The organism is Oceanispirochaeta sp. M1 (assembly GCF_003346715.1).
Classification (GTDB): Bacteria; Spirochaetota; Spirochaetia; order DSM-2461; family DSM-2461; genus Oceanispirochaeta.
Genome location: NZ_QQPQ01000010.1, coordinates 57,672 through 115,342 on the forward strand (window position 1 = coordinate 57,672; position 57,671 = coordinate 115,342).

At 44.5% G+C, this 57,671-nt stretch carries 54 protein-coding genes (2 of these 54 cut by a window edge); 18 read left to right on the forward strand and 36 right to left on the reverse strand.

Annotated features, from left to right (window positions below; translation table 11 throughout):
* A protein-coding gene (locus DV872_RS08830; protein ID WP_114629560.1) for a hypothetical protein crosses the window boundary here: on the forward strand, positions 1-740 show its 3' portion. Its footprint begins 517 nt before the window's first position; the window shows 740 of its 1,257 coding nt (coding positions 518-1,257); its start codon lies beyond the left edge, outside the window; the stop codon is at positions 738-740.
* Between the two features lie 17 nt (positions 741-757).
* On the opposite strand, the gene DV872_RS08835 is transcribed toward DV872_RS08830, so the two are convergent.
* Genes DV872_RS08835 through DV872_RS08865 form a run of 8 tightly spaced genes read right to left on the reverse strand, consistent with a single transcriptional unit; the run spans position 758 to position 9,256 of the window.
* On the reverse strand, positions 758-2,755 hold the full coding sequence (locus DV872_RS08835; protein WP_114629561.1) for an alpha-amylase/4-alpha-glucanotransferase domain-containing protein: 1,998 nt from the start codon (positions 2,753-2,755) through the stop codon (positions 758-760).
* Between the two features lie 31 nt (positions 2,756-2,786).
* Positions 2,787-3,632: an RnfABCDGE type electron transport complex subunit B gene (locus DV872_RS08840; protein WP_114629562.1), complete on the reverse strand. Its 846-nt coding sequence runs from the start codon at positions 3,630-3,632 to the stop codon at positions 2,787-2,789.
* A 3-nt stretch (positions 3,633-3,635) separates the two neighbouring features.
* Positions 3,636-4,226: an electron transport complex protein RnfA gene (locus DV872_RS08845; protein ID WP_114629563.1), complete on the reverse strand. Its 591-nt coding sequence runs from the start codon at positions 4,224-4,226 to the stop codon at positions 3,636-3,638.
* On the reverse strand, positions 4,226-4,849 hold the full coding sequence (gene rsxE, locus DV872_RS26810) for an electron transport complex subunit RsxE (RefSeq protein WP_171832075.1): 624 nt from the start codon (positions 4,847-4,849) through the stop codon (positions 4,226-4,228). The genes DV872_RS08845 and rsxE overlap by 1 nt, the downstream gene beginning before the upstream one ends.
* Positions 4,850-5,392 (reverse strand): FMN-binding protein, encoded by a 543-nt coding sequence (locus DV872_RS26815; RefSeq protein WP_171832076.1) that lies wholly within the window; start codon positions 5,390-5,392, stop codon positions 4,850-4,852.
* A complete protein-coding gene (locus DV872_RS08855; protein WP_114629564.1) occupies positions 5,389-6,414 on the reverse strand; it encodes an RnfABCDGE type electron transport complex subunit D in 1,026 nt (341 codons plus the stop codon). The genes DV872_RS26815 and DV872_RS08855 overlap by 4 nt, the downstream gene beginning before the upstream one ends.
* Positions 6,411-7,751 carry an electron transport complex subunit RsxC gene (gene rsxC, locus DV872_RS08860; RefSeq protein ID WP_114629565.1) on the reverse strand — a complete coding sequence of 447 codons (1,341 nt, stop codon included), beginning with the start codon at positions 7,749-7,751 and terminating at the stop codon, positions 6,411-6,413. Before rsxC ends, DV872_RS08855 begins: the two co-directional genes overlap by 4 nt.
* A complete protein-coding gene (locus tag DV872_RS08865; RefSeq protein ID WP_147283131.1) occupies positions 7,748-9,256 on the reverse strand; it encodes a hypothetical protein in 1,509 nt (502 codons plus the stop codon). The genes rsxC and DV872_RS08865 overlap by 4 nt, the downstream gene beginning before the upstream one ends.
* A 158-nt stretch (positions 9,257-9,414) precedes the next feature.
* Here DV872_RS08865 and DV872_RS08870 point away from each other — a divergent pair, with 158 nt between their 5' ends.
* Complete coding sequence (locus tag DV872_RS08870) at positions 9,415-10,320, forward strand: hypothetical protein (protein WP_114629567.1); 906 nt, start codon at positions 9,415-9,417, stop codon at positions 10,318-10,320.
* Here DV872_RS08870 and pcnB read toward each other — a convergent pair.
* Positions 10,317-11,480 (reverse strand): polynucleotide adenylyltransferase PcnB, encoded by a 1,164-nt coding sequence (gene pcnB / locus DV872_RS08875; RefSeq protein ID WP_114629568.1) that lies wholly within the window; start codon positions 11,478-11,480, stop codon positions 10,317-10,319. The two genes, DV872_RS08870 and pcnB, sit on opposite strands and share 4 nt — an antisense overlap.
* A gap of 282 nt (positions 11,481-11,762) precedes the next feature.
* On the opposite strand from pcnB, the gene DV872_RS26520 reads away from it, so the two are divergent.
* The 6 genes from DV872_RS26520 (at position 11,763) to DV872_RS08900 (ending at position 20,465) form a co-directional block, all read left to right on the forward strand.
* The gene (locus tag DV872_RS26520; RefSeq protein ID WP_158546897.1) at positions 11,763-11,930 is read left to right on the forward strand and encodes a hypothetical protein; all 168 of its coding nucleotides are present in this window, start codon (positions 11,763-11,765) and stop codon (positions 11,928-11,930) included.
* 11 nt (positions 11,931-11,941) lie between these two features.
* Complete coding sequence (thrC, locus tag DV872_RS08880; protein WP_114629569.1) at positions 11,942-13,141, forward strand: threonine synthase; 1,200 nt, start codon at positions 11,942-11,944, stop codon at positions 13,139-13,141.
* Positions 13,142-13,144: 3 nt separating this feature from the next.
* Complete coding sequence (locus tag DV872_RS08885) at positions 13,145-14,605, forward strand: pyridoxal-phosphate dependent enzyme (RefSeq protein ID WP_114629570.1); 1,461 nt, start codon at positions 13,145-13,147, stop codon at positions 14,603-14,605.
* Between the two features lie 141 nt (positions 14,606-14,746).
* Positions 14,747-17,848 (forward strand): putative selenate reductase subunit YgfK, encoded by a 3,102-nt coding sequence (ygfK, locus tag DV872_RS08890; RefSeq protein WP_114629571.1) that lies wholly within the window; start codon positions 14,747-14,749, stop codon positions 17,846-17,848.
* A 9-nt stretch (positions 17,849-17,857) separates the two neighbouring features.
* Entirely contained in the window at positions 17,858-19,186 is a 1,329-nt protein-coding gene (ssnA, locus tag DV872_RS08895) for a putative aminohydrolase SsnA (protein ID WP_114629572.1), read from the forward strand.
* A 76-nt stretch (positions 19,187-19,262) separates the two neighbouring features.
* On the forward strand, positions 19,263-20,465 hold the full coding sequence (locus DV872_RS08900; RefSeq protein WP_114629573.1) for a YgeY family selenium metabolism-linked hydrolase: 1,203 nt from the start codon (positions 19,263-19,265) through the stop codon (positions 20,463-20,465).
* A gap of 50 nt (positions 20,466-20,515) precedes the next feature.
* On the opposite strand, the gene DV872_RS08905 is transcribed toward DV872_RS08900, so the two are convergent.
* A complete protein-coding gene (locus tag DV872_RS08905) occupies positions 20,516-22,381 on the reverse strand; it encodes a diguanylate cyclase domain-containing protein (protein ID WP_114629574.1) in 1,866 nt (621 codons plus the stop codon).
* Between the two features lie 48 nt (positions 22,382-22,429).
* Positions 22,430-23,068 (reverse strand): transcriptional regulator, encoded by a 639-nt coding sequence (locus DV872_RS08910; RefSeq protein ID WP_114629575.1) that lies wholly within the window; start codon positions 23,066-23,068, stop codon positions 22,430-22,432.
* 226 nt (positions 23,069-23,294) lie between these two features.
* Here DV872_RS08910 and arcC point away from each other — a divergent pair, with 226 nt between their 5' ends.
* Complete coding sequence (arcC, locus tag DV872_RS08915; protein WP_114629576.1) at positions 23,295-24,245, forward strand: carbamate kinase; 951 nt, start codon at positions 23,295-23,297, stop codon at positions 24,243-24,245.
* A 125-nt stretch (positions 24,246-24,370) separates the two neighbouring features.
* Positions 24,371-25,567 carry a knotted carbamoyltransferase YgeW gene (gene ygeW, locus DV872_RS08920; RefSeq protein WP_114629577.1) on the forward strand — a complete coding sequence of 399 codons (1,197 nt, stop codon included), beginning with the start codon at positions 24,371-24,373 and terminating at the stop codon, positions 25,565-25,567.
* A gap of 94 nt (positions 25,568-25,661) precedes the next feature.
* Here the strand turns inward: ygeW and DV872_RS08925 are convergent, their stop codons facing one another.
* Complete coding sequence (locus DV872_RS08925; protein ID WP_114629578.1) at positions 25,662-26,111, reverse strand: DUF1456 family protein; 450 nt, start codon at positions 26,109-26,111, stop codon at positions 25,662-25,664.
* Positions 26,112-26,181: 70 nt separating this feature from the next.
* On the opposite strand from DV872_RS08925, the gene DV872_RS08930 reads away from it, so the two are divergent.
* Entirely contained in the window at positions 26,182-26,832 is a 651-nt protein-coding gene (locus DV872_RS08930) for a class I SAM-dependent methyltransferase (protein ID WP_114629579.1), read from the forward strand.
* Positions 26,833-26,988: 156 nt separating this feature from the next.
* Complete coding sequence (locus DV872_RS08935; protein WP_114629580.1) at positions 26,989-27,624, forward strand: hypothetical protein; 636 nt, start codon at positions 26,989-26,991, stop codon at positions 27,622-27,624.
* A gap of 55 nt (positions 27,625-27,679) precedes the next feature.
* Here DV872_RS08935 and rnmV read toward each other — a convergent pair whose 3' ends face one another.
* The 4 genes from rnmV to DV872_RS08955 are packed head-to-tail and all read right to left on the reverse strand — an operon-like array spanning position 27,680 to position 31,212.
* Positions 27,680-28,222: a ribonuclease M5 gene (rnmV, locus tag DV872_RS08940; RefSeq protein ID WP_114629581.1), complete on the reverse strand. Its 543-nt coding sequence runs from the start codon at positions 28,220-28,222 to the stop codon at positions 27,680-27,682.
* A 5-nt stretch (positions 28,223-28,227) separates the two neighbouring features.
* A complete protein-coding gene (locus DV872_RS08945; protein WP_158546898.1) occupies positions 28,228-28,761 on the reverse strand; it encodes a GNAT family N-acetyltransferase in 534 nt (177 codons plus the stop codon).
* Positions 28,736-29,533 (reverse strand): hypothetical protein, encoded by a 798-nt coding sequence (locus tag DV872_RS08950; RefSeq protein ID WP_114629583.1) that lies wholly within the window; start codon positions 29,531-29,533, stop codon positions 28,736-28,738. Before DV872_RS08950 ends, DV872_RS08945 begins: the two co-directional genes overlap by 26 nt.
* Positions 29,533-31,212 (reverse strand): long-chain fatty acid--CoA ligase, encoded by a 1,680-nt coding sequence (locus DV872_RS08955; RefSeq protein WP_114629584.1) that lies wholly within the window; start codon positions 31,210-31,212, stop codon positions 29,533-29,535. Before DV872_RS08955 ends, DV872_RS08950 begins: the two co-directional genes overlap by 1 nt.
* A gap of 202 nt (positions 31,213-31,414) precedes the next feature.
* On the opposite strand from DV872_RS08955, the gene DV872_RS08960 reads away from it, so the two are divergent.
* Positions 31,415-32,293 carry an aldo/keto reductase gene (locus DV872_RS08960; protein ID WP_114629585.1) on the forward strand — a complete coding sequence of 293 codons (879 nt, stop codon included), beginning with the start codon at positions 31,415-31,417 and terminating at the stop codon, positions 32,291-32,293.
* Here DV872_RS08960 and DV872_RS08965 read toward each other — a convergent pair.
* The 13 genes from DV872_RS08965 to DV872_RS09025 form a co-directional block, all read right to left on the reverse strand.
* Entirely contained in the window at positions 32,278-33,861 is a 1,584-nt protein-coding gene (locus tag DV872_RS08965) for a methyl-accepting chemotaxis protein (protein WP_114629586.1), read from the reverse strand. The two genes, DV872_RS08960 and DV872_RS08965, sit on opposite strands and share 16 nt — an antisense overlap.
* A 200-nt stretch (positions 33,862-34,061) precedes the next feature.
* Positions 34,062-34,271, reverse strand: a complete 210-nt coding sequence (gene rpmE / locus DV872_RS08970) for a 50S ribosomal protein L31 (protein ID WP_114629587.1) — start codon at positions 34,269-34,271, stop codon at positions 34,062-34,064.
* 48 nt (positions 34,272-34,319) lie between these two features.
* Entirely contained in the window at positions 34,320-36,098 is a 1,779-nt protein-coding gene (gene rho / locus DV872_RS08975; protein WP_114629650.1) for a transcription termination factor Rho, read from the reverse strand.
* A gap of 493 nt (positions 36,099-36,591) precedes the next feature.
* Positions 36,592-37,074: a CinA family protein gene (locus DV872_RS08980; RefSeq protein WP_114629588.1), complete on the reverse strand. Its 483-nt coding sequence runs from the start codon at positions 37,072-37,074 to the stop codon at positions 36,592-36,594.
* The gene (locus DV872_RS08985; protein WP_114629589.1) at positions 37,064-37,471 is read right to left on the reverse strand and encodes a polymer-forming cytoskeletal protein; all 408 of its coding nucleotides are present in this window, start codon (positions 37,469-37,471) and stop codon (positions 37,064-37,066) included. Before DV872_RS08985 ends, DV872_RS08980 begins: the two co-directional genes overlap by 11 nt.
* Positions 37,472-37,486: 15 nt before the next feature.
* Complete coding sequence (locus DV872_RS08990; protein WP_114629590.1) at positions 37,487-37,708, reverse strand: hypothetical protein; 222 nt, start codon at positions 37,706-37,708, stop codon at positions 37,487-37,489.
* A gap of 242 nt (positions 37,709-37,950) precedes the next feature.
* Positions 37,951-38,253, reverse strand: a complete 303-nt coding sequence (locus tag DV872_RS08995; protein WP_114629591.1) for an HU family DNA-binding protein — start codon at positions 38,251-38,253, stop codon at positions 37,951-37,953.
* 37 nt (positions 38,254-38,290) lie between these two features.
* On the reverse strand, positions 38,291-38,554 hold the full coding sequence (gene rpsT, locus DV872_RS09000) for a 30S ribosomal protein S20 (RefSeq protein ID WP_114629592.1): 264 nt from the start codon (positions 38,552-38,554) through the stop codon (positions 38,291-38,293).
* Between the two features lie 112 nt (positions 38,555-38,666).
* Positions 38,667-38,846 carry a hypothetical protein gene (locus DV872_RS09005; RefSeq protein WP_114629593.1) on the reverse strand — a complete coding sequence of 60 codons (180 nt, stop codon included), beginning with the start codon at positions 38,844-38,846 and terminating at the stop codon, positions 38,667-38,669.
* A gap of 127 nt (positions 38,847-38,973) precedes the next feature.
* Complete coding sequence (locus tag DV872_RS09010; protein ID WP_114629594.1) at positions 38,974-39,879, reverse strand: regulatory iron-sulfur-containing complex subunit RicT; 906 nt, start codon at positions 39,877-39,879, stop codon at positions 38,974-38,976.
* A 72-nt stretch (positions 39,880-39,951) separates the two neighbouring features.
* Positions 39,952-40,452, reverse strand: coding sequence for a YaaR family protein (locus tag DV872_RS09015; protein ID WP_114629595.1), 501 nt, complete (start codon positions 40,450-40,452; stop codon positions 39,952-39,954).
* Positions 40,452-40,889, reverse strand: a complete 438-nt coding sequence (locus DV872_RS09020; RefSeq protein ID WP_114629596.1) for a polymer-forming cytoskeletal protein — start codon at positions 40,887-40,889, stop codon at positions 40,452-40,454. The genes DV872_RS09015 and DV872_RS09020 overlap by 1 nt, the downstream gene beginning before the upstream one ends.
* A gap of 126 nt (positions 40,890-41,015) precedes the next feature.
* Positions 41,016-42,041, reverse strand: a complete 1,026-nt coding sequence (locus DV872_RS09025) for a M23 family metallopeptidase (protein WP_114629597.1) — start codon at positions 42,039-42,041, stop codon at positions 41,016-41,018.
* A 378-nt stretch (positions 42,042-42,419) separates the two neighbouring features.
* Here DV872_RS09025 and DV872_RS09030 point away from each other — a divergent pair, with 378 nt between their 5' ends.
* From DV872_RS09030 to DV872_RS09045, 4 genes are all read left to right on the forward strand, one after another.
* Positions 42,420-43,196 carry a TatD family hydrolase gene (locus DV872_RS09030; protein WP_114629598.1) on the forward strand — a complete coding sequence of 259 codons (777 nt, stop codon included), beginning with the start codon at positions 42,420-42,422 and terminating at the stop codon, positions 43,194-43,196.
* Positions 43,193-44,206: a tRNA dihydrouridine synthase DusB gene (dusB, locus tag DV872_RS09035; protein ID WP_114629599.1), complete on the forward strand. Its 1,014-nt coding sequence runs from the start codon at positions 43,193-43,195 to the stop codon at positions 44,204-44,206. The genes DV872_RS09030 and dusB overlap by 4 nt, the downstream gene beginning before the upstream one ends.
* 104 nt (positions 44,207-44,310) lie before the next feature.
* A complete protein-coding gene (locus DV872_RS09040; RefSeq protein ID WP_114629600.1) occupies positions 44,311-44,616 on the forward strand; it encodes a hypothetical protein in 306 nt (101 codons plus the stop codon).
* Positions 44,617-44,682: 66 nt separating this feature from the next.
* Positions 44,683-45,738 carry a VOC family protein gene (locus DV872_RS09045; RefSeq protein WP_114629601.1) on the forward strand — a complete coding sequence of 352 codons (1,056 nt, stop codon included), beginning with the start codon at positions 44,683-44,685 and terminating at the stop codon, positions 45,736-45,738.
* Positions 45,739-45,796: 58 nt separating this feature from the next.
* Here DV872_RS09045 and DV872_RS09050 read toward each other — a convergent pair whose 3' ends face one another.
* From DV872_RS09050 to cysD, 6 genes are all read right to left on the reverse strand, one after another.
* Positions 45,797-49,132, reverse strand: a complete 3,336-nt coding sequence (locus DV872_RS09050) for a thiamine pyrophosphate-dependent enzyme (protein ID WP_114629602.1) — start codon at positions 49,130-49,132, stop codon at positions 45,797-45,799.
* A 231-nt stretch (positions 49,133-49,363) separates the two neighbouring features.
* A complete protein-coding gene (locus DV872_RS09055) occupies positions 49,364-50,071 on the reverse strand; it encodes a phosphoadenylyl-sulfate reductase (RefSeq protein ID WP_114629603.1) in 708 nt (235 codons plus the stop codon).
* 1 nt (position 50,072) lies between these two features.
* Positions 50,073-51,359 carry a pyridoxal phosphate-dependent aminotransferase family protein gene (locus DV872_RS09060; RefSeq protein WP_114629604.1) on the reverse strand — a complete coding sequence of 429 codons (1,287 nt, stop codon included), beginning with the start codon at positions 51,357-51,359 and terminating at the stop codon, positions 50,073-50,075.
* 114 nt (positions 51,360-51,473) lie between these two features.
* Entirely contained in the window at positions 51,474-52,766 is a 1,293-nt protein-coding gene (locus tag DV872_RS09065) for a cysteate synthase (protein ID WP_199563453.1), read from the reverse strand.
* Positions 52,763-54,574: a GTP-binding protein gene (locus DV872_RS09070; RefSeq protein WP_114629605.1), complete on the reverse strand. Its 1,812-nt coding sequence runs from the start codon at positions 54,572-54,574 to the stop codon at positions 52,763-52,765. Before DV872_RS09070 ends, DV872_RS09065 begins: the two co-directional genes overlap by 4 nt.
* Entirely contained in the window at positions 54,574-55,455 is an 882-nt protein-coding gene (cysD, locus tag DV872_RS09075) for a sulfate adenylyltransferase subunit CysD (RefSeq protein WP_114629606.1), read from the reverse strand. The genes DV872_RS09070 and cysD overlap by 1 nt, the downstream gene beginning before the upstream one ends.
* A gap of 198 nt (positions 55,456-55,653) precedes the next feature.
* Here cysD and DV872_RS09080 point away from each other — a divergent pair, with 198 nt between their 5' ends.
* Positions 55,654-56,883 (forward strand): hypothetical protein, encoded by a 1,230-nt coding sequence (locus DV872_RS09080; protein ID WP_114629607.1) that lies wholly within the window; start codon positions 55,654-55,656, stop codon positions 56,881-56,883.
* 79 nt (positions 56,884-56,962) lie between these two features.
* Here DV872_RS09080 and leuB read toward each other — a convergent pair whose 3' ends face one another.
* On the reverse strand, positions 56,963-57,671 hold the 3' portion of the coding sequence (gene leuB, locus DV872_RS09085; protein WP_114629608.1) for a 3-isopropylmalate dehydrogenase. Its footprint extends 353 nt past the window's final position; 709 of the gene's 1,062 nt are visible here — the last part of the coding sequence; the start codon falls outside the window, past its right edge — the gene reads right to left on this strand; its stop codon occupies positions 56,963-56,965.

Below are 57,671 nucleotides of genomic sequence, written 5' to 3' on the forward strand. Positions count from 1 at the left end.
TCAGGTCAAGTAAAGAACTTATAAACCGTGAAGATCTGAGTGAGGCAACACAGGTCAGGGTTTTTGTTAACGAAAAGATTGAACTAAAAGACCATGTAGTACCTGGTATCCCCTTCTACTATGCCCTTGTGGATCAGGCTCTTTATGAATCAGGAAGTAAAATTGTGCTTTATGACGGAAGCGTCACTGTTTACGCAGTCAGCATAGCACTGGAGGAGTGGTCACCGGATGCAGCTCACAGTTTTCAGTTCGCCTCCCGCCATGTTCCTCTCCCTCTTCTGAACGTAAATTTGGATATTGAAACCGGACTTAAACTTCCCAACCCGGGAATCCCCGAAATCACTGTCGATCTTACGGCGGAAACAGAATTGGCTCTTGCGGGACTTAATTTTGGAAAATCAGTCCATACACCCCTATGGAAACAGCCGGAGCTTCTGCCGGTTGATTACTCTTATCAGCCTCCACCCGAAACAGCCTGGGTAAAAACTCTAATGGACAACGGCAGCTGGAGCACCCTTCTTGAAAGATGCGAGACCCAGCTTAAAAGCAGTTATGATACTGAAATCAGAAGCCGTCTTTTCTTCTACAAGGGACAGGCTAACTATTTCACGGGAAATCTTGAATATGCATTTATGGATTTTCTTTCTTCACGAAGCAAGTACTATAATCAGTCAAATAACTGGCTATTCAGTATCTACGAACAGCGAAAACGTGCTGCTGTCAGTGAGAATCTGGAATAGTAATATCAGAAAATAACTCAGGCGAATGCCTTACCGCTGCTCTTTCCAACTTTTAAACTAATATCTACCGACCAGCTCTCTCCGGGAAACAGTGTTATTTCCCAGGAGGGAAGAAAGGTTGTTCCCTGGTACAGAAGCTCTTCTCCGCCCTTACCGTCGGTATAGGGAGTTTCAAGAGGGAGACACCAGAAATGATCGGGGAGAATGGAAAACTCGGTCTGAATGGTTGTATTGTTCATAACATCCTGTACCTGCAGGATCTGTAGTCCTTTGATATCAGCGGGCTGAGTCTTTATCTCCAGAAACTCTTCTCTGTCATTGATATAGTAGAATTTTGACTCACAGCTTGCAGGACTTGGCAGGGAAAGATTGAACTCACTGCCGAATTTATATGTCACTTTCTCATAGCCGATATTGCTTATATCATACTGCAGCTCAACGCTGTTCCGTTTGAAATCATACTGTTTTCTAATCTTGACAGGCAGCTTCCGGCCTTTACGGTCCAGGGATCCATTTCGTTGAAGAACAAGAAAATGCTTCTCTCTGTTATGTGTTTTAACATCATAATAGCCGCTGAGAAAATCACCCTCTTCTACATAAGTTCCATTTTTGAATCCATCCAGATCAAATTCCTCAAAGAAATGATCATGGAAAGCTTTACGTAGATAACGATCTCTGTGATTACCTTTACCCGCTCCATCTCTGTGACGGCTCAGGGTATTCAGATAATTCCAGCTGGAAGGGAGGTAATCCAGTTCAATCAGGGAACCGCCCTTCTGATGACAGTAGGCATTTAAAGTATGTCCCTGATAGACAAACTCGTCCAGACCGTCCATATCAAAATCCATAGGCATCAGAGCGGGGATGAATATCCCCTTCTCTCTTGTTGTCTTCTCAGATTCAATCAGAAAACGATAGGCACTGTGACGAAGCTGAATATTGTAAATACCCTTATTAGGTCCATGCCAGTAGGGAGAATGGTTCTGCCCTTTCCAAAGCTCTTCCTTGGCAGATTTTTTCTTGTATCTATCTCCTCTGACCTGGTTGGTCAGAATCTGGGTATACATCATTTTAGAATAAAGGAGATTACTTTCCGGATACACAGTCAGAAAATGTCTGTAATTACAGTTACCCGCAGTCTCCTCAGAAGAGGGGATATAATTTTCTTTTTTCCACTCCATGAGATTTGTAAAACTTGTTGTGGAAAAATATCGTTTATCCAGAGGCATGGGATTCCGAACGATGCGGCCGGGTAGACTCAGTTCGATCCATTCCCGGTTCTCTTCAAGCTGAGTGAAGAACTCCTCCAGCCATGGGGTATCACAGACTGCTGTATCATCACTTAAATCACTGTTAAGAGATTCTCCGGGAAGAATAAGGGAGATAATGGGATCAGGCCCCATCCCCTTTGTTATATTCCGTAATTCGTCGATGACCTCGGAAGGACTTTTAACAAACATCATATCCTGAATCCGGTTACACAACGGGAATACCTGTATAGACTTTCCCTGCTCTTCTGTCAGAACCGGCCTGAACAACCTGGATTCACGGATTCCTGCCTCTATGAAGCGGGTTTCATCCATGAAGGTGTATTCCATGCCGCAGCTCTTAAGAGTATGAGACATCTGATTGTCCCAGATCTGCCTGGCAATCCAGGCGCCTCTGGAACGTTTTCCGAGACTCTTTCTAATAAAGGTGGTCATCATTTCAATCTGACCGACCCTGTCTGAGGAGGGAATAAGCGGAAGGATGGGTTCATAGAACCCTCCCCCGAGGATTTCAGCCTGTTTCCGTTCAACCATCTCCCTGAGAACAGTAATGAACTCAGGATGCCTCCTCTCCAGCCAGGAGAGGAGAGGTCCGGAATAGTGTAGAGTCAAAGCCAGTTCCGGAAAATTATACACCGCCGTCAGGAAGGGTTTATAGGCCTTCTGATAAGCATCTTCATAAAGATGCTCAGGCAAATCTAGAGCTTGTGTACTGTTAGTTCCAAAAACCAGCTTAATTTTTTTCATTTATGGAGCCGATACCCCGGCACGGTTGAGATCAACCGGCACTTGGCACTTCTTCAGGTTTCTCACTTTTATTTGGGATAATACATTTTGCAGGACACTTCTCAGCAGCATCTGCTCTGCCCTCGCCCCTACCATCATAACTCAGAAAAGATAAATTATCCTCAATTTTATATCCAGCTTCGGGAAATTTTTTCTCACAGATCCTACAGGCGATACATCCGACCTTACAATTGGACTTGGTAATCTTACCCTTATCCCGTGAATTACAGGCCACAATGAAGTCTGAATCCTCGGGAATCATTCTCATTACACCCGTAGGACAGATATCAACGCATTTTCCGCAGGAGATACAAAGATCCTGATTGACAACAACAAGACTGTTTTCGGTCTTGGATATGGCATTAACCGGGCATACATTAATACAGCTGCCCAGGCCCAGACAACCGTATTTACAGTCTTTATCGCCATTAAAAAGTACAGTAGCGGCATTACAATCGGAAATGCCATCATATTTGAAGCTGCGTGTAGCTACATCACTACCGCCGATACAGTGCACCCGGGCCACCATTCTTACAGCATTGGTATCGACCTCTACACCCATAATGCGCCCTAGTTCAGCAAGAGAAGCAGAACCGCCGGGTTTACATTTTGTTAGATCTTTATCACTGCCGTTAGCCACTGCTTCGGCATAAACGGCGCAGCCTGCATAACCGCAGGAGCCGCAGTTCAGACCGGGAAAAGCTCCTTCCAGGGCCTCTACAGTCTCATCTTTTTCTACTTTCAGTTTACGGGAGGCTACAGCCAATCCAAGTCCCAGCAATCCTCCGAAAAGAACTGTGGACAGGAAACCCCAGAATATTCTTAATATTTGATCCATTTTTTATCCTACCAGATTGTTCAGCAGAGCTTTATCAAAGGCCATAAAAGCCATGGCCATGAGACCACCGCTGATAAAGGCAATGGGAGCTCCTTTCAGAAAACGGGGAACTTTTTCTGTTTCCATCTGTACACGAATAGCCGACATCAGAAGGATCGCCAGAAGGAATCCCATACCGGCGGCTATTCCTGCTGTGAAGCTCTCCAGAACATTATATCCACTGTTGATGTTGATCAGAGCGATACCCATAACAGCACAGTTTGTTGTGATCAGGGGAAGATAAATACCCAGGGCCTTGTACAGCACGGGAGAATACTTCTGAACAACCATTTCAACAAGCTGAACCAGTGAGGCTATTGTCAGAATAAAGATAATAGTCTGAAGATAGGTCAGCCCCAGGGGCACCAGAATAAAATGATAAAGAGCCCAGGTAACCAATGATGCAATGGACATAACAAATGTTACTGCAAATCCCATTCCCACGGCGGATTCAACATTTTTTGAAACACCGATAAAAGGACAGAGTCCCAGGAACTGGGAAAGAATCAGGTTGCTGATAAAAATATAGGTAATAACTATTGCAAAATAGCTCATTAGAGTTCCTCCTTACCGGGTCTGGAACTGATCCAGTTGAATATGGCTTTCAGATAACCCACAACAAAGAGCGCACCCGCTGAAAGAGAGATAATTCTTACAGGTGCGGATACAAGTCCGGGAATCTCGATAACGCCGTCAAAGTTCCCCATGGGAAACAATGTGATTGTTCCTGCTCCGAATACCTCTCTGATCAGAGCGATCAGAGTGAGACCGAAGAAAAATCCAAGTCCCATACTCAGGGCATCCATTATAGAGTCCTTTACAGTATTCTTACTAGCAAAAGCCTCGGCTCTTCCAAGGATAATACAATTTACAACAATCAGCTGTACAAATACACCGAGACTCTTTGAGAGACCGGGAGCATAGGCCTGCATCAGCAGGTCAACCAGAGTTACAAAAGTTGCAATAATAACAATATATGCAGGAATATGAATCTCATCAGGAATGAAATCCTTTAAAAGGGCTACCATGATATTGGAACCCAGAAGTACAAAAATAGTACCGGCACTCATTCCAAGGGCATTTACCACCTGTGTAGAAACTGCCAGTGAAGGACAAAGTCCCAGCATCAGTATAAAAATAGGGTTTTCTCTTACAAACCCCTTTGTAAATTCTCTCATTTACTTATCCCCCAGAGATTGAATATATTCAGATCCCTCATGAAGAGGAGAGGCAATACCAACAAAGGTAATTGTTGCCCCTGATACAGAATCAGGTGCGTCCAGAGCGCCTTTCGTGGTGGGAACAGGACCTGCTGCTCCTCCGGTGCCTCTGAATTTATCCATATATTCGGCCTTTTCGGCCTTCTTTCCCAGTCCGGGAGTTTCTGCGTTGTCCATCAGAACAACATCAAGGACTGTTCCCTGCTCATCATAGGAGGCGAGAATCTTCATGTCTCCGCCGTATCCCTTTCCATTGAATTCCAGAATCCAGCCGCCGACTCCCTCAACAGGATAGCGGGCAATAACAGATCCGGCATCCATGATGTCTTCCTTTGCACCGGGGGAACCATCCTCCAGAAGTGAAGAAAGTGCAGCTTTCAGTTCCGCAGCCTTGCGGATTGCAATAGCAGGTTCAGTCACTGAGTTTACAAAACCCAGCAGAATGGCGGAGATTGCACAGATTAATGCCAGTTTTCCGGCTTTTTCCATGGTTGCTGTCATTTGGCTTCCTCCTCAGTCTTCACAACACCGAATTTTTCGGGCTGAAAAGCTCTGTTGATAAGAGGAACAAAAATATTCATAAAGATTATTGCAAGAGAGACACCTTCGGGTACAGAACCGAAGAAACGGAGAAGATATGTCATAAAACCACATCCAACACCATAAACCAGCATACCCTTGGGGGTAAGGGGAGAACTGACCATATCTGTAGCCATAAAAAGGGCTCCCAGCATCAGGCCTCCGGAAAGCATATGAAAAAGGACATCACCCGTAAAGAGCCCCTGTCCATAGCGGAAACCGCCGAACAGCCAGACCAGCAGGGCGAAACTGCCGAGATAGGAAACAACTATTTCCCAGTTGGCGATTTTTTTTATCAGAAGGTACAGAGCTCCCAGAATCAGGAGAAGCGCTGAAACTTCACCGATAGAACCGGGAATACGTCCCAGAAACAGATCCATATAAGATACGGGAACACCCTCTGCAGACAGAAGATCCAGGGGACCATGAATATTACTGGTCATGGATGAGAGTCCTGTCTTTAGAGATCCCAGGGGGGTCGGTCCGGTAACCGCATCGGCACCGCCGCTGCGGGGAAGAGTCCATGTTGTCATTCCTCCGGTCCAGGAGAAGAAAACAAAGACACGCCCGGCCAGTGCCGGATTCATCCAGTTACCACCCAGTCCGCCGAAGGTCCATTTTACAACGGATATTGCAAAAACTGATGCCACAACAACAATATAGATGGGAACGGCCGGCGGCATATTAAAACCGATAAGAAGACCCGTGAGAAAAGCACTGCCGTCGGCAATTGTGTTTTCCTTTTTAACGAGTCCGAGGAGAGCCTCTGTGCCTACCGCAGCGGCAATGGCTGCCAGCATTACAAGAAGGGCTCTAATTCCGAATATATATACTCCCCAGGCACCTGCAGGTAGCAGACAGAGGGAAACGGTCCACATAATGGAAGCCGTACTCTGAGGGTGGTGAAACTGGGGTGAGCTTGAAATCAAGAGTTTATCTTTCATTTACTCGCCTTTTTCATACTATTTTTTCTTAAGATTTTTTTTCCGCCTCTGAAACCCTGAACAAGAGGGATATGAGCCGGACACATAAAAGAACAGGAACCGCATTCCACACAGTCCATCAGACCGGCATCCGCAGCTTCATCGCTCATATTGAATTCAATATATTTGAAGATTTTTGTAGGATTGATCCCCATGGGGCAGGCTGAAAGACAGCGTCCGCAGGAGAGACAGGTAGTGGGTTTGGCCGCTTTAATCTCTTTTGCGGTGAGAGCCAGTATTCCACTGGTTCCCTTTGTTACCGGAGTATCAAGATCATAAACCGTAAATCCCATCATTGGTCCACCGGCGATAACCTTAACAGGTTCTTCTGAAAAACCGCCGCAATCTTCAATAAGGGTTCTGAAACTTGTACCGACACGAGCCTTCAGGTTAGAAGGATTCTTAATAGCACCGCCGGAAACGGTAACAACACGTTCGATTACAGGCTTATTCAGAACAACTGCCTCATAAACTGAGAGACAGGTTCCCACATTGGCATTTATGACTCCAACTTCCAGAGGAAGCCTGCCTGAAGGTACTTCCTTCCCTGTTACGGCCTTAATAAGGTTCTTTTCAGCTCCCTGGGGATATTTAACATCCAGAGGCATAACCTCAATATCCAGGCCTTCAGAGGAGACCAGAGACAGAAGATGTTCGACTGCATCCATCTTATTGGATTCAACACCTATCACAGTCTTTTCTGGTGAGAGAAGACGTTGAACGATCTTGATTCCTTCCAGGACTTCTTTACCTTTTTCAAGCATGACCCTGTGGTCGGAAGTCAGATATGGTTCACATTCAACGGCATTGATAATCAAGGTTTCGCAGGTTTTCCCCTTGGGTAAACTCAATTTGACATGAGTTGGAAATGTAGCGCCTCCCTGACCGACAACACCCATTTCGGAAACCTTTGCACTGATTTCCTCATTGGACATACCATTCCAGTCTTTAGGAGAGATCTCTTTGCCTAGACGCTTGAACTCTCCCTGCATTTCGATAACAACCGCATCTACGGCAATTCCATTGGGGAGGTAGATCCGTTTGATCTCTTTAACCTCTCCAGGTACGGGTGAATGGATATTGGCTGAAACAAATCCACCGGCCTTACCGATGAGCTGCTCCTCTTCTACAATATCTCCCTTTTTAACAAGACACTCACAGGGTGCACCAATATGCTGAGATAAAGGCACGACAGTTATACTTGATAAGCTGGCATTCTGAACCTCTTTATTACAGGTTGCTTCCTTGTGGTCTGTAGGGTGAATTCCCCCCTTGGGGAAAGTTTTAAAACGACTCATGCTGCCTGTTGTTTTCTCCTTAATACGAATTTACCACTGCTCCGGATGCCGCTGTATTCAGAAGCATGGTGTACACCGGATAGGTGGATCAGAACAAAGACAATTATAAAAACTGCAAATACAAGAAGCATCTGCAGACTGATTCCGACAGTTTCACTATAGCGGGGACTGATAACGGGTGGAGAACTCTCACTCGCCAGCAGTTTACCCGGTCCGGAGTCGGCCATCTGTTCCAGACGGGATTTATACCATGACTCCGAAAAAATTAGTACCGACGGATTTGATTCAAAAACCCGTCCATCTGATAGATGGTAATCTTCATAGGAGATTACCGACCCCGGAACCGGGAGACTATAGCTTCCCCCGTAGATAAAAGATTCCTGATATGCCCGGTGTTTTATATAATCCGAAGCACCGGGCAGATAACCAGATGTTTCCGTAAAAACCAGACCGTCATAATCCCAGAATCCCTCAGATCTTTCCACAGACGGAATACCGGCAGGCAATATATGTTCTCCCGGCAGATTCATCCCGCCGAGGAATAAGCAAAGCAAAGCGGCCGACATCAAAAAAAGAGAGGGTCTCTCTCCTGAAGCAGATTTCACAGACCGCTGTCTCTCAAATAATGAAACAGGTTCAAAAAGAGCATGATCCTTTCCAGGGAATACTCTCCTGGTTTTCTGCTTCTTCTCCTTCAGGGAAGCTGCTCGCTCAGGCCAGAACGCTGCTCCTATAAAAGATAAAATGACCAGTCCTGTCAACTCCAGATGATGGATTTGAATCAATCCCATATAAAAAGAGGCTGCCGCCGGTAGAAAGGGAAGTAGAAAATACCATGAGAACCTGGTGGAACCCATAACAGACAATCTTAATAAAAGTGCTGTTACAGCCAAGACGAGCAATACACTGTTCTGCCCCTGGGCATACACAATAAGTCCTGCTGCAAAAAAGGCGGAAACCGTAACACAGAATCTTAATGATCCGAAACAGAGCAGCAATAAAACTGATGCAAAAAGTAAAACTTCAATATAATTTTTATTCCAGTCAGGCAAAATCCAGTCTGTCTCAGCCATAAGGGATGAATCAGAAAAAAGCCTCTGGTAGTCTAGAGGAGATTTATCACTTGGTAAATAGAGAATTTCATATATGTTCTGATTAAAATAAGATCCAATCCCATTCATATAAGGATCGATCCTGGGATCTTCCTTATAAGGCCCCTTCCCTGCTGAAAAATCTTCAAGACTTATGCTTTCAAGATCTTTATAATCCGTGTATTCCATAACAGTTCCGGATTTTGTAACCACATCACCGCCGCTAAGTCTGAGTACTTCAGATTCAAGTTCAGGACTCATCAGGGATTCTGATATCAGGAGAGGATACCAGTTCTGCCAGAACCGGCCCTCATATGTCCAGTGTGTATAAAGAAAGAAAAGTCCTGCAAAAGCAGCAAATATCAGCATAAGGGATGCTGTACGTGGGAGGATATTCCGAGAACGGCTATTCATCTTTAAAACCACATGTACTGCTGAGGATATTCATAGTAGGAACCATTTGGATAATTCTCCGTTTAACTCTCTCCTTTGTCAAGAATATATAGATATAAAAGAACCTTTAATGAGCTTTTTCATTTACCCGGACCGGGGTATTGATTATATTTAGATTCATGAGCAGTCCTGGTGAAAAACTAAAAAAAACATTTTCCTCCCTTCTTACAATTCTCGGGGGAGTTTCTGTGTATGCCCTGGTCGGAAAAAGCGGTACTGGAAAGAGTTTCCGCGCCCGTCTTCTGGCAGAAAAATACAACATCCCCTATATGATTGATGACGGTCTTCTCATAAATGACAATAGAATCATCGCAGGCAAATCGGCTAAGAAAGAGAAACTGTATATGGGAGCCATCAAGACGGCTCTGTTCGATGATCCTGAGCATAGAATGGATGTAAGAGACACCATTAAGAAAGAGAAGGTGAGAAAAATACTTCTCATAGGTACTTCAGAAAAGATGGTCAGTAAAATAGTGGGACGCCTCGGGCTGCCGCCTGTAAGCAAAATCATCAGGATTGAAGATATAGCAAGCCGGGAAGAGATAGACAGGGCCATACAGGCCCGCTATTCCGAAGGAAAACATATTATTCCTGTTCCCTCAATCGAAGTAAAAACTGACTACTCCCATATTCTTTCAGACTCCATTAAGATTCTATTTAGAAAAAGTTTCGGTTTCAGAAAAGAGACTCAGATATTTGAAAAGGCTATAGTCACTCCCGAGTTTGCAACAGAAAGGAAACGGGGAACAGTTAAAATTTCTGAAGCTGCCCTCTCGCAGATGATTCTCCACTGTATCGATGAGTATGACTGCGAAATAAAAGTAATTAAGATTTCAGTTAAAAAAGAGAGACGGGGATACAGGATCAAAACAGATATTGAAGCCGGTTACGGCAGTCAGCTGGGAGGCAGTCTTCACGATCTGCAGGCCTATGTCCTTGATAAGGTTGAACGCTTCACAGGAATTCTGATTGAAGAGGTCAGTATAGAGGTGACTAAAGTATCAAAATGGAAAAAGAAGAATTAGTCTTCAGCAGGCTTTATTACTTTTCTTTTCTGAGACATGGAACCTGTCTTTGACGGTTTGGATCTGATTCCCTTCTGTGCGGCTGCCTTGAAGGGCGGTCTTTTTCGGGGGATTTTCCAGTTATTCTGTTTAAAAACCAACTTCACACCATCCATAACATCCCGGTTTGGAGCAATCATGGGCCTGAGGGCTTCTTTAACAGCATTAATTGTATCGCTGAATGAGGTCTCATCTCCCCCGTCAAGAGCACCTGTTTCAGCAAGAAATCCTCTGCAGAGAAAATTCAGCATCTTTCCCCTGGTTTTTTCCTCATCCCCTATCTTTATATACTTATCCAGTTTCTGAAGATCTCTGTAGAACTTCTTTGTAAAAGTTCTTCCTCGGGGTCCATTCAGCTGTTTATGAAAACGGGGAAGCAGGTATTCAAACAAATTCAGCTTTTCAGCGGTCTGAATGATAGATTCAGAATATCCTGACTGCAGAATTTTAAAAATTTCTTCAGACATTCTGGAAACTGAACATTCCAGAAGCAGTGGTGCATCCCTTTTAATGGCTCTACGGAGAGAAAAAGGTATCCGGGCATTGGTCATTACAGAGTATTTTACTGCTCTGAGCATCCTCACAGGATCTTCTTTAAAAGTAACATCAAGTGGAATGACTGAGCGTAGTTTTCTATTCTTTATATCTTTAACACCGTCATGGTAATCGATAATCTGTTCTTCCCTGGGGGAATAGTACAGGGCATTAAGAGTGAAGTCCCTGCGTTTGGCATCTTCATCCATGGCTCCATATACATTATCACCTTCACCGCCCTCTAATGAACGGAAAGTGGCAACCTCGAGAATCTTATTTTGGGGAAAGTAAACATGAACCAGACGAAAACGCTTTCCGATAATCCTGGAATTTCTAAAGATCTTCCTGACTCTTGTCGGAGAGGCATCGGTTGCGATATCATAATCTTTAGGTGCTTTATCTATAAGCAGATCCCTTACGGCTCCGCCCACAACATAAGCCTGATATCCTGCGGTCCTAAGTCTGTCTGTAACCTTCAAAGCATCGTGATCCAGCCTGCGCCGGCTTATGCCGTGCTCATCCAGTGTATATACCTTGGCCTGTTTAATCAGACGGCCCTTACTATTCTTTCCATATCTTATAAGCATTACAGTTTTTTATTTCCAGTAAACCGCTCTTCCTTTAGAAGAGATAACGGGACAGCTTGAGAATGTATAAAATCTACAATTGACTGCAGACTTACCAAGAATCTATTTTATTCAATATAGCCTCATAATTCAAGGGTACACCCCCCGTCCCTGTATGCCTGACAGACAATGCAGAGATAGAACACAAAACAGGAGGGTACCGGAACTCATTATTCAGAACAAAAAGGAAATTGTAAAGAAGAACTTTCAGAACTGAAAATCAATCACTGATTTCATTTATAAATGAAGGAAAAACAGGCGACTTACAAAATAATTGTAGTTTTTACAAAAAAAACAGTAATTTCTCTTTTCCTTCTGGAATTACCTGTTACAATGGTAATGGATTTCAGCCTGCGGGATCATCTGGAATCGACACAACTGACTGATCAGTTAATCAATTTTAAATATTAAGAGGACATAAAATGGAATTCAGCTATCTATGTACAGAATGCGGTACATCATATGAACTGAACCCCGCACTCACTACCTGCCCTTCCTGCAGTAAAAGCCAGAAGATCGATGAACCTCTGAAAGGTGTGCTTGAAGTACAGCCACAGGGAACACTTCCGGAGAATGCGGCGGTAGACACAGAAGTACTGGTTCAAAGCCTTCTCCCGGTTCCTCCGGAATATTTCCCTCCCCTTCCCAGGGTAAAAGGTGAACTGTGGAAACCTGAAAGACTCCGAGAGGAACTCTCAATACCGGGTCTCTACATCATGAATGACGGAAGTAATCCAACTGGTTCCTTCAAAGACAGGGCCTCGGTCCTGGTATCAGCTTATGCCAGACAAAGCGGAGAAAATACAATAGTTCTGGCCTCCACAGGCAATGCCGGTTCCTCAATGGCAGGCATAGGTGCGGCGGCAGGACAGAAAATTATATTATTCCTCCCCGAAACTGCTCCCCCGGCCAAGATGATTCAGGCGCTGCAGTACGGAGCTACCGTTTATAAGGTGGCAGGAAATTATGATATGGCATATGACCTCTCCCTGGATTATTCTAAATTAAAGGGTGGAATGAACAGAAACACAGCTTGGAATCCCATGACCATGGAAGGTAAAAAAACCGTTTCTCTGGATATCTTTGCCCAGCTGGGTAATAAATCTCCCGACAGAGTGTTTGTCCCCACGGGTGATGGATGCATTCTTGGAGGCGTATATAAAGGATTCAAGGATCTGCTCCAGTTCGGACTGATTAAAAAGATGCCCAGAATAACAGCTGTTCAGGCAGAGGGAAGCAACGCCCTCTACAGAGCATGGAAGTCAGGTTCCTTTGACAATCAGCCAAGTACTACTATAGCCGATTCAATTTCCGTTGATATACCGAGAAATGGATATACCGCCTTGAAATATCTGCAGAACTACGATGGAGATGTCGTCTGTGTTTCTGATAATGAAATTATCGAAGCCCAGGCTCATCTCTCCTCCCGTTCCGGACTGTTTACAGAACCCGCAGGAGCTACGGGCTGGGCTGGGCTGCTGAAATGCAAAAAAGAGATATCAGTTCATGAAACTGTCGTTGTCCTGGCCACAGGCAACGGTTTAAAAGATACAGCAACGGCATTGAAAGGAATTAAGATGCCCGAGCAGACAATTACAAGTATTGAAGACATAAGGGGATAACGAATGATTGATTTTACAGTAAACAAAGACATTCAGAAACACAACGCAGAGTACTGCAAGTCCAAGGGAATCAAACTCCCGACCTACGCCATGATGAAAAATCCTGAACTGGTTCCTGATGAAGCGAAAGAGAAGCTGAAAAAAACAGGACTCTGGGATATTGACCCTGTAAACCTATACAGAATCACATGGAAAAATGAAGCAAAGGCCTCGGGCGGTCTCTTCGGAAAGGTAAATCACCTTGTTCTTCCCGAAGCTCTTACAGGTACCAAGGCGAAAATAGTAGTTATTACTGGTAAATGGTTCCCTACGGGAGCCCATAAAGTCGGCGCTACATACGGATGTCTGGCACCCGTCCTTACTACAGGACAGTTCAATCCCTTTACAACAAAAGCCGTCTGGCCCTCTACCGGAAACTACTGTCGCGGTGGAGCCTATATTTCATCTCTTTTGGCCTGTGAAGCCATCGCTATTCTTCCTGAAGAGATGAGTCAGGAACGTTTTAACTGGCTGAAAAAAGTTGCCGGTGAGGTCATTGCCACTCCAGGTTCAGAATCTAATGTAAAAGAAATTTTCGATAAATGCTGGGAACTCAAGGCTTCAGGACAGGATCTGAGAATCTTCAATCAGTTTGATGAAATGGGAAATCCCCTCTGGCACTACAATGTAACAGGAAGCGCCATCGAGGAAGCTCTCGGATATTATATGAAAGACGGCGACAAGATGGCCGGATTCGTCTCTTCATCCGGTTCCGGTGGAACTCTGGCTGCAGGGTCCTACCTCAAAACAAAATTCCCTCATATGAAAATTGTTGCTGCAGAAGCTCTGCAGTGCCCCACTCTTCTGAATAACGGATACGGTGCACACAGAATCGAGGGAATCGGTGACAAACATGTTCCCTGGGTACACAACTGTAAGGATACTGACTTTGTTTCCGCTATTGACGATGAAGACTCCATGAGACTGCTGCGTCTGTTCAATGAAAAAACAGGACGGGATGTTCTCAAAGCAAACGGTGTTGATGCCGCCCTTGTAGATCAGCTTGACCTTTTCGGAATCTCCGGTGTTGCCAACGTACTGGCCGCAATCAAATTTGCAAAATACAACGAACTGACCGAAAAAGACTATGTTGTCACAATCGCCACAGACTCAATGGAGCTCTACGGTTCAAGAATCGATGAACTTGCTGAAGCCAGAGGTGCCTATAACAATGCACAGGCGGAACGGGATATGGAACTTATCCTTGGTCAGTCCATCGATAACTTGAAAGAGCTCAGCTACTACGACAGAAAAAGCATCCACAATCTTAAATACTTTACATGGATCGAGCAGCAGGGACGTGAACTGGAAGAGCTGAATGCACAGTGGTACGACCATGACAATTACTGGTACGGAACCATGAATCAGGCTGATCAGATTGATGAACATATCAAGGAATTCAATGAAATGATCGACAAAAGCTGATCTTTTCCCTTTTGCCTGATGAATTCCGATGCTGTTGATGAGGCATCGCTCCTTTCAGGCCCTTAGTTTACATGCCGGCAGGACTGCATCCGCAGTTTTGCCGGTCTGAAGTATAAAGGAAAATAAAATAAAGGAAGGATTATGACTGATATAATGCATCCGGTCTCCTTTGGAGAACTGGTAAACAGAATATTTTCAGAAAAAGCCAAAGACGGTACTATCTTCAGTTTTAATAAAGAGTTAAGCGGTGCTGACGGAAGTGGTCACTCCCCCATGGAACTTTTCGGAGAAACCGCCGCTACTCCTGTAGGTCCTGCAGCAGGCCCCCACACACAGCTTGCCCAGAACATTGTTACCTCATGGGCGGCAGGGGCCCGTTTCTTCGAACTGAAAACTGTTCAGATCATGGATACACTTGAAATTGAAAAACCCTGTATCGATGCCGAAGATGAAGGCTTTAACACCGAATGGTCTACCGAATACACACTGGACAAGGCTTATGATGAATATCTGAAATCCTGGTTCCTGCTTCATATGATGGAAGCTCTTTTTGAAGATCACAATGAGAGACAGTTTATCTTCAATATGTCTGTTGGATACGACCTTAAGGGTATCCAGAATCCAAGAATGGATCAGTTTATCAACAGACTGATGAACAGCTCATCCGAAGAAAAATTTACACAATACAAAAAAGAGCTGGATGCCCTGGCAGCTGATCCCTCCTTCTTAAAAGGAACAGGCCTGGAAGGAAAAGCTTCGGCTCTCAAGGGTCTGGCAGACAGGATTTCTCCAAAACTATGCAGCTCAATGACCTTGAGTACAATGCATGGCTGTCCTCCCGAGGAAATCGAAAAGATTGCCGTATATCTCCTGACAGAAAAAAAGATTCATACCTTTGTAAAACTGAACCCCACCCTCCTTGGATTTAAAAAAGTCCGTTCCATACTGGATGAGCTGGGATTTGATTATATTTCATTGAATCCTGAAGGATTTGCCCACGACCTGCAGTATCCCGACGCTGTCGCCATGCTGACAAGACTGATCGCTCTAGGTAAAAAACAGAAACTGAATTTTGGTGTAAAACTCACCAATACCCTTGGTTCTGTCAACAATAAGGGTACATTGCCTGGTGAAGAAATGTATATGTCCGGACGGGCATTATTTCCCATTTCCATTCAGGTCGCCCTGAAACTGAGCCGGGAATTTGACTGTACCCTTCCAATATCCTTCTCAGGTGGAGCTTCAGTTCTTAATATGAAGGAGCTTATGGAGACGGGAATACGTCCTGTAACCATGGCAACCGAGATGCTGAAGCCCGGTGGATACGGACGTCTTGCCAGAGCTGTTGATAAGGCAAAAGAAGTAAAGGACTGGAACAGAGACGGAATAAACCTCAAGGCCCTGGAAATATTGGCTGAAAAGGCCTTGAAAGCTCCAGAGTATAAGAAAGACTGGCGTGGAACTGATGTTATCAGCACAGAAGAGGAACTCCCTCTCTACGAATGTGCCGTAGCTCCCTGTAAGACTGCCTGTGCTATCCATCAGGATGTCCCCGAATATCTCAGACTGGTAGGACAGGGACGTTTTGCCGATGCCCTTGAGGTTATCTATAACAAGAATCCACTCCCCTTTATAACAGGATGGATCTGTGACCATAAGTGTCATTACAACTGTACCCGTCTTGATTATGACGGAACAGTAAAAATCCGTGAAATGAAAAAAATAGCGGCTCAGCAAGGCTTTGACGAGTATCTGAAACGCTTCAATAAACCGACTACCGGCAGCTCTAAAAAAGCCGCGGTCATAGGTGCAGGACCTGCAGGTCTTGCGGCGGCCTATTTCCTCAAACGCGGCGGTATGGATGTCTCTATTTTTGAAAGAGAAGACGGCCCCGGCGGTGTAATACGGAATGTACTCCCAGCCTTTAGAATGCCGCCGGATCAGATCGAAAAAGATATGGACTTCATCCGAATGCACGGTGTTGATTTCCACTTCGGAGAAAAAAACATCAGCATAAATGATCTCAAAGCCAAGGGTTATGATTCTATTCTTATTGCTATCGGAGCTGAAAAGAACCGACATCTGGATCTTCCCGGCGGCCGTGTTATGACCTCTCTGGAATTCCTTGAGCAGTTCCGCCATGACCCCGAAGGATGCAAGCTGGGTGAAAATGTAGCCATTGTGGGCGGCGGAAATACAGCCATGGACTCCGCCAGATCCGCTGTAAGAGCACCGGGTGTTAAAAAAGTAAGAGTCATATACAGACGTACACTTAAAGAAATGCCCGCAGACAGAGAAGAATACTATGACGCCATGAAAGAGGGCATCAGTTTTCACTTCCTCAGAAATCCGGCGGCCTTCAGGGGCGGCGGTCAACTGAGCTGTTCTGTAATGAAACTGGGTGAACCCGATGCCTCCGGCAGAAGACGCCCTGTGATAACAGAAGAAACAGAGAACTTCCCGGTAGATACTTTGATCACAGCCATTGGTGAAAATGTGGATAATGAGATGCTGCAGAAAATGGGAGTACCCGTAAGAGGCAGCTGGGCAAAACTCAATGAGAAAACCCTGGAAACAGAAGTTCCCGGTGTATTTCTGGTGGGTGATGCACAGACCGGTCCGGACTCCATTGTTGTAGCCATGGGAAGTGCCCGAAAATCTGTAAACCATATCCTTGCACAAGTTGGTGTTCTGCTTACACCCGTAATAGCGGAGAAGCTGGATAACACCGAGCGGGAGGATCTTTTAAAGCGGAAAAGCAGAATGACTCCCAGTGCCGAAAATCCCGATGAGTTTGCAGCATGGGCACAGAATGAAGCAAGCCGCTGTCTTCAATGTGATGTGGTCTGTAACAAATGTGTGGATGTATGTCCCAACAGAGCCAATGTGGTTATTCAAACAGCTGATGGATTCTCTCAGGAGAGTCAGATTCTCCATGTGGATGCCTACTGTAATGAATGTGGGAACTGTGCACAGTTCTGTCCCTGGGATGGCCGCCCCTACAAAGATAAAATCACAGTTTTTAACAGAATCAGTGACTTTGAAGGGAGTGATAATAACGGATTTATCACAAATGGTTCTGAGATTACACTCCGCCAGAGCGGATCTGTCTTCAAACTGAACTGGGACGGCAGTGAACTGAGCGGAACAATTCCCGGAGGGGCGGACGGACAGAAAACCGCGGCCATCCTAAGAACCATTCTGACCGATTACAGCTGGTACTGCGGACCAGTGGAGGAATAAGGAAATACTATGCTGATAATAAAAAATGCAACAGTAGTCAATTTCTCTCCCCCTGAAGTTTTTCAGGATTGGGATATTGTCATTGACGGTGATCAGATTGCCGCTGCAGGTCCCGGAGCCGCCGAAGGTCTTTCGGCGGATGAAGTGTGGGATCTGAAAGGCGGGATCGTTCATCCCGGTCTTGTGTGCAGTCACAACCATTTTTATTCAGGCCTTGCCAGAGGAATTTTAGCGGATATCCCGCCATCCCCTGATTTCATCTCAACCCTGAAGAATCTGTGGTGGCGTCTGGACCGAGCCATTGATAAGGATATTCTGAAATCCAGCGGACAGATCTGCTGCCTGGATGCCATCAGAAATGGAACGACCGCGGTTATTGACCACCATGCCTCTCCCTCCTTTTTAGAGGGATCTCTTTCAGTACTGAAAGATACCTTTGAAGAGACAGGACTACGTGGTATGAGCTGTTATGAAACCAGTGACAGAAACGGTTTAGCTGAAATGAAAGCCGGCATTGCGGAAAATATCCGTATGGCACAAGAAATTGATAAAGAGAAATCAGAAGGAAAATGGAAAGGACTTTTTGAATGCCATATAGGTGCCCATGCTCCTTTCACCGTGCCTGAAGAGGGCCTTAAACTACTTTCTGATGCAGTTGAATCAACAGGACGGGGCTTACATATTCATGTTGCAGAAGACCGCTATGATGTAGCCCACTCCCATCATCACTACAGTGAGGATCTTCTGGTAAGACTTGACAGACACGGGCTCCTGAACAGTAAAGCCATCGTTGCTCACGGTCTGTATCTGTCTGAAGAGGAACGGAAGATTCTTAATGAACGGAACAGTTTTCTGGTTGCCAATTTCCGTTCCAACATGAACAACAATGTGGGTTCACAGAAGAATATCGGTTCATATAAAAATGCAGCCCTTGGAACAGACGGAATGGGTACGGATATGTGGGAGGAATTGAAATTCGCTTACTTCAAACATAAAGATGAAGGCGGCCCTCTCTGGCCGGGAGATTTCCTGAACTTTTTGCACAACGGCAATACAATTCTGGAAAGAAATTTCGACAGCCGTTTCGGACGCATTGAGAAGGGATTTAAGGCAGATATCGTTGTATCCGATTACAACGCTCCTACCCCCCTTAAAGCAGAGAATATTGCAGGTCATATTGCCTTTGGGCAGTCTGCATCCTCAGTCCGATCCGTAATAATAGAGGGTAAGGTTGTACTGAAAGACAGGGAGTTTCCCTTTGATGTGAGCAGCATATACAAAACAGCAAGAGACAACGCTGCAAGGCTGTGGGAAAAGATGAATTCAATCGAACCGTAACGTTCAAGGTCCGGCCTGTTCGGCCTCATACTGAAAAACAAAACATCCGGAAGAATCCGGAACAAGGAGTAATTTAATGAGCATTGAGAAGGAAATCCGCGCTAAGGCGGAAGAATATAGAGATTACACAGCCAAGCTGCTGTCTGAAATGGTAAAGATTAAATCCTACAGCAGTGAAGAAGAAGCTGTCTGCCGAAAAATCAAAGAGATGTGCGAAGAAGCCGGATTTGACGAAGTCTACTTTGACGGTCTGGGTTCTGTAATAGGGCGTGTTGGTAATGGTCCCAAGATTCTGGCATTTGATGCCCATATCGATACAGTAACAACCGGTGACCTCAGTGCCTGGGAAAAAGATCCCTTCTCCGGAGAGATAGACGATACCTATGTATGGGGTCGTGGTACTTCCGACCAGAAAGGCGGAGCCGCCTCCATGATTACTGCAGGTAGAATTCTTAAAGATCTGGGTTATGATAAAGACTACTCAGTCTACTTCACTTTTACAGTAATGGAAGAAGACTGTGACGGTATGTGCTGGAAATATCTTATTGAAGAAGAAAAACTGATACCCGATTTTGCTGTATCAACAGAGCCCACAAGCTGCCGCCTCTACAGAGGCCACAGAGGCCGAATGGAAATGGTTGTTACAATCAAGGGTGTTTCCAGTCATGGTTCCGCCCCTGAACGTGGTGTAAGTGCAGCTTACAAAGCTAGCCGTGCAGCCTTGGCCATGGAAAAACTGAATGCAGATCTCCAGCCCGATGATGAAAAATTCCTTGGTAAGGGAACCATTGTGGTTTCTGAAATGAAGGTAAACGGTCCTTCCCAGTGTGCTGTTCCCGATCAGGCCATGCTGTATCTGGACCGCCGTCTTACCTGGGGAGAAGATGCGGATCTTGCCATCAGCCAGGTTAAGGAATATATCACTGAAGCCCTGGGTGAAGCACCCGAATCGGTCACCATGCCCGACTACAACAAGAGAGGATGGAAAGACACAGACTACAGTCAGGAGCTTTATTTCCCCACATGGAAAATTGATGAAGACCATAAGATCGTAACAGACGGAGTAGCTGCTTACAGCGCTCTCTACGGTAAAGATCCTGTAGTAGATAAATGGACTTTCTCAACAAACGGTGTTGCCATCTGCGGCCGTCATAAAATCCCTATGATCGGATTCGGTCCCGGAGATGAAAAGGAAGCCCACGCTCCCAATGAGAAGAACAGGGTGGAAGACCTTGTGATCTGTTCCGCATTCTATGCAATGCTGGCCTATCAGATTTAATAAAAACTAATTTATATAAAAAAACCGGCAGATTTTTCTGCCGGTTTTTTTTAATTCAGAAGAAGTGACTCCATGCTGAGAATACCCCTCTCCCGTTTTCCATTTTCCTTCATATCATACATTCTCTGATCAGCAATTTTAATCAGTTCATCCAGAGAATTACTGTCTGTTGGATATTCGGCGGTACCGAAACTGAAACGGCAGGCAACTTTCCCGTCGGGAACATCAAAGAGTTCAGGATTATTGCGGAAATTATTAAATCTGGCTTCAAGATTTTCCCTGTCGGTATCATGAAAAACTGCGGTAAACTCATCCCCCCCCATTCGCCCCAGAATATCGGAATCTCGGAATGATTCTTTTAACAGTGTACTGAATGAACAGATCATAGAATCACCGGCTTCATGCCCCCAGTAATCATTAACAGGTTTCAGTGAATCAATATCAGCAAGAAGTATTACCAGAGTCTGATCTGTTCTTCCGGCTCTGCTTAGAGCCGCCTGAGCCTGTTCCTGAAAATAGTGTCTGTTGCTGAGACCTGTCAGACTGTCAAAACGGGAAAGACCAAGAACCTTCTGATAAAGCTCCTGTTTATCGAGAACAACCGCCAGCTGTTCATTGAGATAATCCATAAGCTCAATATCCTCTTCTCTGAAAATATTATTGCTAAAGCTATCCAGTGAAAACAAACCGAGCATACGCCCTTCTCTTATTATGGGAGAACCCATAAAAGAATTAATTTTATTTCCTTTTTTGGTTGGAAGAAGTGGAGGATGATTCCCTTCACTGATAATTCTCTGAATATCATTGATGATGAGTACTTTTTTCGGGATTCCCTCTCCTTCCTTGTACATAAAGGAGGATTCTACAGGAAAACTGAAATTCTTGAAATCTCTCATTTCATATCCGTAAGAGGCTGTAACAGTCAGCACTCCTTCTTTGTGCAGCAAAATTGTACCGCAGTCCGCATTTTTTACAACTGAAGGAATCTTCTTTAGTATGAATTCGAGCAGACTTTCCATATCAGGAATGGAAAGAATGGCATGATTAATCTCCAATACAAGTTCCTTGATATCAATAAGGCGGGAGATCTTTTTTGCCGCCTTATTCTGCTCGGTCATATCGAGTATGAATCCGGCCAGTCCCTTCACTTCAGAATCCTCTGAACTTATATCAGGAGCCTTGTGGATCATCAATTCTCTGGTTTTTCCATCCCGGAAAGTAACTTTTTCATCATAGACTCGTACTTCCTTATCTTTGAACAGAGACTGATCACTTCTGGTGAATTCATCGGCCTGTTCCAGACTGTAAAGGTCGTACACAGTACTGCCTATGAGATCCATATCCTGCATATCCTGAAGTTTGGAAAATGCCTTATTGAAAAACTCATACTCACCTCTAAGATTTTTGTAATATATGGGGAGGGGAATCAGGTTGATCAGTGTATCAAGGAAATTCCTGCTCTCTAACAGATTTTTCTGCAGCGTTACAGATTCATTGATATTTCTAAGATTTCCCATAATGCCGATTATTTCACCGCCCTCTTTCAGATATGTTCCGGATATCCTCATCCAGGGAGAAAGACCAGTAGAACTTTTTATCTGAAAATCATAATCTCCCGCTTTTTCCAGACGGATGAAAGCCTTGATAATTTTAAAGAACTGCTTTGCATCCTGAGGATTTAAATGGCTCTGAATAACAGGATATAGATAGTGGCCGCAGTCTTCTGCTTCGGATATAAGTTTTAAAATATTGGGAGTTAGAAGAACCTGCTTTTTCTTAAGATCCCAGAACCAGGGGAACACTCCGGCATCCATCAGGGATTGATCATATTCAGGTGTCAGAAATTCTCCTGAACCAATAGGAATCTTATCTGTAAGCACTATTTCCGGATTAATTATTGAAGCCCTGGGTTGCATAATTCTATAATAACAGATAATAAACGATTCAGCCAGAAAGTCCTGTAATTACTGGCTGCTCTTCACTTCCTCAATGTAATTATAAATGGTATACCGGCTTACATTGAGTTCTCCGGCCAATGTATCTGTAGAGCCCTTGATAGAAAATATTTTATTATCATTCAAAAAGCGTACTACTTCCAGATTATCTTTTTTATCAAAATAACAGACAGGTTTTCCTATGGATTCTATACCTTTCAATATCATGATATTGAGAAATTCCTGAGTATTCTGAGGCATCTCATCATGACCATTAATCCGTTCTTTACCGGAAAACTGATCCAGAAAATGCTGAAGCATATTCATGGCACTCATATCGACATTGACACAGAGAGCTCCAAGGAGCTGTTCTTCAAAATGAATCAGAACAGTTGTAGACTTTAGAGGTTTACCCGACTTGGTTGCGGACTCATAGTTCACCCTCATGGTTTCACCGGCATCAGTCATTTCTTCGACCATATCACAGAGCAGCTGAGTGGCTCTGGTTCCCGGTTGACGACTTGTAATGCCTCCCTCCCGGGCAATCAGTATAGGCGGGTCCTGCTGGAAATCGTAAAGGATGACCTCTCCGACCCCAAGAGTTTTACCTACAGCCTGAACCATAGGCATATAGGATTGCAGAACGGGTGATGAATCATGATAAGGCATAAGAACTCCAACTAGGGCAACTGAAAATCAGTCCCGATGATTTAATAGACTCTGTTATTATAGCAGAAAATCAGCACTCTGCCAAAAAATAGAGACGATTTCTTACAATTTTTTAATAAACCTTGCCAATTATTTGTAAACCACTCTATAATCATATAATGCCTTCGGCCTATTTGGTCAGGGAAGAAAATTGTCAGGACTGTAGAGTCTTAAAAAAGGAGTGTCTATGTCCGGTTCATTAGCACTGATAGCAGTCGGTGGAAATTCTCTTATTGCAGATAAAGATCATATGACTGTAGAAGATCAATATAAGGCTGTTTGTCAGACAGCCGAGCATATTGCCGATCTTGTTGAAACAGGAATGAAAGTCGTGGTTACCCATGGGAATGGTCCTCAGGTAGGGTTTATTCTGAGACGTTCAGAAATAGCCAGAGAAGTAGCACAAATGCATCCAGTACCCCTTGTCAGCTGTGATGCGGATACCCAGGGAGCCATTGGATATCAGATTCAGCAGGCTCTGGATAATGAATTCAGAAAAAGAAACATAAAGATGACAGCAGCAACCGTTGTAACACAGGTTCTGGTTGATGCTGAAGATTCGGCATTTAAGAAGCCCGCAAAACCAATCGGGCAGTTTTATACAGAAGATGAAGCGGAACTTCTTAGAAATGCCTATCCTGAATGGACATTGGTGGAAGATGCGGGCAGAGGATTCAGAAGAGTTGTAGCCTCCCCTCTACCTAAGAAGATTATTGAGCTTGGTGCCATCAAGGCACTGCTCAAAGAGGACTACTGTGTTATTGCCGCCGGTGGTGGAGGTATCCCTGTTATTGAAAATGATGAAGGAATGCTGGAAGGCCGGGATGCTGTAATTGATAAGGATTTTGCATCCGCCTATCTGTCATACGAAGTGGGAGCCGATATTTTTATCATATCTACGGGAGTCAAAGAAGTCTGTCTGAATTTTGGAAAGCCCGAACAGAAAACTTTGAACAATATAAGCACAGAAGAAGCCAGGCAGTATATGAAGGAAGGCCATTTTGCCCCCGGCAGCATGGCTCCGAAGATTCAGGCAGCCCTTGATTTTCTGGATCGCGGCGGTAAGGAAGTGATTATCACCAATCCGGGTAATATCAAAGATGCCGTACTGAATGGATCGGGTACTCATATTTCTTAAAAATTGGATCTGAGCTTTTGATCATAGCTCATTATTGTGATAAATATATTGATAGGCACATAGGCCTTACTAAAGAAACAACGGAGTGATATTACTCACTCCGAAAGTATGTATAGGAGCAAACAATGGATAGAATTGGAATTGAAGAACGGATTAAAGATCTTTCCTGCCTGAGAGCAGAGAATATGTATTTAAATGACTTTCTACTGACCTGGGACAAGACTGATGATGAAATCGCAGCAATCTTTGAAGTAGCTGAGATAATGAGAGGTATGCGGGAATGCAATATTTCCCCCAAAGCTTTTGAAAGTGGTCTTGGAATTTCTCTGTTCAGAGATAATTCAACAAGAACCCGCTTCAGCTATGCCAGTGCCCTGAATCTTCTGGGCCTTAAAGATCAGGATCTGGATGAAGGAAAATCTCAGATTGCTCATGGTGAAACTGTTCGTGAGACTGCAAACATGATCAGCTTTATGGCTGATGTCATCGGTATCAGAGACGACATGTATATCGGTAAGGGTCATACCTATATGAAGGAAGTGGCTAAGGCTGTTGAAGAAGGATATAGAGACGGTGTGCTGGAGCAGCGCCCCACCCTTGTAAACCTTCAGTGTGACATCGACCACCCCACTCAGAGCATGGCAGATGCACTTCACATCATTAACCAGTTAGGTGGAGTTGAAAACCTTAAGGGTAAGAAACTTGCCATGACATGGGCCTATTCTCCCTCCTATGGAAAACCTCTTTCAGTACCACAGGGAATCATTGGTCTCTTGACCCGTTTTGGTATGGATGTAACCCTTGCTCATCCTGAAGGCTACGAAGTCATGCCCGAAGTAGAAGCTATTGCACAGAAAAATGCAGATGCCTCTGGTGGAAGTTTTGTAAAAACCAACTCTATGGCAGAAGCATTCAAAGATGCTGATATTGTCTATCCCAAGAGCTGGGCACCCTTCAGTGCAATGGAAAAAAGAACTGACCTCTATGCTGAGGGTGATGATGCAGGAATCAAGGCACTTGAAAAAGAACTGCTGGCACAGAATGCCAAACATAAAGACTGGGAATGTACAGAAGAGCTTATGAAAACCACCAAAAACGGTGAAGCTCTTTATATGCACTGCCTTCCTGCGGATATCTCCGGAGTAAGCTGTGAAGAAGGTGAGGTTGAAGCATCAGTATTTGACCGCTACAGAGTTCCCCTTTACAAGGAAGCAAGCTTCAAACCCTATGTTATTGCAGCCATGATTTTTACAAGTAAATTCAAAAATCCTTCTGAGAAGCTGATGGAAATGCTGAAAAAAGATACAAAGAGAATTATCTAATTCAATCAAAATCTTAAATTATTAGAAATAAAAAAAGAGCAGTTCACGACGAACTGCTCTTTTTTTATTGCCGGAAATATTTTGGCAGGTTCCCTTATCTGCTGCCCAGACCTTTTAGAAAGTAACGCATCATCTGATCGCCGCAGGCTCTGTAGTGCTTATGCCCTTTCTTTCTGAACAGAGCAGTCAGTTCAGCTTTCTTAACGACAAAACCACCTTTTCCAATGGTACGGATCATATCATCCTCTTTCAATTCAAAGGCGATTCTGATCTTTCTCATCATAAGATTGTTGCTGATCTCCTCTTCAACCTTAGCCGCTGGTCTTTCTGAAGGACCGCGCTTTTTCAGGATAAGTCCATCCAGAAACTGCAGCATACCCTCATCTGGCAGCTCAGTAAAATCTTCATGATCCTCAGCTTTAAGCATTGCCGAAACTTCAGAGGTCTCAAAGCTGGCACCTCCGAGAGTGAAAATATCATTCATTTCCTGATCTTTTATATCCATTGCATAGCGCAAACTTCTTAATACTGTATTGTTATCCATATTATTCCTTTAAAATCCTGTTTACAAACTCAGACTATAATACTAATCCATTTAAGTATAGGATTATATCATGGCTGCATCATCTTTAGCTTCCTGTCCTCTCTGCGGGGCATCAAAATCCCGGGAATACTTCAATGATAAGAGACGAATCTATCTCTATTGCAGTAATTGCAGCCTGGTTTTTGTTCCTCCAGAGTATCATCTGAATATAGAAGATGAAAAGAGGATCTATGATCTTCATGAGAATGACCCCTATGATGAAGGGTATAGACGTTTCCTCTCTCGCCTGGCGGAGCCCCTGGCAGCCCGCCTCTCAGCTGAAGCAATAGGGTTGGATTTCGGCTGCGGCCCTGGACCGGCTCTCGTTAAGATGCTTGAGGAGAGAGGATTCATCATGTCTTCATACGATAAGTTCTATAACGAAGACAGAAATGCTCTAAAAAAAAGTTATGATTTTATCTGCTCCACAGAAGTTGTAGAGCATTTTCAGAATCCCGCTGTGGAATTTCACCGTATGTATGGAATGCTGAATCCCGGAGGCATACTGGCCCTGATGACAAAAATGGTTATAGACAAAGCCGCATTCTCAAAATGGCATTATATTCAGGATCAGAGTCATATCTGTTTCTACGGCAAAAAGACATTTGAATACCTGGCAAAGAAATATGACTGCACCCTGGAATTCCCTGATAGGGATGTTATCTTCCTTCACAGGGACTAGTCTCCCTGACTGACAGCAATTCAATGTAATTTGAGATTCAGATCATTATTATCCTATACTCTATCATAGACACCCCTGGGCCGATGGCTATTGCCCCTGGTCCTATCCCCCCTACCAAAGCAATGCTATTGTCCTGGTAGCAAAAGGAAAATAAAAATGTGGATACAGTATTTCGGTACAGCCATGTCGGTCATTATTGCAGTCTCTCTTATGCAGAAGAATATAAGGTGGCTGCGCATCATCAATGCTGTGGGAGCCATAGGATTCGCTGCTTACGGAGTTCTGATCGGCGCCGTTCCTGTTATGGCCCTTAATAGTTTTATCTTTTTTATTGATCTCTGGTTTCTCTTCCGAATGAGAAATTCGGATGACCGCTTCGACTTTCTGGCTGTTGACGGATTAAAATCACTCTATGTACGGAAGTTCATAGAGTTTCATAAAGACGATATAATCTCATTCTTTCCAGACTTCAATGCAGATGATAAAGATCGGGTGAAGGGTTGTCTGATCCTGAGAGATGTCATACCCGTATCCATCATTCTCTACCGTCTTGATGAAAACAATAAGACTGGGGAAATCATTATCGATTATTCTATTCCAAGCCACAGAGACAGGACAAATGCCCGCTACTTCTTTGATTATGTTCTGCGCCATGTTGAACTGGGTTCAGTAGAACGAATGACAGCTCAGGCAGGAAGCAGCAGTCATCAGCAATACCTTAAACATATGGGATTTACGGCTGTTTCTGAAGAAACAGAACTGCCGGCCGTATATGAACGCAGCATAAATTAAAATGAGGGATTTAACTGAGAAGGGAACATAGCGGTATTTGAATATTGATGATTGTTCAGTTCAGGGAATCGATAGCTTCTTCCAGCTCTTTCCGGCTTATGCCGAAATGATTCAGCCTGGCAAGAAACTGTTTGGTGTTTCCATAACCTATATGCAGAATCTGACCGAGGTCCTGGCGCTTTTCCTTTGAACCGGCAGTACCGCTTAGACCGTAATAATCCATATCTTCCAGATTAAATGTTTCCAGCTCCTCAACCATTTTGAACCTGGCCTTTTCAAGGGCTGCTCTGATGGCCTCGGGTGTTGCGTTTTCCACACCGATATTATCTTTTTTAGTTCCCTCTTTCCGGGAAATATAAGCATGCTTTACTTTAGGAACGGCTTTCTCAATGGTATCTCTGATTGTCTCACCGGCATGATCGGGGTCCGTGAGAATGATAACACCCACCCGTTCACTGGCAAAACGTATTTTATCTAATGTCTTTTTGGACTTCACAGCGAAACCATGAACAGGCAGAACTTCAGCCTGCACGGCTTTTTTGACGGCATCCACATCATCTACACCTTCAACGACAATCAGTTCCTGAATTTTCAACATGATTACTATGCCTGTCCTTTTATTGATCTCTTTGAAATTGAATAATCAATATGCTTTTCCAGTATCACCAGCTCAAAACCCTCTTCAGGTATATAACGGACTTCTTTGTCTCTGTAGCCTATAGAGTGATAGAATTGAAGATTATCCACAGCCCAACGGGGGGTGTCCAGCCCCCAGACCCCTATATGTGAATTCTGCTGCTCAACAAGCTGAAAAACACGCTTACCAATGCCCCTGTTCTGAGCCTCAGGCTGAATAAACACCCGATTGATCCAGCCTGTACCGGCCTTTTTCTCAGAAAAGTACATGCCTCCCAAGAGAGAATCTCCAATACATATTTTATATAGGGAACCGGCAGTGAGAGCTTTTCGGTGCCATTCAATACTGTCAAATCCAGCAGGCCCTCCCGGTTCATAGGGAGACATCCTTACAGAATGATCCATAAATGCAAATTCAGAGATTTTCACCAGCTGAGGAAGTTCATGCTCCAAAGCCGGATTAAGGGAGACAAACTCAGGCTTGAGCTGTTCCGGACTCATAGGGAATCCATTCATACCAGTCCCTTATCCCGAGGGATTCAGCCCAGAGATCAGTTCTGCTGCGGTCACCTGCGGGAGTATCATCGGATATTTCAAGTGTTGCATCTAAAAGCCTCTGTATTTTCCGGCTCTGGGGAAGATTGTCAACTCTGCTCATGAAAGAGGTACCTGCAAATCGATCCAGAAGATTAAGATATACTGCATTCATAATAAGAGACGCATCATATATGGTCTTCGGACTATAGAGCTTCACCTCTTCACTCTGAGCAGCCATGAAATCACGGAACTGCTGCTCCAGGACCAGCACTCTTGCTTCCCCCAGCTCAGGCATCTCTTCATAGATGGCTTTCTGAATAAAAATATCCGCCGGCTGGCTGATGAGCTGATTCACAACACCGAAAATCCAGGCTTTAACTATCTCATCCTCATTCAGAGCTTTTGCAAGATCAGCTCTGTCCCCGGCATCCAGGGCCAGTCGCATCTTTGCATTGGTAAAATGTCTGTTGCCGGAAGAGGGAATCAGTCGCTGCCCTTCCTCCTCCCGGAACATCCTCAGGATCTGATAACATTTACAGGCTATCAGATGCTGACCCTCAGGATCTTTGAACCCCTCGGAAATATATATATAGTGGGCTTCATCATTTTCAGCTGCCGGTCTGGTTTCAACCATACTCGGCATTCCGCCCGCCTGTACCCATTGTACGGGCTTTCCTGTTTCCTTCTCTACCCGTCTGGATAGAGCCTCCACAGAATCAAATATTGTAAGATTCATTAATCCTCTTTCACCGCCACCTTAAACCGTTTGATTTTTTTAGTAGTGGTCATTTCCATTGCTTCGTCGAGTATATGAAATCGTCCGATTTTCTGATAGGGCTTAAGACCGGAATTCACCTCATCTATTACAGTCTGAAAATGAGCAGGGCTCTTATTTTCCGCATCCTGATTGGGATAGATTAAAGCCTCAACACCTTCGGTTTTCATTTTAGCATCCAGAACATAAGCTCTGATCAAAATCTGCTCAATTTCATCATAAAGCTGGAACTTATCTTCAATTTCCTCGGGGAAAACATTCTTTCCACCCTCGGTAACAATCATTGATTTGGCACGTCCGGTAAGGTAGAGATAATTATCTGAATCCAGATACCCGACATCACCGGTTTTGAAAAAACCGTCTTCAGTAAAGACATCTGCAGTAGCCTCTTCGTTCTTATAATAACCCTGCATAATCATGGAGCCCTTAAGAGCTATCTCACCGTAGCCCTTTTCATCAGGATCGAGGATTTTAGTTTCAGTACCTGGAATCATCTTTCCAACAGACTCTTCTTTATAGGCTTCTTTGGGATTGAGAGCAACAATGGGAGAAGTCTCTGTCAGACCGTATCCCTGAACAAAATCGATCCCCAGCTGATTAAACATCTTGAATGTTGATGCAGGTAGAGGTCCGCCTCCGCAGATACAGACTCTGTTTGTATCCAGAGACAGTTTGGCCAGGATACCGTTGAACATTTTTTTGCCGGGATTCACCTTAAAGTACTTCTTAATGATCCCACTGACCCACATGAGAAATCGAATCAGACCGTAAACAACGGGCCCCTTCTCTTTAATTCCCTTCATGAGTCCTCTGATAAGCTTATTGAAAAGCATGGGAACACCAAGGAACATGGTCACCTTACCCTGCTTCAGGTCTTTTAGTATCTGGCCTATGGCAAGATGTTTGGCAAATACGACTTCCGATCCCACACAGAGCGATTCAATGAAAACCGCAAGCATGGAATAGGAATGATGCAGAGGCAGAAGAGCATAAAAAACATCTGTGTGAAAGATATTCATGTTTGCCTGAGCCTGATAAGCATCGCTTATGAAATTAGAATGTGTGAGCATAACACCCTTTGAAAGACCGGTTGTTCCGGAAGTAAAAAGGATTGCCGCCAGATCATCTTCTTCAGGAAGCTCTATATCCGCATTCCCTTCGAACTTAAGATCCATAATATAACTGTCTTTACCGGGAGAAAGTCCGATAAGGGCTTTAAGTTTTTTATCCTTGAAATGATCATATTTCTCTTCATCACAGAAAAGAATATCAACATCGGCCATCTTCATAAGGCCTTCAACTTCTTTATCTTTCAGACCATAGTCAATGGGTGCAACAACAGCACCGGCAAATAGAACACCCAGATAAGCGAGTCCCCACTCGGGAGAGTTTTTACCTGTGACTGCGACTCTGTCACCTTTTTTAACTCCAAGGGAGTGAAGATACTGAGCCAGCATCTTGGATTTTGCAAGAACCTCATTATAGTTCAGCTCAAGAAGTTCGGGAGCGAAAGCAGTAAAGGCTCTTCTCTCACCATAACGTTCGGCAGTAATCTCCAGAACTTCTGGAAGTGTGGGCCATGTCCCGTTGAATTGTTTTCCCTTATAGTCTGCGAGAAAATCCCAGGGTGTCTGATTCATATTTCATTCTCCTACAAAGAGTTTTGTATAATATTTTATTCCATGAATATAGAAATGGAAAGAAAATTTACCTCTACTACATTATTGATACCATATAAATACACTACATTGTATTTTAATTTCCCTATTCATAGAATAATATATTAAGATGACTGATAAATATTAAAAAATCTTAATTTTTTAAGAAAAAAAAGGAGTTTCCATGATTGCAAAATCCCCTTTCGGAAAAACAGCTCACAACAGTACCAGAACCCTCTTCGGTGCGGCAGCCCTGGCTGAAGTCAGTCAAGCTGATGCAGACAGAACTCTGGACCTTCTGTTCCGCTATGGAATAAATCATATTGATACTGCCGCCAGCTATGGTGAGGCGGAACTGAGAATAGGCCCATGGATGCCAAAGCACAGAGATAAATTCTTCCTCGCCACAAAGACAGAAATGCGGACATACAGCGGGGCTATGAAAGAACTGGAAAACTCCAGAAAAAGACTGCAGAGCGATGTAATTGATCTGTGGCAGATGCATGTACTTGTAGATGAAGAGGGTTGGCAGACCGCAATGGGTCCTGATGGTGCTCTTAAAGCCTTTATAGAGGCTAAGGAGAAAGGATGGGTCCGTTTCCTTGGAGTAACTGGACACGGTGTACAGGCTCCCGACTTTCATAGACGGAGCCTTGAAGTCCACCCTTTTGACTCAGTACTCCTCCCCTGGAATTTCCCCATGAGCCTTAATGAGAATTACAGCAGAAGCTTCAATGAATTGAAAAAAATCTGTATGGAAAAAGAAATTGTCATGCAGACAATCAAAGCAACCTGCCGCAGACCCTGGCCGGTGGGAAAACAAAATAGAGCCACCTGGTATGAACCTCTTGAGGAGCAGGGGGATATCAACAGGGCAGTATCCTACATTCTCTCTGATCCTCAACTTTTTCTGAATACAGCCGGAGATATTGATATTCTACCCAGGGTTCTTCAGGCAGCAGCAGATTTCTCAGAAGGAAAAATAACTGATCCATCAGATGCAGAGATGGCAGCTATGGCTGAGAAACTTACGATGGCACCCCTTTTTCACTCAGCAGACTGAGGATCAATAAGGGCCCGCTGTTCTTCAATATGAAAAAAACTCACTGCAGAGTTCAGATCTTCCGACTTCTTCTTCAGCTCTTCAGCCATGGCGGCTATCTCCTCGCTGGAGCTGGCATTGGCCTGAATAACCTCGTCCATCTGCAGCAGGGCCGTATTGATCTGCTGAGCCCCTGTCGCCTGCTCTTTACTCCCCTCCAGGATCTCTTCTGAAATCTGGGCGGATTTCTTTATTGCCGGAACAACACGGTCCATCATCTCTCTGGTCAGATCTGCCTTTTTGGTACTATCTGCTGAAACCTGGGTGATATCATTAGCAGCTTCCTGACTGTGCTCTGCCAGCTTACGCACTTCTGATGCTACAACAGCAAATCCCTTACCCGCCTCACCGGCTCTGGCTGCCTCTATGGCCGCATTAAGAGCCAGCAAATTTGTGTTTCTGGCTATCTCTTCAATGATTCCGATCTTGTTGGAGATAAACTTCATGGATTCCACTGCCTCTTCTACAGCCTGACTGCCTGCAGTGGCATCACTGGCTGCCTGATTGACAATCCTGTTGGATTCTGTGGAATGTTCAGTATTCTGCTGAATATTTGCAGAGAGCTGTTCCATGGAGGCTGAGATCTCCTCCGCGCTGCTTGCCTGTTCACTGGCACCCGAAGCCACCTGACGGGAAGAATCACTCACCTCCACTGCACTCCTATTGATTACAACAGACGCCTCGGAAATATCAGTGATAATACTCCGCAGACGAAGAATCATATCATTGAAGGCCTCCGCAAGAATCCCTGTCTCATCCTTGGTTTTAACATGGATTTCATGAGAGAGATCCCCTTCGGCGATGAGTCTTGCTTCACCGGAAATATAGGCTACAGGAGCGGCAATTTTCTTTCCCACAAACAGGGAAAGCAATCCTGCCATGATAATGACTGCAAGGTCCGCTAATATAATGATCATCCTGGTCTGCTCAAGAGCCTTTTCCAGTGTCTGTGTTTCATTGAGGATCAGGGCATCTATATCATCAATATAATTACCCGTACCGATGCACCAGTCCCAGGGTTCAAAATAGACTGTATAGGAGCGCTTGGGAGCCGCTTCACTCTCTCCGGGGCGGGGAAAATAGTATTCGGTAAACCCGGTGCCCGCCTTTGCGGCTGCCACAAGATCCCTGATCAGATAATTCCCTCTGGTATCCTGGAGATCCCAGCGGCTTGTTCCTTCAATGTCCTGCCCCAGCATGGCGATAGTCATACCCGTGGAGTCATAGATAAAGATATAGCCATCTTCACCGTAGTTGAGACTTCTAATGTACTCTTTTGCCTCTTCCATGGCTTCCGCCTCACCCAGCTCACCGCGACGCTCGTAACTGTGTTCAACCATAGACTGGGCAACTACAACAAGATTCTGCGACATCCTGTCGAATTCATTTCTCATATTGTATTCGAGTGTTTCCAGGCTCTGATCGCCCTGTTTTTTAATCTGCAGGATAGACACGATACTCATGGATATACCTAAAAAAAGGAGACAGGAAATAACGAGTGTGATGATTTTATTCTGGATTTTTCTCATATTGACCTCCCAGGATCGAAGGGTCTGATGCGGATATAAATACTTTAATAAATATCCTTATATTCGTGAATTATAATAGAATTAGTAATAAAAATCCAATATTCTAAGACCTGCCGGTCCGGGGTAGAGATCGGAACAGTTGTCAGGGCATAAAAAAAACCGCTCTTTCGAGCGGTTCTTCAATCACAAATCTGAATAGATCAGTCTTTGCTCTTAATTCCGTATTTTTTGTTGAATCTTTCAACACGACCAGCGGTATCTACCAGTTTCTGTTTTCCTGTGTAAAAAGGGTGGCAGGAGCTGCAAATTTCAACTTCCATATCACCATGGGTAGAACGGGTCTCAATAACGTTTCCGCAGGCGCACTTTACAGTGGCATCCACATATTTGGGATGAATTCCTTCTTTCATAACTAATTGTCCTCCGTCGGCTCTCCGTTTCAAAGAGCCTAAATTGTCCTATGCCGAATTCATCGACTTTAAGAACGCCTCATTATTCTTGGTTTTCCTCATCTTGTCAACTATCATTTCAGTACATTCCATATCATCCATGGGACTCATGACTTTTCTGAGGAGCCACATCTTATTAAGTTCTTCATTTGTAAGAAGCAAATCTTCTTTTCTGGTAGCAGATTTCTTTATATTGATGGCCGGAAAGACTCTCTTGTCGGCCAGTTTTCTATCCAGAATAAGCTCCATATTACCGGTACCCTTGAATTCTTCAAAGATAACCTCATCCATGCGGCTTCCTGTTTCAATCAGGGCTGTGGCCACAATGGTCAGGCTCCCTCCGTTTTCAATATTACGGGCAGCACCGAAAAAGCGTTTTGGCTTATGCAGGGCATTGGAATCCACACCACCGGAAAGGATCTTTCCTGATGTAGGGACAGTCTGGTTATAGGCACGGGCCAGTCTGGTGATAGAGTCCAGAAGAATAACAACATCCTTCTTATGCTCAACAAGACGTCTGGCTTTTTCCAGTACCATTTCGGCAACCTGTACATGCCTGCTGGACTGTTCATCAAAGGTTGATGCGATTACTTCTCCCTGAACACCTCGCTGCATATCCGTTACTTCTTCAGGACGCTCATCAATAAGTAGAACAATAAGCTGAACTTCGGGATGATTTTCCGTAATGGCATTGGCTATCTTCTGAAGAATCATTGTTTTACCAGATCGGGGAGGTGAAACAATAAGCCCTCTCTGCCCCAATCCGATAGGACAGAACAGGTTGATCATTCTGGTAGAAGGATCTGGAATCTTGGTTTCCATATTCAGACGTTTTGTAGGATACAGGGGGGTAAGGTTCTCAAAAGAGACTCTTGACTGGGCCACATCGGGTTCATCAAAGTTTACATTGACGACCCTCAGCATGGCAAAGAAGCGCTCTCCTTCCTTGGGAGAACGGATCTGACCATATACTGTATCACCTGTCTTCAGGTTGAAAAGTCTGATCTGAGAGGGAGAGATGTAGATGTCATCACTGCCGGGTAGATATGAGTTCTGAGGAGAACGGAGAAATCCATATCCGTCAGGAAGTATCTCAAGAGCTCCATAAGCATATATAACCCCATTTCGGTTTTCAATATGGAACTTAAGTATTGTAAAAATAACTTCCTGCTTCTTCAGAGTGATAAGATCTTCTCTTTCAATTTCCAAATTGTCGGCAAAGGTTCTCAGGTCGGGCATTGTCATTATAGAGAGATCATTGATAGTCAGAGTGGGCTGATCTGCGGTGGGCAGAGGCTGATTTTTCATCTGCCTTGGTGAATCATTCCGTCTGTTCTTACCAGTTTTTCTCTTATTGAATGAATTATTCCTTCTACTTGAGTTATCATTCCTGGAGTTATCATTCCTGGAGTTATCATTCCTGGAGTTATCGTTCCTGGAGTTATCATTCCTGGAGTTATCATTCCTGGAGTTATCATTCCTGGAGTTATCGTTCCTGGAATTATCGTTCCTGGAGTTATCATTCCTGGAATTATCGTCTCTGGAATTATCGTCTCTTTTGTTCGGTTCTTCAGAAGAGCCTTTGGCTGCGGGAACATCAGATGATACTTCTGCAGGTTTTTCACTTATACCGGAAGTCTGTTCCGATGCATCAGTACTTACCTCTGCCGCTGAAGTATTTCCTGCTTTATCAGCAGCTCCTTCATCAGAAGGTTTATCTTTAGGTTTTTCAGTATCTACTGATTTTCCTTCTGACTCGGCTGCAGGTTTTTCAGTATCTACTGATATTTCTGCTGACTCGGCTGCGGGTTTTTCAAGTAAAGCCTTCTTCCGGACTCTCTTAACAGTCGGACTCTCTTCATTACTATCTGAAGTACTGTCACCATCTTCACTGCTGACCTTAGCTTTCTTTTTTACGACAGCGCGTTTTCTGACTGCTGTTTTTTTAACAGTAATTGTTTTGCTTTCTTTAGCTTTTTTTTCTACAGAAGCTTCTGCAACTGTATCAGATCCGTTCCCCAGATCAAGTTCCTTCTGAGTATCAGCAGTTTCGGAAACCGCATTCTCTACCTGAGGATTGTCCAGATTCTTCCGGATTATCGCCATAAATTCTCCAACGTAGTTTTGATTAATAACTAATATGTCAATTTCTTCAAAATTTTTTCTTGTATTAAGGATTAAAAGTGAAGATTCAGACTTGCTAAGGGATTGTTCCCGCCTGGGGGGCATACCGTTCTATATTTCCAATATATTATCAGCTGATGTCACTGTCAAGGGAGGATTAAGACAAAATAGCTTTTTCACATAACTGCAGGGCTCTGTTAACTGTTTCCTTTCTTATCTGGGAACGACTTCCTGAAAAATGACAGAGTTCCGCATTAATGGATTTATTTTTAAGTCCGGCAGCTATCCAGACGGTACCGACTGGTTTCTCAGGGCTTCCGCCACCGGGACCTGCAATACCCGAAACAGCAACTGCCAGATCGGCTGTGCTGTTTTTCAATGCGCCGACAACCATTGCATGGACAACTTCTTCCGAAACTGCCCCGTTCTCTTCAATAAGAGAGGCCGGTACATCCAGTAGTCGGGTCTTTGCTTCATCGGCATAGCTTACAAAGCCGCCCCACACGACGTCGGAGCTTCCTGCAATATCAGTAAGGGCAGCGGCAATAAGACCGCCTGTGCAGGACTCAGCAGTCACCAGCGTAAGTTTATTACGACGACAGAGATCAAGAAGAGGTATGCTTAATTTTTCAAAGCTCATTATGATCTTGTTTGAGCTGGGTGACAGGTGCTGAAAAAACATCAATTGATTCGGGATCACTAATCATATCGCACTTTCCCTCAAAACGGACTCCGTCTGCAATCTTAAGCTTGGCAGTTCTGATATTACCTATGACCTGCCCTGTTGAGAGCATTTCCAGTTTTTCTGAGGCTTCAATATCACCGTAGACAACGCCGCCTATAACAATGGAGCCAACCTGTATATCTGCACGTACCTCTGCGCCTTCCTCAATATAGAGAAAACCTTCTGATTCAATACGTCCTTCATATTTTCCATCAATTTTAAGGGGTTTGGTAAACTTCATAGTCCCTTTGAAGACGGTTTCATTTCCTAGAATTGTTGAAATGGATTCAATATCCTTTAAAGATGGTGCCATAATATTTTGATATTCCTATTTAGTTGTCATTACAAATACACCGTCCCACTCGGGAGGCGGGGGATTATCCAGATACATTTTGCACCTGGCATAATAGACTTTTGAGGGACCGTCCTCCTGATCAAGCTTGAGAGCATCGGCAAATTTACCCATGGCATCAGAAAAGTGTCTGCCCTTATAGAGTTCACGGCCTTCACTAAAAAGACCAAGCACTTCTCTTTTTGTATCAGAGATCATACTCTTCCTCCAGACTATTTTTGTCCCTGCCCTTATTCTCCTACTTCTTATGAGGATTGTCAATTGACCTTTAGTCCCTAAGGACTAGGCTCCGGTAGGATAAGCAAAGTAAAAAAAAAGAACGCCCCGTAAGGCGTCCTTCATGCTCCCGGTCATGCCGGGATCTACTTGAAATATCAATCGGTATGAACTTTCTCATGGAAAGCTATGCCGGCTGAGGCTATATCTAAGCCCTGTCCAACCTACTTTCGCAGGGGCCAGGCCAGTTTTTTCAGTTCTTTACCAGGCCTGAAAACTGTTACACCGTGACTTTCAACAGGCACGATTTCTCCGGTTTTAGGGTTTCTGGCTTTCTCCCGACCTTTTCTGGTCCGAATTTCAAAGGTTCCGAATCCTCTAAGCTCAACAACTCTGTCATCTTCCAGAGCTTCTTTTATTTCTTCAAAAAAAGAATCAATCACATTGTGAATATCTTTTCGGCTGATTGATGAATTGTCATAAATATGCTCAATTATCTCAGCTTTTGTTAGCTTTATTTCTGACATATCTCTTCTCTAAATAATTAGGATTTGATCGTTATCGTTAAGCCATTGCTGCAAGAGCTTTGTGAAGTCTGGACTTCTTTCTTGCGGTCATATTCTTGTGATACAATCCCTTTCCTGTTGCAGTATCAATCAGTTTAACAAACTGAGCATAAGTAACTTCAGCCTTGGCTTTATCTTTAGCCTCAACTGCCATTTCGAATGCTTTAACACTGGTTCTTACAGTACTCCGGATAGTACGATTGTGTGCTCTGGCTTTGAGATTCTGACGATGTCTCTTTGCAGCATCAAGTGAATTTGGCACTTATACTACCTCCTGGTTTAGTTTTTTTTAACTGACAGAAATAACCTTTCGTTATCCTTCACAGACAAACTGCCCGGATGGAAACTCCCTCTGCCAATCATTTGGTTACTACTTACTCTAAAATGAAATCGCTGGGTCTTCTTTCCTGACGTTTACATTTTTCGCATTCAGCAACATGTTTCATCCGTCCATTCTGAAAAATAGACTTCATTTTGATTTCGCCGCCGTCTTCGGCATGGACAAACTTATGTGTACCAGATCCGATACGGGCGTTCTTACTAACTCCTGCCATTTTTGACTCCTATTATACCGGAATGAGTAATTCATTCCGATTTTTTTCAAGCTCAGGACCTAAGGGCCTTAACTCGTTAGCAGATGGATATTAACAGAGATTTGAATTGACTGTCAACAAGATAAGCTTAAATTTCTAAAGGATTTAAGTCCCAGCTGCGACTTTCCTTATTATAGGAAATTTCAGTGGTTCCCAGGTCCAGCATCCTGCCGTCACTTCCGATCAACCTAATCCGCTTGGAAAAGATGTTCACTTCAATTACTTTGAAGCTGCTTCCATCCCAGCTGATCCTTGCACCCTCATTGGGAAGTTTTCTCTTTTCTTCCTGATAATAGTCATATTCATAGGAGAGACAGCACAGCAGTCTTCCACATGGTCCTGAAATTTTCATGGAGTTGAGAGACAAGTTCTGTTCCTTGGCCATTTTAATGGAAACAGGACTCAGATGGTCAGTCAGACTATGACAACAGTATTCCCTGCCGCAGACTCCCAGTCCACCCAGTACCCGAGATTCATCACGAACACCGATCTGACGGAGTTCAATCCGCATTTTGAAAATAGAAACCAGATCTTTAACCAGTTCCCTGAAGTCAATTCTGTTTTCGGCTGTGAAAAAGAACATAACCTTGGGCTCATCAAGCAGATAATGTGATGAAACCAGAGCCATATCCAGTTTATGTTTATCAATTTTCTCACGGCAGACCTTAAAAGCTTCCTCTTCCTTCTTGATATAAGACTCTGCTTTTTTCAGATCATCTTCGCTGACCCTTCTTACAACAGAACGGATATCACCTTTACGTATATGCGAAAGATCCGTTAATCCCCCCAGAATTTTGACCATATCATTCCCGTAACGAGTCTTGATAATAATCTTCTCTCCATCTTTCAGGGTCTCACCCTGAGGAGGCTGACAGACTTCAGTCTCACTTGAATGAATAATTTTGGCCCTGAAAAGACCATCGGGGTAATTCTTTATATCCAGCGCTGCTGCGCCTTTGTGGTGATCCTTATTCTTGTCCTTATCCGATCCCATTTTTGAACTCCTAATTCTATCAAGACTTTCCGTCTTGACGCTTTATTTACTCGAGACCTAAGGGTTACATTGTCATCGTTTCAGATCGACAAGTATACCATAAATTTCATCAATTTTTTTCAGCATATCCAGCTGTTCTTTCTGGTTCCGCAGTACGGCGGCACCCAGTTTTTCAAGCCGTTCATCCACAACCGCAATCAATGTGTACTGTTTACGGCTCATCGTTTTTGGATTCAGTCGTCCATCAACCTGAGCGGCTTCCAGACTGCGTGTAACAACATATTTATAGAATTTACGAACAGCGGACTTGTATTTTTTGAGAGTTGCAAGATTAGCATCCTGCTTCAGCTCTTCACCGAGCTGATAGACATCATCAAGAAGATCTTCGGCCTTCTCAAGGCCCGTCAGTCCCTCTGTAAGGGCAGCTGATTCAACGGGAAGGACATCTTCCTTATCACGGACATGTCCTTTAAAGTTAAGAGAGGAAGCTTTCTTTTTCTCCTCAACCCTCTTTTCTTTGCGTTTGGAGCCCCCGGGGACAAGAGTACTGCCTAGAATCCCCAGTTTATCCATCAGCTGTTCTCCCCGGACTCCTGTGCTTCATTCTGCCAGTCCAGTGAATAGCTTGAACCGCCGGCAGGGACAGGAACTTTCTCCTGTTCCACAGATTCACCTTTTATAATACAGCTTCCGTGAAGAAGAACTCCCTCTTCCACGATCAGTTTCTCTGCATGTATATTGCCTATAACCATACCGGTTGCAAGGATAACAACCTTGCCTGAGGAAAAGATGTTTCCATGAACAACTCCTCCTACAACAGCCGTACTGGCAATAATATTACATTCAGCACGCCCTGTTTTTCCGACAAGAACCTTTCCGCTGGTATTTATACTTCCTGAAAAATCCCCGTCAATACGGAGGAGTCCATTTAAAACCAGCTCTCCGCTGAATTTGGTCCCCTCTCCTATGATAGAATTTATAAAGGAATGGTTTTTTATATAATCACTCATCAATCAGCCCTTTTATTCAAATTCACAGACATTCTAACCCGATTCTCAAAAAAACAAAACATCCCGTATGAGAAAAAGAGAATCTCTTCTTCGTTTGCTGAGTCTGCTGAATATGTAGTCATGGAATTATTTGTATTTCTGAAGGTTCCTGGTAACCCTGGTAAAAATATCATGATTATCAGTCATATTTATATATTTGACCGGATCAACAACCTGTGAGCCGATTCGTACTTCATAATGGAGGTGAGGTCCCGTTGAAAGACCGGTATTACCCATTGTACCGATAACATCACCCTGACTTATTTCCTGCCCGGGACGAACATAGGTTCTCTGCATATGTCCGTATTTGGTATAGAAACCGTACTTGTGCCTGACAACAACAAAATTTCCATACCCTTCATCATAATCCTGCTCAAGGACTTTACCATTGGCAGTAGCAATAATAGGAACACCGTAGCCGTATGCAATATCCACACCCTTATGAAGGTACCATTGACCGGAAAAGGGATGAATTGAAGGACCGAAAACAGCTGTAACATATCCCTGTACACCCTTAAGAGGCCACATAGTGGGAATATCAGAAAGAAGACTCTTCTGACTGCTTAAGATTTGACCGATTTCATCCAGCGATGAAACTGACTGATCCAATGCAGTTTTCAGCTTCTGAATTTCTACGGTCTCACTTAAAGATCCGTCATCCGAGGATTCGACATTAAAAAAGGTAGTCAAGTCACCGCTGCGGTTGGAAACAGTATCACGTTTTGCAGACTCCACACCCAGAGTATCAAGAGTACCGGAGAGCGTTTTCTGAAATGTTTCTGTTGAACTGATGAGTTGATTAACTTCATTACGCAGAACCTCAAGACTGGCTTCAGAATGTTCAAGATCCTTTGAACGGGATGCCAGGAGGTCATTTGTACCCGAAAAATCAGCTGTAAGCCATACAAAGGTAACAACCAGGGAAATAAGAAGTATGCTTATAAAACTCAGTGCCAGAATGGAAATCTGGAAATTGAAAACCCTCTTCTCAGAGTGGGGAATGAGCATTATTGTCAGTTTCTGTCTGCCTGCCCGGCCGAAACGCCCCATAAGAGCTGAACCACCCGTAGTAGACCCGGTACCGGATGTTCGCATCCTTTTTTTCCCAGCCACCGCTACTCCTTTATTTGCCTATATATAACTTATCGTCCAATGTACACCGTTTCTGAAGCACAAGACAAGTCTGAAACGCCTGTTTCCAGGCCCAGAATTACCCTGAGGACATGAATAAATTGTATTATACCGCCGAAAATCAGTATAAACAATAGAAAAAAATAGCCGATTTTCCCCTATATCAGGGATTTTAAGCCCAGTTTTTCATTTTTTCCTTGTTTTTGTTTTTAATATGGTCTAATAATAACAGATAACAAGTATGATTTTTCACTAATCATCCTTAAAGGCAATCCGGTACTGATCAGCTATCTTTTTATGGATATTCTGATAAGGATATCCGGATTTGTATCATACATCCTATTTTAAAGCGGTAATAACATGCAGTATTTTGATACTCACGCCCACATCGGGTTAATTCACGAAGATCCGATAGAACAGTTGATTATAACTCAGGAAGCAAGGCAGGAAAATGTCTCATATATCATGAGCATCTGTAATAACCTTTACGACTTCTTTGATCTTTATAATAATCTGACCTCCGCCTCCAATGTAGTTTTCGCCATCGGTGTATCTCCCTCGGAAGTTCAGAACCCCGGTCCCGACTGGGAACAGAAGATCTCTGAAGGTCTGGCCATGGATAACGTCGTCGCTCTGGGAGAAACAGGTCTGGATTACTATAGAAAGTTCGGTGACAAGAGTTCACAGGTAGAGCTCTTTATTGCCCAGCTTGAGATGGCCGATCAGAACGATGTTCCTGTTATTATTCATAACCGGAATGCCGGTAAGGATATTCAGGAGATTCTAAGCACCCGGATGCCCTCAAAAGGCGGTGTACTCCACTGCTATTCCGAGGACTGGGAATATGCCAAAAAGATCCTGGACAGACATGACAATATGTACTTCTCCTTTGCTGGAAATGTAACATACAGAAATGCCAGAAACCTGCACGATACAGTACGTTATCTCCCTCTGGACAGAATTGTCATTGAAAGTGAGGCACCCTTTATGGTTCCCGCAGCTTTCAGGGGAAAAAGAAACAAACCTATCTACCTGCCTTCTACTGCCGAATTTGTAGCCTCACTCCGTGAAGAACCGGAAGAAGAGGTATATGAGGCTCTCTACGAAAATGCAAGGACCTTGTTCGGACTCTCATGAGCAGGGCTCATTCCCTTTATAGACCCCTCCAGATTGGAAATCTCAAACTGGAGGGGAATCTCTTTGCCGCTCCCCTGGCAGGTTATACGGACAGAGCTTTTCGCACTGTCTGCATAGAGAACGGTGCCGATCTCTGTTACACGGAGATGGTCTCCTGTGAAGCCCTTGTACGGGGCAACGGAAAAACCGAAGAACTCCTCAAACAGGCGGATGCAGAGAAGATATATGCCGTGCAGATATTTTCAGGTACTGCGGCTGCAGCCGGTGAAGCTGTCAAAATGGTTGCACAGCGCAAACCGGTCCTTATTGATCTGAACTGCGGCTGTCCAGTCCCCAAAATCATAAAATCCGGAGCCGGTTCTGACCTTATGCGCAATCCCGACAGGGTTTATGACATCGTCAGAGCAATGAAAGACAACACAGATATCCCCATTACGGTAAAAATCCGCACAGGCTGGGATGCTCAGTCCCTCAACTACCTCGATGTTGCAGAAAAAGCTGTAAAAGCAGGAGCTGCAGTGGTAACCATGCATGCCCGGACTAAAAAACAGGCCTACGGCGGCACTGCGGACTGGAGCCATTTGAGCAGACTTAAAAAAGAGCTGGGAGACCTGCCCGTACTGGGTTCCGGCGATCTTTTTACGGCTGAAAACATCAGAGATATGCTGGAGGAGACCGGTATAGACGGTGTAATGCTGGCAAGAGGTGTTATCGGCAACCCCTTTCTTTTCAGAGAGACGAAACATCTGCTGACAACATCTGAGATTTTGCCTCCCCCTACTCCAATGGAAAAGATGCAGACCGCCTTCAGACAGCTTGAACTGGCCGTGCATTACAAGGATGAACGGACAGCAGTCAATGAGATGAAAAAACAGCTTTGTGCCTATACCAAGGGACTACCCGGATCTTCTGAAGCCCGAAACAGAATGGTTCACTCCGAAAGCTTTGAAACCTACAAGCAGATATTCAGTGAATACCTTGGAAGTTTTCAGGACAGGGAAATCGACTAATTCCCTCCCCGGCTTTTTTCTCTCAAATAATTACAAATCATCAGTAATTCCCTGTTCAAATAGACCGACTCAATGTATCCTCTTTACAGCAGGGATTTATAATAATGAAAGAAAAGCCCACTCCACGGGATGGTGATTCCCGGACCAGAAGCTGGCAGGAATACCGGCATGATCTAACAATAATCATAGATAGTATAATTCTCCTCTACCCTGCTCTGAGCCTGATAATAGGAATCTTTCCGGTATTTCAGGCTGACAGTATTTTCATCAAGATTGTTATCAATCTTTCCTTTGCAGCCCTATTCCTTTCTACATATATATCAAGAAAGCATATTGCCGATCACTGGAGAGTGATTCTTCTGAATTTACCGGGAAAAATCAGGACTCTGAAAAATATTATGGTATTTTAATTTGCCTGGCTGAATGGTCGGGGATAAAATAAGACTCTATTACAACAGCAAAAGAGGAATGAAAAAATGGCGTATTTAATAAGTGGAATCCAACAGCTTGGAGTTGGTGTCAGAAGTAAAGAAGATGCATGGAAATGGTATAGAAAGTTTTTTGGTATGGATGTTCCAATATTTCAGGAGGCGGCAGATGCTCCTCTGATGACTCAGTATACCGGTAAAAAAGTCCAGTCCAGAGATGCAGCGCTGGCTCTGAACCTTAAGGGAGGCAGCGGGTTTGAAATATGGCAGTATACCAGCCGTGTAACAGCATACCCCGCGGAAGCCTTGACCATTGGAGATCTTGGAATACAGATAGGTAAGATCAAGACTCCCGATGCGAAAGCCTGCCTCGAATATTATAAAAAAGAGGGCGTCGAGATACTGACCGAACTCCAGAAAGATCCTGCAGGACATCTCCACTTTCATGTGAAAGACCCCTGGGGAAATATCTTTGAAATGTGTGAAAGAAAAGATTTCTTCATGAGTAAAGCAGCTCTGACCGGAGGTCCCTTTGGTGCCGTTGTTGGTGTCAGTGATATTGATAAGGTAGTGCCTCTCTATGAGCTCCTTGGTTATGATACTGTTCTCTGTGATGAAAGCGGTACTTTTAAAGATCTTCATGGATTGCCCGGAGGAGATCAGAAATTCAGAAGAGTTCTACTCAGTCATAAGGATAAGAGACAGGGGGCCTTCTCCCGTGTATTCGGAGACAGTGTTATTGAACTGATTCAGTCGCTGGATAGAAAAGGTGAGCAGATTTTTAAAGACCGCTACTGGGGTGATGCCGGATTTATCCACCTCTGTTTTGATATAAACGGAATGAATGATCTGGGTAAGACTCTGGCTGATGCAGGATATCCTTTTACCGTAGACAGTGAAAGTTCTTTTGATATGGGAGAGGCCGCAGGCCGTTTCACTTATATTGAGGATCCCGATGGTACTCTTCTGGAATTCGTTGAAACCCACAAGGTTCCTATCATGAAAAAAATAAACTGGTATTTAAACCTGAAAGGAAGAAATCCTGCCAAGCCTCTTGCTGACTGGATTATGAAACTTCTCGGCCTTGGAAGAATCAGGGACTGAATTGCGTTAACATAAAAAAATCAGCCCCCCGGGTCAGCAGACTCCGGGGGCTATTTATTTATAATATTTCTACCAGAGCACCGGCAGAAGTAAATCCGCCGCCAAAGGCAGTCAGTCCGAATGTCTGCCCTCCTCTGGATTCTTTAAACAGACTCTCAAGACAGAGAGGTATAGTACAGGATGATGTATTCCCTCTGTGTCTGATCTGGCTGTAAACCTGATCGTCAGGGAGTTTTAATCTCTGCTTCACAGCGTTTATGATCCTCTGATTTGCCTGATGAGGAACTATCAGATCAAGATCTTCGACCTTGATATCGTCCTGAACACAGGCATCATTCAATAAAGCAATCATATTATGAACGGCTTCAAGGTAGACTTTGGGTCCATGCATAAAGATTTTCTGAGCAGGATCTGCAGGAACCGTAAGGATCTTTCCAGGTTCCCCGGCCGCGGCAGTCACAGGGCGGTAGACCCTGGCTTTACCTTTCAAAGGACTCTCTGAACCGGTTATAATACTTGCTGTAGCCGCATCTCCGAAAATGGGAGAAGTCGATTTATCTGCAGGATCAACCAGAGGAGAGAGAACTTCTGCGGTAATCACAAGAATGACTCCGTCGGGACGGCTGTTCAAGAAGTCCCAGGCACTCTGCAGAGCATATAGATAACCCGAACAGGCTGCGTTTATATCAAAGGCGGGACAGTAAATTCCCCTCTTCCCCTCGGGTCTGAGGGTATGCTGAATCCTGGCAGCCAGTGATGGAGTCAACTGTCCGGGAGTCCCCGAGCTCACAATGATAAGGCTCAGATCATCAAGGCCGAGATTATTTCTTTCAAGAACTGTCTTTGCGGCCTTTTCTGAAAGTGAAATAATATCTTCACCTTCGGCTATCCAGTTACGGCTCTCGATACCGGTCATCTTAAGTATTTCGCCCTCTTCCCAGCCGGGACAGGACTTCATAATCTCTTCATTACTTACTTTTCGACTTCCCTGTACACCTTCAACATCCAGAATCCAGGGACGTCTGTCCCCCGACACTGCAGTCTGTACAGATAATTTTTGTAATGCTTCCGGTTTAAGTCCTGAAATAAGAGGCTTTCCGGGGGTTTCCTTAGTCTTGGGTTTCAAAAGGACTTCGGCGGAATCTTCTGTTTTTACCTTAACGGCGGGAGTACCTATTTCAACGGCCTCTCCCTCTTCCAGGAGCAGCTCTTCAACCACACCGCTTACAGGTGATTTCAACTCTGCAGCGGCCTTATCGGCTTCAAAATCTGCAATCAGCTGACCTTCTGTAATATTATCTCCCTTCTGAATCTTCCACTCAATGATTGTTGCGGTTTCATCAGCAGGACTGGTTCCGATAATCTCAACAAGAAACTCACCCCTGGCCGCGGCCTCTTCTTTTTTCCAGCTGATGCGACCACCCAGCAGCTCAACGGCTGCTTCCAGAATCCTCTGATAAGAGGGCAGAACTTCAAGCTGATTATCAAAGTTACAGGGTACATGTGTGTCTTCCCGCACAATACGGCGTATCTGAAGAGGACGGCTTACATATTCAGCAAGTTCAGCAGCAATCTCAGAAGACATAGAAGCTGTTTTGTTCTCCTCGTGAACAACAATAACCCTTCCGGTCTTCTCGGCGGAAGCGATGACTGTATCTCTATCCCATGGAGAGATGGAACGCAGATCAATTACATCCGAGCTGACACCATGATGTTCCAGATCTTCTGCAGCTTTCATACAGAGTTTTATGGGATTGCCATAACTTACAAATGAGATATGCTCCCCTTCTCTCAGCTTTCTGGCTACTCCGAGGGGTACCAGCTGACGGGAAACATCCGCACTGGTTTTTCCCAGTGCTTCATTCAGACAGACCTTGGGATAGAAAAATATTGTAGGTCTTTTGGATTCAAATGCGGCATTAAGAAGTCCTGCAGCATCACCGGCGGTAGAGGGCATAACCACATCCACTCCGGGAATATGAGCCGCTACAGCTTCCATACTGGAGGCATGGAAGGGACCGAGTCCCGGCTTATAGCCTCCGCAGGATACCATAACAATCATTGGGCAGTTCCAACCGCCATCTGTTCTCCAGAACATACTTCCCATATCAGCCCAGAGCTGATTATAGGCAATGGGGAGGAAGTCGGCAAACTGGAGAAAGGCAACGGGGTGTTTACCCGCAAGAGCGCGCCCTACAGAGAGACCGACAATAGAGGCTTCTGCAAGAGGGCTGTTTTCAACACGCCCCGGGAATTGTTTACTGAGAGTCTTTGTGATACCGAAGACATCTCCCTTGGGATCTTCCAGGTCTTGACCCAGGAGTTCCACGGCTGCATTTCTATCCAGATGAAAGCGAAATGTTTCACGGAGAGCCTCAATCATGGTAAGGGCTTCCTTACCGGGAGTTCCTCTGTATTCCTGTTCAGGATCACTCAAATGAGAAGGAAGTTCTTTTTTAGCTGAAAAAACGGGCTCGGGATCCGCAGAATACTGCGCTCTTCTGGCAGAGTCTCTAAGACCGGATCGAATCTCTTCTACCTCGGCATCCAGCTCTGCGGCAGGAACACCCTGCTCAACCAGCCAGTTCCCCAGATGTATGATTGGATCACCGGTCTCCTGGAGTTCCTGTATTTCACTCTCGCTGCGGTAGACTCTGTGATCATCCGCATTTGTATGACTGTGCAGTCGATCAACTTTGAAAACAACAATCCTCGGTTTTCGATCTTCCCTCATCCCGGTGACAATACTCTCAAAGGCTTCTGGAAGATCTTCCGGATGGCGTCCATCAAGGCGGATGATAGGTATTCCATAGAAATCATCTGCAGGCCCATCGGGTCTTGAAAAGAAAGTATTTCCTTCGGTTTTTGTAGAAATTGCATAACTGTTATCTTGTATAAAGAAAAGGACAGGAAGTGTTTTACGGACTGCATGGGCCACAGCTTCAAGGACTTCGCCCTGCTGTGTCATACCGTCACCCAGACCTAGAAGGACAATAGGTTTATCCGAATTGTCTTTTACGGCTTCTGCCACACCTGCAGACTGAAGAGCAGCGTTTCCCACGGGACCAGCAAGACTCAGGATATTGTTAGAAGGATCACTCATATGAGCGTTCATCTGACGTCCCTTTGAATGGGCGCCGTCTTTATTGAAAAGTGACATAAAGAACATCTCGGGAGATATTCCTCTTGCCAGCATAAGTGCTTTATCACGGTAATGGCAGTGAAGCCAGTCCTGAGGACCAAGTGCATCTTCCAGAAGGGCTGTTGCTTCATGGCCGGCTCCGGAAACATGGAAAAAAGCCTCACCTCTTCCGGTATAGCTTTGCTCCAGCAGATCCATTTCACGGGCAGTTACCATAGTGCTGTAATATTTACGGAAGGTTTTCAGATCCATTATGCCTCCATTTTTATTGACACATTTGGTATATGTGTCAATTTAGTTATTATACAATATAGTCTTTTTTCAGATCTGAAAAGAGGAAAATGGGTAAATAGTACAAAAACACCAGTCAATTTGAGGGATATTCACTATGCTTTCCAGCCGGAATCACAGACTTGAAGCAAAAAAAAAAGCCCGGTAGAAACCGGACTTTTCATTAGAGCTCTTTGAGAAACAGGGAGTTAATCAGTCTTTTTTGTGCAGACCGCACTCCTTACTTTCAGGATGTTCCCACCACCAGCGGCCGCTTCGGATATCCTCCCCCTCGTTGACAGCTCTCGTACAGGGAGCACATCCGATTGAGGGAAAACCCTTTTTATGCAGGGCGTGGACGGGGACAGAATTCTCTTCTATATACTCTTTACACTTCTCTTCGGACCAGTGAGCCAGGGGATTGATTTTAACAAGACCGAAGGCCTCATCCCACTCAACCGGTTCAACAGAAGCTCTGGTCACAGACTGATCCCGTCTGAGTCCGCAAATCCAGGCATCAAGACCGCTTAAGGCCCCTTTGAGAGGATCGATCTTACGGATACGGCAGCACTCTTTTCTGTTTTCCAGACTGTAATAGAAGGAGTTGGGACCTTTAGTACCAACAAGTTCCTCCACCGCATCCTTTTCGGGAAAATACACGGTAAAAGGCTTTTTCCATTTGATCCGGGCCTCTTCCAGAAGATCATAGCTCTCCTGAAACAGACGTCCCGTATCAAGAGTAAAGATACCGCAGTCCATCGAGATTTTACGGATCATATCAGTAATGACCATATCCTCCAGTCCGAGACTGGAGGACTGCATGACCCTGTCCTGTGCAAAGGTAGCAAGGGCCCAGGCTAAAATATCCCGGGGGCCCAAGCCGGCCAGCTCTTTCTGCCAGCCCGGGATTTTATCCTTCATATCAGCCTTTGATGTTTCTGTAAACTTTGTTTATTTTTGAGATATCTTCACCATTCACAGAATCCTGAAGTCCGAGATCTTTCTTCATGGCTGCAAAAACTTCAATTGTTCTGTTTATTTCCACATCCGTATGGGATGTGGTAGGAATCATTCTGAACATACAGAGTCCAGGAGGAATTACAGGGTAGACAACGGCTGTAACGAAGATTTTGTTCTCACGGAGATACTTAACCATCTTCACACCTACACCGTTCACATCATCACTTCCTGTGGGTGTAAATACGGAACATATGGGAGATTCACCGGGGCCGATATAGTATCCCAGCTCTTTGAGTCCAGCCTTAAGTTTGTTGGAATTATCCCACATTTTCTTTCGTCTATCATCACCATCAATCACAAAGTCCAGAGCCCTATCAATGGTCTTTACATAGACCATGGGAAGGCTCTTGGCAAATACCTGAGTTCTGGCATTATAGGCGATCCAGTCTACGACATCCTGGTCGGCAGCCACAAAGCCTCCGATGGAAGCAAAGGCTTTGGCAAATGTACCGAAATAGAGGTCAATCTTATCCTGAACACCGAAAAAATCACCGGCACCACGGCCTTTTTCTCCAATAACACCAACACCATGGGCATCATCAATAAAAAGACGGGCTTCGTATTTTTCTTTAAGTTCACAGATACCGGGAAGATCCGCCAGGTCTCCGGTCATACCGTAAACACCTTCGATAAGGATCATAACCCCGCCTTCTCTTTTGGCGTTTACCTGTTTGAGAACGCTTTCCAGGTCCTTCATATTATTGTGTTTGAAATAGCGGATTGTTGCACCTGATGCCTTGGCCATTCCGGCAGCATCGAGAATACAGGCATGAGCCAGCTTATCTACAACAATTGTGTCTTTAGGACCACAGAGAGAAGAAACAATGCCAAGAACACCCATATAACCGAAGTTGAAGAGGTAAGCAGCTTCCTTCTGAGACCAATCAGCCAGTCTTTGTTCAAGATCCTGATGATGCTGTGTATTTCCGCTCATCATTCTGGAACCCATGGGGGAACTGGTTCCGAATTCCTGCAGAGCTTCTGCAGCAGCAGCTTTAATTTCTTCATTTTCTGCCAGGCCGATGTAATTGTTAACGGACCACATAACAACTTCTTCACCGTTGTACTGCATTGTTTTTCCGGGCATGGGGTCCATTGTGGGTCTTGTCAGATCCCTGTCCCCTGCTTTTCTGTAATATCCGAAATAACCGGCATCAGTTTTACATTTATCAAAAATATCTACACTCATTTGTGTCTCCTTAAGCTATCAAGACTTCTTGTGTCCTGTTTTTTCTTTTTCAGAAGGCCCGGAGGCCTTAATACATTACTCATTTCCGAATTCTGTTTTTTCCAGTTGCAGAGATTAAAACAGTTTTTCAACTTTATCAATAAGCTCAGAGGCCTCTACATCTGTAGAAAAGACAAGATCAGCCGTTGAAGGGCCTGTAGTGTGCTCGTTCTTAAAGAGTTCCGTACCGCCCCCGGTGATATTAAGCATCACAGCGGCATCCTTATCTACCTTTCCCTCTTTAAGGGACTTGATCAGAGAGGCTACAGCCACAGCTGCGGCAGGTGATACATCAATACCTTCCTTCTCCAGAAAGAGTGCTCCCGCGTCGGCAGCCTCTTTGTTATCAGCCAGAAAAACATCTCCCCTGGTCTCTTTCAGAGCGTCATAAAGACCTCCGGGCAGAGAATAAGGAGGCTTTCTATTTGAAAGTACCTTGGCATTGATTATATGAGCCTGCTCTCTGGCTTCATTATCCTGCAGAGGGACAAGTTCTCTGCTGTCAGCTTTCCAGCTGTCATAAATGATCTGAAAAGGCTCATTCTGAGAAACCATCAGCTTCATATTATTTTTTCCATAGCTTCCGTCTTCTTTCAAACGCAGAGCAGCTTCCCAGGCGGCGATTGCCCCTGTTCCGCTTCCCACAGCCTGAAAATAATACTCAGGAAGTTTTCCCATGGCGGTAGCTGCAGAAAGAACTGTTGTTCCCATGCCGTCCCGGCGTGCAGGATTCTTGGCTCCCCCTTCGGGATAGAACTTATCTCCTCCGCAGAGCTTATTTGAAAGAGCAATGGCATCAAAGTAATCAGAACCTGTTTCGGCTGCGATAATTTTCACACAGTCTGCACGGCCTTCATCGGACCAGAGAGCATTCAGATTATCTTCAGGTACCACAACAACCAGAGGTATGTGGTTTTCAGAACAGACCCTGATAAAGGCCCTGGCGGTATTTCCCGCAGAGGCTACTACCAGGATTTTACCTGTATCTGAAGGGATACGGGCACATACTGAGTAGGCTTCACACTCTTTGAAGGTCCCGGTTCTCATATAGGCGCCTCTTTCAGGCCACCAGCCGTTAAAGGTTATCCACAGATCAGTCATGCCCAGAGCTTCTGCCAGGACCTCACTCTTGTATGTAACAGGAGAAGCAGAACCTGAAAGTTCTCTCTGAATAGGCAGCCAGTCTGAAAATCTGTAGAGCCCGTCTTCCAGAGGGCCGGCTTCCAGCTTCTTTGCACTGTAATCGGCTCTCAGAAAATGAGGTTCAGTGCAGTCAGGGCAACTGAGGAGAGTTCCCGTATCTTCCAGAATTTTATTACAACACATGGCCTTGAGCTTGTAATGATTTCCGTCTTTTTTTCCACTCATGTAATATCTCCCATAAGTTCCCAGTTTTCCATAATTTTATCGACCTCTTCCATGTGATCAATCACAGCCTCAGGTCTTTTTACATGCCAGTCAGGGCTTATATCTGTTGTTATTTTCTTACCCACCCAGATAATCTTGAGTCTGGAGGAACCGATCAGAAGCTGGATCATATCCCTCTCCTCAAAGGTCAGATTGTCAATTTTGACAATGAAGAACATTCCCGCATCCATCATGATATGGGATATTTCGGAGATTCTCCTGATATGCTCTTCCCTGAGAACCTGTGTTCTCCGGTACTGCCTTCCATCTCGGAGGTCAGAGTCTAATCCGTATTTTAAACTTCTGTAACCCAGATAATAAACATTCTTTTTAAGAGTGAATAGTTTCTTTTCAAGCTGTTCGGCAAACTCTTTCTTACCGCCGCCCAGTTCTCCTGTAACAAGGATAAGAGCAGGACGCTGCTGGTACTGCTGCATCCTGTCCAGCTCGGTTACAATACCGTTTTCCCACTCCAGCTGTCTCTTTATGAGTTTTTCACCATATTCATTCTGATGATGATCATCCACATCCCGGATAATTCCGCCGCCTGCAATCTCATATTCATCTACAAGGACAAAACGGCTGGTCTGGGGCAGATCCATAACAAGGTCAAAGGCTATGGCTTTCTGCAGAGTAAAAATACAATCCGCCACTTCGTGACGCTCAACTTTTTCTTTTTTGCTCTGAGCATCCAGTGAAGAGGCATCAATTACCTTGGTAATCTCTGTCAGCTGACACCTTACTTTCGAAGTTCCTGTCTTGAAATAGTACTCCTTGCCGGGAACCAGAGGTTCTCGTCCCAGCCAGAAGAGACTGACTTTCAGGCAGTTTCCCACCTTGGGGGGCATTTCATCGACACGACAGGCCAAAGCCCCTCTGGAGAGATAAATCTGCTCATCCATAGTAAATCCCGTTGCCATTCCGGCAGTGGCCTGTGTCAGAGGTTCGGTATTAAAGGATTCAATGGTGCTGATTTTACTCTTTTTTCCAGATGGATAAAAAATGATTTCATCCCCCTGTTTAAAAGTACCTGTTTCAACTGTACCGGCAATGATCCGGCGGTTATCATCATAGTTGGTAAACTTGTAAATATCGGTGACAGGCATTCTCATGGGAAGCTTATCATGAGATTCACCCTTTTTGAATTTATCCAGCAGTTCCAGAACCGTATATCCCTTGAACCAGTTCATTTTTTCCATTCTATGGTAGACGTTGTCACCTTCACGACCGCTGACCGGAACAAACTCCACATTATGAAGGTTGATGGATTTAAGAAAACGTGTGAATTTTCTCACGATCTTGTTATAAACCTGCTGATTGTAATCAACGAGGTCCATCTTGTTGACCACAACACAGACCTGCCGGATTCCCAGCATGGAGAGAAGATAACCGTGACGACGGGAATTCTCCTGAATTCCCTCTTCCGCATCAATAACCAGAAAAGCTGCTTCCGCGCGGGCGGCACCGGTTATCATGTTCTTTAAAAACTCGATATGCCCCGGGGCATCAATAATAATATAGTCCCGTTGATCAGAACTAAAGAAAACCCTGGCAGCATCTATGGTGATTCCCTGGGACTGCTCATCCTTAAGGGCATCCAGCAGGAATGCATATTCAAAGGGTTTGGAGTTGCGTTCACAATCCTTGCGGATCTGTTCCAGTTTGCCTTCAGGCAGACTTCCCGTATCTGAGAGCAGCCGTCCGACAACTGTCGACTTACCATGGTCTACATGACCGGTGAATACAATATTCATCTGTTCACGCTGCATCACATGTACCCGTCCCTTCTGAGAGTTTCCAGACCACCGCCGTCTTCCTTATCCTGAGCCCGTCCTGAACGTTCTGCAATATTTGCGAATTTTCCTGTTTTAAGTTCTCTGATTAATTCAGGAACAGTCTTAGCTGTAGATTTAACTGGATGGGTACAGGGACCGCATCCCAGAGAACGATACCGCTCTCCGCTTCCCTGATCATAATAAAGGGAAACAGTGGGAATCTTTTCCCTCTCTATATATTCCCAGATATTTGTCTCAGTCCAGTCCAGCAGAGGATGGATTCTGACATGGGTACCGGGGGCAAAGTCAGTCTTAAACTGATTCCAGAATTCAGGAGGCTGATCACCCACATCCCAGATATTCTCTTTATCACGAGGACTGAAATAACGCTCCTTGGAACGGGAACCTTCCTCATCTGCCCGTACACCGGCAATAACACCGGTATACATCTCAGTATCCGTATCCAATTCATACTGATCAGTCGTGTGGTTGAAACGATACCTTGGCCAGCTGCCGTTGAGAGTATTCTTGAGAGCCTCCGACTTCAAAAGTCGGCAGCAGGTCAGACGGTCCGCATTACCGTCTGGATAAGTTTGTTTGGCCGCCAGGGCTTCTGCATTCTCGCCGTACACCATAGGGAGATTCCACTCCCGGGTAAGGCGATCCCGGTATTCGATCATCTCAGGTATCTTATAATGAGTATCGATGTGTACCAGGGGAAAGGGAACATGACCGTAAAAGGCTTTACGGGCCAGCCATAACATAACCGTGCTGTCTTTGCCGATTGACCAGAGCATACACAGGTTCTTAAAGTTTGAGTAGGCTTCCCGGATTATCCGGACGCCAATGCTTTCTAATTCGTCTAGTTGGTCCATGCCATACAATAGGAAGTAGGACCGGTTTATGTCAAAACAATTGGGCCTTTGTTAATAAATCTTAATATGCTCTCAGCCTTCTGACTGCTTCCCCGCAATCATCAAAAGGTCCTCTCCCAACCCTGGATTTATCCGGATTTCAGGAAATATGAGGGAATTACTTAACAATTCCAGGAAATAGGATATATAATAATGAACATGAGAAAGATTTTTCACATTATTATGATTATTTTTCTGACATCCCTCCTCTGCGCCTGTTTTATGTATGATGAGCGGGTGTATGACAATCCTTATGATCCGGATAGAAATACAGGGTCTTATATTGTTCCGGAATATACTGTCTCAATTGACGGGGATACCAGTGACTGGGCCGATATCCCTCTAGCGGTTGTAGACGGAAGCAATGAAGAGTCATCAGCAGGATACAGCATGATAGGTGGTGGAGATATAAATGAAGTCAAGCTGGCACAGGACGCAGAGAACTTATATATGTATATGTCTGTTCACGAAAATTACCCTATGGAACAAGAAGGGATTCACGTTCATTGGAATTTCAATGAAGAAGATGATTCAATGAACCATCAACTTGTTTCTCTTTCTCATAATAGTGATAAAACTATCGGAATATGGGGTAATGCGGGAGATACTGGATATGATGATTCTCCTATACGCTTTACAGGCTTGAATGCTAGCGATAATGCCATTGAACTTGCTGTTGCCAAGTCAGCCTACTGGGACATTCTGAGTGAAAACCATAGACTGGATTTCGGTGTTGATACATGGTATCAAGGCTACGAAGACAGTTCAGGTGATGGCGGTTTGGATGGGTTCGATTTAAATGAAAACCTTTATGTCATATTAAAAGATTCACTTGAAACGGCACCGGTTACCAACGCATCGATTCTCAATTTCCCTACAGGAACAGCAGTTGTAGATGGTGTAATGGACGTCGCAGAAAACTGGGATACAGCTTTTTGGTACCGTGATTTTACCGGAGATGATACGGGAACCCAGAACAATTGTGATATAGAAAATATTTATATAATGCAGGATTCTGATAGAGTGTATTTCTTTATTACTTTCACAGATCCAGCACTCTATTCACAGCAAACCGGTTATCGAATTGAACTACAGCAGAATCAGGGAGTCAATCATACCTTTTATACAGAACACAGCGGTGCAGCCTGGGTAATAGATTGGGTTGATTACAATGCAACCCAGTATTCAGTTGGTACATCTGTTGCAGGGGATGGCTCGGGTGTCGGAATTGAAATGGAATTTGAGAAACATCCCGCCTGGAATGATCTTACAACCGGGCCGATTTCAATCCGGATCATTAGCACTGACGGTGGATCAAATGAATGGGATTCAGTTTCCTTTTCCGGTTCCTATAAAGCTGAAGGAGATGCAGCCCCTACAGTATTCTAATTATGATGAGAATAGAAAAAAGCCGCCGGAGCAATTCCAGGCGGCTTTTATATTTATAAGATTAACTCTCAGTTCAAAATCAGATTTTACTGATGATAGCTTCGGTCATCTCTTTAGTAGATACGGGAGTCATACCGGGATCGATAATATCTCCTGTCCTGATTCCACCCTTCACACAGACATCAACTGCGTTGCGGATAGCTTCAGCTACATCATTCAGATCGAATGAGATCTCAAGCATCATAGCGAGAGAAAGGATCTGAGCAATGGGGTTTGCAATTCCTTTTCCTGCAATATCAGGAGCGGAACCTCCGGAGGGTTCAAAGAGGCTGATATCTTTACCTATAGAAGCAGAGGGAAGCATACCCAGAGAACCGCAGATTGCCGCAGATTCATCGGAGAGGATGTCACCAAAGAGGTTTGATGTCAAAATAACATCAAACTGCAGAGGGTTAAGCATCAGCTGCATAGCCGCATTGTCCACGTACATATGGCTCAGTTCCACATCAGGATAATCTGAAGCCATATCTGTCACAACCTGTCTCCAGAGTTTAGAGGAACAGAGTACATTGGCTTTATCTACAGAACAGAGTTTCTTTCTACGGCGCTGTGCTGCTTCAAAACCCTGTTTGGCAATGGCCTGCACCTGATCTACCGTATAGATCATGGTATCCAGCCCCATTGTATCGGTTAATTCTTTTGGTTCTCCAAAGTAAATACCATTAGCCAGTTCTCTGACAGTCAGAAGGTCTACTTTACCGGAAAGGACCTTTTCAGAGAGAGGACTC

Bases quoted from the DNA above. Each gene is read 5' to 3' on its own strand.
- DV872_RS08835 (WP_114629561.1), bottom strand. From the start codon at position 2,755: ATGAAAAAAATTAAGCTGGTTTTTGGAACTAACAGTACACAAGCTCTA.
- DV872_RS08840 (WP_114629562.1), bottom strand. From the start codon at position 3,632: ATGGATCAAATATTAAGAATATTCTGGGGTTTCCTGTCCACAGTTCTT.
- DV872_RS08845 (WP_114629563.1), bottom strand. From the start codon at position 4,226: ATGAGCTATTTTGCAATAGTTATTACCTATATTTTTATCAGCAACCTG.
- rsxE (WP_171832075.1), bottom strand. From the start codon at position 4,849: ATGAGAGAATTTACAAAGGGGTTTGTAAGAGAAAACCCTATTTTTATA.
- DV872_RS26815 (WP_171832076.1), bottom strand. From the start codon at position 5,392: ATGACAGCAACCATGGAAAAAGCCGGAAAACTGGCATTAATCTGTGCA.
- DV872_RS08855 (WP_114629564.1), bottom strand. From the start codon at position 6,414: ATGAAAGATAAACTCTTGATTTCAAGCTCACCCCAGTTTCACCACCCT.
- rsxC (WP_114629565.1), bottom strand. From the start codon at position 7,751: ATGAGTCGTTTTAAAACTTTCCCCAAGGGGGGAATTCACCCTACAGAC.
- DV872_RS08865 (WP_147283131.1), bottom strand. From the start codon at position 9,256: ATGAATAGCCGTTCTCGGAATATCCTCCCACGTACAGCATCCCTTATG.
- DV872_RS08870 (WP_114629567.1), top strand. From the start codon at position 9,415: ATGAGCAGTCCTGGTGAAAAACTAAAAAAAACATTTTCCTCCCTTCTT.
- pcnB (WP_114629568.1), bottom strand. From the start codon at position 11,480: ATGCTTATAAGATATGGAAAGAATAGTAAGGGCCGTCTGATTAAACAG.
- DV872_RS26520 (WP_158546897.1), top strand. From the start codon at position 11,763: ATGAAGGAAAAACAGGCGACTTACAAAATAATTGTAGTTTTTACAAAA.
- thrC (WP_114629569.1), top strand. From the start codon at position 11,942: ATGGAATTCAGCTATCTATGTACAGAATGCGGTACATCATATGAACTG.
- DV872_RS08885 (WP_114629570.1), top strand. From the start codon at position 13,145: ATGATTGATTTTACAGTAAACAAAGACATTCAGAAACACAACGCAGAG.
- ygfK (WP_114629571.1), top strand. From the start codon at position 14,747: ATGACTGATATAATGCATCCGGTCTCCTTTGGAGAACTGGTAAACAGA.
- ssnA (WP_114629572.1), top strand. From the start codon at position 17,858: ATGCTGATAATAAAAAATGCAACAGTAGTCAATTTCTCTCCCCCTGAA.
- DV872_RS08900 (WP_114629573.1), top strand. From the start codon at position 19,263: ATGAGCATTGAGAAGGAAATCCGCGCTAAGGCGGAAGAATATAGAGAT.
- DV872_RS08905 (WP_114629574.1), bottom strand. From the start codon at position 22,381: ATGCAACCCAGGGCTTCAATAATTAATCCGGAAATAGTGCTTACAGAT.
- DV872_RS08910 (WP_114629575.1), bottom strand. From the start codon at position 23,068: ATGCCTTATCATGATTCATCACCCGTTCTGCAATCCTATATGCCTATG.
- arcC (WP_114629576.1), top strand. From the start codon at position 23,295: ATGTCCGGTTCATTAGCACTGATAGCAGTCGGTGGAAATTCTCTTATT.
- ygeW (WP_114629577.1), top strand. From the start codon at position 24,371: ATGGATAGAATTGGAATTGAAGAACGGATTAAAGATCTTTCCTGCCTG.
- DV872_RS08925 (WP_114629578.1), bottom strand. From the start codon at position 26,111: ATGGATAACAATACAGTATTAAGAAGTTTGCGCTATGCAATGGATATA.
- DV872_RS08930 (WP_114629579.1), top strand. From the start codon at position 26,182: ATGGCTGCATCATCTTTAGCTTCCTGTCCTCTCTGCGGGGCATCAAAA.
- DV872_RS08935 (WP_114629580.1), top strand. From the start codon at position 26,989: ATGTGGATACAGTATTTCGGTACAGCCATGTCGGTCATTATTGCAGTC.
- rnmV (WP_114629581.1), bottom strand. From the start codon at position 28,222: ATGTTGAAAATTCAGGAACTGATTGTCGTTGAAGGTGTAGATGATGTG.
- DV872_RS08945 (WP_158546898.1), bottom strand. From the start codon at position 28,761: ATGAGTCCGGAACAGCTCAAGCCTGAGTTTGTCTCCCTTAATCCGGCT.
- DV872_RS08950 (WP_114629583.1), bottom strand. From the start codon at position 29,533: ATGAATCTTACAATATTTGATTCTGTGGAGGCTCTATCCAGACGGGTA.
- DV872_RS08955 (WP_114629584.1), bottom strand. From the start codon at position 31,212: ATGAATCAGACACCCTGGGATTTTCTCGCAGACTATAAGGGAAAACAA.
- DV872_RS08960 (WP_114629585.1), top strand. From the start codon at position 31,415: ATGATTGCAAAATCCCCTTTCGGAAAAACAGCTCACAACAGTACCAGA.
- DV872_RS08965 (WP_114629586.1), bottom strand. From the start codon at position 33,861: ATGAGAAAAATCCAGAATAAAATCATCACACTCGTTATTTCCTGTCTC.
- rpmE (WP_114629587.1), bottom strand. From the start codon at position 34,271: ATGAAAGAAGGAATTCATCCCAAATATGTGGATGCCACTGTAAAGTGC.
- DV872_RS08980 (WP_114629588.1), bottom strand. From the start codon at position 37,074: ATGAGCTTTGAAAAATTAAGCATACCTCTTCTTGATCTCTGTCGTCGT.
- DV872_RS08985 (WP_114629589.1), bottom strand. From the start codon at position 37,471: ATGGCACCATCTTTAAAGGATATTGAATCCATTTCAACAATTCTAGGA.
- DV872_RS08990 (WP_114629590.1), bottom strand. From the start codon at position 37,708: ATGATCTCTGATACAAAAAGAGAAGTGCTTGGTCTTTTTAGTGAAGGC.
- DV872_RS08995 (WP_114629591.1), bottom strand. From the start codon at position 38,253: ATGTCAGAAATAAAGCTAACAAAAGCTGAGATAATTGAGCATATTTAT.
- DV872_RS09005 (WP_114629593.1), bottom strand. From the start codon at position 38,846: ATGGCAGGAGTTAGTAAGAACGCCCGTATCGGATCTGGTACACATAAG.
- DV872_RS09010 (WP_114629594.1), bottom strand. From the start codon at position 39,879: ATGGGATCGGATAAGGACAAGAATAAGGATCACCACAAAGGCGCAGCA.
- DV872_RS09015 (WP_114629595.1), bottom strand. From the start codon at position 40,452: ATGGATAAACTGGGGATTCTAGGCAGTACTCTTGTCCCCGGGGGCTCC.
- DV872_RS09020 (WP_114629596.1), bottom strand. From the start codon at position 40,889: ATGAGTGATTATATAAAAAACCATTCCTTTATAAATTCTATCATAGGA.
- DV872_RS09030 (WP_114629598.1), top strand. From the start codon at position 42,420: ATGCAGTATTTTGATACTCACGCCCACATCGGGTTAATTCACGAAGAT.
- dusB (WP_114629599.1), top strand. From the start codon at position 43,193: ATGAGCAGGGCTCATTCCCTTTATAGACCCCTCCAGATTGGAAATCTC.
- DV872_RS09040 (WP_114629600.1), top strand. From the start codon at position 44,311: ATGAAAGAAAAGCCCACTCCACGGGATGGTGATTCCCGGACCAGAAGC.
- DV872_RS09045 (WP_114629601.1), top strand. From the start codon at position 44,683: ATGGCGTATTTAATAAGTGGAATCCAACAGCTTGGAGTTGGTGTCAGA.
- DV872_RS09050 (WP_114629602.1), bottom strand. From the start codon at position 49,132: ATGGATCTGAAAACCTTCCGTAAATATTACAGCACTATGGTAACTGCC.
- DV872_RS09055 (WP_114629603.1), bottom strand. From the start codon at position 50,071: ATGAAGGATAAAATCCCGGGCTGGCAGAAAGAGCTGGCCGGCTTGGGC.
- DV872_RS09060 (WP_114629604.1), bottom strand. From the start codon at position 51,359: ATGAGTGTAGATATTTTTGATAAATGTAAAACTGATGCCGGTTATTTC.
- DV872_RS09065 (WP_199563453.1), bottom strand. From the start codon at position 52,766: ATGAGTGGAAAAAAAGACGGAAATCATTACAAGCTCAAGGCCATGTGT.
- DV872_RS09070 (WP_114629605.1), bottom strand. From the start codon at position 54,574: ATGCAGCGTGAACAGATGAATATTGTATTCACCGGTCATGTAGACCAT.
- cysD (WP_114629606.1), bottom strand. From the start codon at position 55,455: ATGGACCAACTAGACGAATTAGAAAGCATTGGCGTCCGGATAATCCGG.
- DV872_RS09080 (WP_114629607.1), top strand. From the start codon at position 55,654: ATGAGAAAGATTTTTCACATTATTATGATTATTTTTCTGACATCCCTC.